Source organism: Pseudomonas sp. D47 (assembly GCF_045447305.1).
GTDB lineage: Bacteria > Pseudomonadota > Gammaproteobacteria > Pseudomonadales > Pseudomonadaceae > Aquipseudomonas.
The window spans coordinates 1-55,540 of sequence record NZ_JBJGXU010000020.1 but is presented as its reverse complement, the minus strand read 5'-3'; the positions used below and the strand labels follow the sequence as shown (position 1 = coordinate 55,540).

General features: G+C 59.9%; 58 protein-coding genes, 1 tRNA gene and 3 pseudogenes (1 of these 62 cut by a window edge). 22 read left to right on the top strand and 40 right to left on the bottom strand.

All coding sequences use genetic code 11. The annotated features are described in order from the left end of the window. The 11 genes and pseudogenes from ACI77I_RS15565 to ACI77I_RS15515 all read right to left on the bottom strand — a co-directional run. Positions 1-379, bottom strand: partial view of a pyridoxal-phosphate dependent enzyme gene (locus ACI77I_RS15565; protein ID WP_406997903.1) — the start only. Its footprint begins 998 nt before the window's first position; only the first 379 of its 1,377 coding nucleotides appear in the window; its start codon is at positions 377-379; its stop codon lies beyond the left edge, outside the window. Between the two features lie 142 nt (positions 380-521). Beyond that, complete coding sequence (gene dapA / locus ACI77I_RS15560) at positions 522-1,385, bottom strand: 4-hydroxy-tetrahydrodipicolinate synthase (RefSeq protein WP_406997902.1); 864 nt, start codon at positions 1,383-1,385, stop codon at positions 522-524. A gap of 358 nt (positions 1,386-1,743) precedes the next feature. After that, a pseudogene (locus tag ACI77I_RS15555) lies at positions 1,744-1,859 on the bottom strand (VOC family protein); the annotation flags it as partial. 25 nt (positions 1,860-1,884) lie between these two features. Further along, positions 1,885-2,271, bottom strand: coding sequence for an ester cyclase (locus ACI77I_RS15550; protein ID WP_094950159.1), 387 nt, complete (start codon positions 2,269-2,271; stop codon positions 1,885-1,887). Between the two features lie 16 nt (positions 2,272-2,287). Next, complete coding sequence (locus tag ACI77I_RS15545) at positions 2,288-3,007, bottom strand: SDR family NAD(P)-dependent oxidoreductase (RefSeq protein WP_406997901.1); 720 nt, start codon at positions 3,005-3,007, stop codon at positions 2,288-2,290. A gap of 36 nt (positions 3,008-3,043) precedes the next feature. After that, positions 3,044-3,493 carry an SUKH-4 family immunity protein gene (locus tag ACI77I_RS15540; RefSeq protein WP_406997900.1) on the bottom strand — a complete coding sequence of 150 codons (450 nt, stop codon included), beginning with the start codon at positions 3,491-3,493 and terminating at the stop codon, positions 3,044-3,046. 106 nt (positions 3,494-3,599) lie between these two features. Then, positions 3,600-4,220, bottom strand: a complete 621-nt coding sequence (locus tag ACI77I_RS15535) for a LysE family translocator (protein WP_406997899.1) — start codon at positions 4,218-4,220, stop codon at positions 3,600-3,602. Between the two features lie 132 nt (positions 4,221-4,352). Continuing rightward, complete coding sequence (locus tag ACI77I_RS15530) at positions 4,353-4,778, bottom strand: hypothetical protein (RefSeq protein ID WP_406997898.1); 426 nt, start codon at positions 4,776-4,778, stop codon at positions 4,353-4,355. 156 nt (positions 4,779-4,934) lie between these two features. Next, the gene (locus ACI77I_RS15525) at positions 4,935-5,327 is read right to left on the bottom strand and encodes a septation protein IspZ (RefSeq protein ID WP_406997897.1); all 393 of its coding nucleotides are present in this window, start codon (positions 5,325-5,327) and stop codon (positions 4,935-4,937) included. Positions 5,328-5,467: 140 nt separating this feature from the next. Beyond that, entirely contained in the window at positions 5,468-5,869 is a 402-nt protein-coding gene (locus tag ACI77I_RS15520) for a hypothetical protein (protein WP_242150050.1), read from the bottom strand. Between the two features lie 105 nt (positions 5,870-5,974). Next, positions 5,975-6,304: a hypothetical protein gene (locus tag ACI77I_RS15515; protein WP_263273129.1), complete on the bottom strand. Its 330-nt coding sequence runs from the start codon at positions 6,302-6,304 to the stop codon at positions 5,975-5,977. 150 nt (positions 6,305-6,454) lie between these two features. Between ACI77I_RS15515 and ACI77I_RS15510 the strand changes: the two genes are divergently transcribed. Both ACI77I_RS15510 and ACI77I_RS15505 read left to right on the top strand, forming a co-directional pair. Further along, positions 6,455-6,655 carry a hypothetical protein gene (locus tag ACI77I_RS15510; protein WP_242150047.1) on the top strand — a complete coding sequence of 67 codons (201 nt, stop codon included), beginning with the start codon at positions 6,455-6,457 and terminating at the stop codon, positions 6,653-6,655. Between the two features lie 86 nt (positions 6,656-6,741). Then, on the top strand, positions 6,742-6,894 hold the full coding sequence (locus ACI77I_RS15505) for a hypothetical protein (RefSeq protein ID WP_176462914.1): 153 nt from the start codon (positions 6,742-6,744) through the stop codon (positions 6,892-6,894). 667 nt (positions 6,895-7,561) lie between these two features. Here the strand turns inward: ACI77I_RS15505 and ACI77I_RS15500 are convergent. Together ACI77I_RS15500 and ACI77I_RS15495 are read right to left on the bottom strand one after the other, a co-directional pair. After that, a complete protein-coding gene (locus ACI77I_RS15500; RefSeq protein WP_406997896.1) occupies positions 7,562-7,723 on the bottom strand; it encodes a hypothetical protein in 162 nt (53 codons plus the stop codon). Positions 7,724-7,890: 167 nt separating this feature from the next. Further along, positions 7,891-8,490 carry a hypothetical protein gene (locus tag ACI77I_RS15495; RefSeq protein WP_242150044.1) on the bottom strand — a complete coding sequence of 200 codons (600 nt, stop codon included), beginning with the start codon at positions 8,488-8,490 and terminating at the stop codon, positions 7,891-7,893. 300 nt (positions 8,491-8,790) lie between these two features. On the opposite strand from ACI77I_RS15495, the gene ACI77I_RS15490 reads away from it, so the two are divergent. After that, a complete protein-coding gene (locus ACI77I_RS15490; RefSeq protein WP_094950113.1) occupies positions 8,791-9,270 on the top strand; it encodes a DUF2867 domain-containing protein in 480 nt (159 codons plus the stop codon). A 9-nt stretch (positions 9,271-9,279) separates the two neighbouring features. On the opposite strand, the gene ACI77I_RS15485 is transcribed toward ACI77I_RS15490, so the two are convergent. Beyond that, the gene (locus tag ACI77I_RS15485) at positions 9,280-9,396 is read right to left on the bottom strand and encodes a DUF4287 domain-containing protein (protein WP_242150042.1); all 117 of its coding nucleotides are present in this window, start codon (positions 9,394-9,396) and stop codon (positions 9,280-9,282) included. A gap of 163 nt (positions 9,397-9,559) precedes the next feature. Between ACI77I_RS15485 and ACI77I_RS15480 the strand changes: the two genes are divergently transcribed. Next, positions 9,560-9,886: a helix-turn-helix domain-containing protein gene (locus tag ACI77I_RS15480; protein ID WP_094950111.1), complete on the top strand. Its 327-nt coding sequence runs from the start codon at positions 9,560-9,562 to the stop codon at positions 9,884-9,886. A gap of 277 nt (positions 9,887-10,163) precedes the next feature. On the opposite strand, the gene ACI77I_RS15475 is transcribed toward ACI77I_RS15480, so the two are convergent. The 3 genes from ACI77I_RS15475 to ACI77I_RS15465 all read right to left on the bottom strand — a co-directional run bounded on the left by ACI77I_RS15475 (position 10,164) and on the right by ACI77I_RS15465 (position 13,850). After that, on the bottom strand, positions 10,164-12,323 hold the full coding sequence (locus ACI77I_RS15475) for a TonB-dependent siderophore receptor (protein ID WP_242150039.1): 2,160 nt from the start codon (positions 12,321-12,323) through the stop codon (positions 10,164-10,166). Between the two features lie 210 nt (positions 12,324-12,533). After that, on the bottom strand, positions 12,534-13,262 hold the full coding sequence (locus tag ACI77I_RS15470; RefSeq protein ID WP_256589241.1) for a CPBP family intramembrane glutamic endopeptidase: 729 nt from the start codon (positions 13,260-13,262) through the stop codon (positions 12,534-12,536). A 72-nt stretch (positions 13,263-13,334) separates the two neighbouring features. Then, complete coding sequence (locus ACI77I_RS15465; RefSeq protein ID WP_406997895.1) at positions 13,335-13,850, bottom strand: Lrp/AsnC family transcriptional regulator; 516 nt, start codon at positions 13,848-13,850, stop codon at positions 13,335-13,337. 121 nt (positions 13,851-13,971) lie between these two features. Here ACI77I_RS15465 and ACI77I_RS15460 point away from each other — a divergent pair, with 121 nt between their 5' ends. Then, a complete protein-coding gene (locus tag ACI77I_RS15460) occupies positions 13,972-15,006 on the top strand; it encodes a histone deacetylase family protein (RefSeq protein ID WP_242150036.1) in 1,035 nt (344 codons plus the stop codon). Positions 15,007-15,072: 66 nt separating this feature from the next. Continuing rightward, a complete protein-coding gene (locus ACI77I_RS15455) occupies positions 15,073-16,509 on the top strand; it encodes an amino acid permease (protein WP_406997894.1) in 1,437 nt (478 codons plus the stop codon). Positions 16,510-16,541: 32 nt separating this feature from the next. Here ACI77I_RS15455 and ACI77I_RS15450 read toward each other — a convergent pair whose 3' ends face one another. The 20 genes from ACI77I_RS15450 to ACI77I_RS15355 all read right to left on the bottom strand — a co-directional run bounded on the left by ACI77I_RS15450 (position 16,542) and on the right by ACI77I_RS15355 (position 40,149). Beyond that, the gene (locus ACI77I_RS15450; protein WP_406997893.1) at positions 16,542-16,745 is read right to left on the bottom strand and encodes a hypothetical protein; all 204 of its coding nucleotides are present in this window, start codon (positions 16,743-16,745) and stop codon (positions 16,542-16,544) included. A 96-nt stretch (positions 16,746-16,841) separates the two neighbouring features. After that, positions 16,842-17,603 carry a PIG-L deacetylase family protein gene (locus tag ACI77I_RS15445; protein ID WP_094950105.1) on the bottom strand — a complete coding sequence of 254 codons (762 nt, stop codon included), beginning with the start codon at positions 17,601-17,603 and terminating at the stop codon, positions 16,842-16,844. Positions 17,604-17,779: 176 nt separating this feature from the next. Beyond that, positions 17,780-18,439 (bottom strand): glycosyltransferase family 2 protein, encoded by a 660-nt coding sequence (locus ACI77I_RS15440; protein ID WP_263273118.1) that lies wholly within the window; start codon positions 18,437-18,439, stop codon positions 17,780-17,782. After that, a complete protein-coding gene (locus tag ACI77I_RS15435; protein WP_406997892.1) occupies positions 18,436-19,035 on the bottom strand; it encodes an SAM-dependent methyltransferase in 600 nt (199 codons plus the stop codon). The genes ACI77I_RS15440 and ACI77I_RS15435 overlap by 4 nt, the downstream gene beginning before the upstream one ends. Continuing rightward, complete coding sequence (locus ACI77I_RS15430) at positions 19,032-19,790, bottom strand: PIG-L deacetylase family protein (protein WP_406997890.1); 759 nt, start codon at positions 19,788-19,790, stop codon at positions 19,032-19,034. Before ACI77I_RS15430 ends, ACI77I_RS15435 begins: the two co-directional genes overlap by 4 nt. Beyond that, positions 19,787-20,785 (bottom strand): acyl-CoA dehydrogenase family protein, encoded by a 999-nt coding sequence (locus tag ACI77I_RS15425; protein ID WP_242150024.1) that lies wholly within the window; start codon positions 20,783-20,785, stop codon positions 19,787-19,789. Before ACI77I_RS15425 ends, ACI77I_RS15430 begins: the two co-directional genes overlap by 4 nt. Before the next feature lies 1 nt (position 20,786). Then, positions 20,787-22,943, bottom strand: a complete 2,157-nt coding sequence (gene glgX, locus ACI77I_RS15420; RefSeq protein WP_242150022.1) for a glycogen debranching protein GlgX — start codon at positions 22,941-22,943, stop codon at positions 20,787-20,789. Between the two features lie 131 nt (positions 22,944-23,074). Further along, positions 23,075-23,353, bottom strand: a complete 279-nt coding sequence (locus ACI77I_RS15415) for a DUF2934 domain-containing protein (RefSeq protein WP_406997888.1) — start codon at positions 23,351-23,353, stop codon at positions 23,075-23,077. A gap of 24 nt (positions 23,354-23,377) precedes the next feature. Further along, complete coding sequence (locus ACI77I_RS15410; RefSeq protein WP_406997887.1) at positions 23,378-26,134, bottom strand: malto-oligosyltrehalose synthase; 2,757 nt, start codon at positions 26,132-26,134, stop codon at positions 23,378-23,380. Beyond that, a complete protein-coding gene (gene malQ, locus ACI77I_RS15405) occupies positions 26,131-28,215 on the bottom strand; it encodes a 4-alpha-glucanotransferase (protein ID WP_094950097.1) in 2,085 nt (694 codons plus the stop codon). Before malQ ends, ACI77I_RS15410 begins: the two co-directional genes overlap by 4 nt. Then, positions 28,212-29,957: a malto-oligosyltrehalose trehalohydrolase gene (treZ, locus tag ACI77I_RS15400; RefSeq protein ID WP_406997886.1), complete on the bottom strand. Its 1,746-nt coding sequence runs from the start codon at positions 29,955-29,957 to the stop codon at positions 28,212-28,214. The genes malQ and treZ overlap by 4 nt, the downstream gene beginning before the upstream one ends. 31 nt (positions 29,958-29,988) lie before the next feature. Then, the gene (glgA, locus tag ACI77I_RS15395; protein WP_094950095.1) at positions 29,989-31,542 is read right to left on the bottom strand and encodes a glycogen synthase GlgA; all 1,554 of its coding nucleotides are present in this window, start codon (positions 31,540-31,542) and stop codon (positions 29,989-29,991) included. 515 nt (positions 31,543-32,057) lie between these two features. After that, positions 32,058-33,011 (bottom strand): D-2-hydroxyacid dehydrogenase family protein, encoded by a 954-nt coding sequence (locus ACI77I_RS15390; protein ID WP_406997885.1) that lies wholly within the window; start codon positions 33,009-33,011, stop codon positions 32,058-32,060. A gap of 26 nt (positions 33,012-33,037) precedes the next feature. Continuing rightward, positions 33,038-34,051 (bottom strand): alpha/beta fold hydrolase, encoded by a 1,014-nt coding sequence (locus ACI77I_RS15385; RefSeq protein ID WP_094950093.1) that lies wholly within the window; start codon positions 34,049-34,051, stop codon positions 33,038-33,040. Between the two features lie 103 nt (positions 34,052-34,154). Beyond that, positions 34,155-35,168: an alpha/beta fold hydrolase gene (locus ACI77I_RS15380; protein ID WP_263273106.1), complete on the bottom strand. Its 1,014-nt coding sequence runs from the start codon at positions 35,166-35,168 to the stop codon at positions 34,155-34,157. 218 nt (positions 35,169-35,386) lie between these two features. Further along, positions 35,387-35,827 carry a YqaA family protein gene (locus ACI77I_RS15375; RefSeq protein ID WP_094950091.1) on the bottom strand — a complete coding sequence of 147 codons (441 nt, stop codon included), beginning with the start codon at positions 35,825-35,827 and terminating at the stop codon, positions 35,387-35,389. A 3-nt stretch (positions 35,828-35,830) separates the two neighbouring features. Further along, positions 35,831-36,277 carry a DUF411 domain-containing protein gene (locus ACI77I_RS15370; RefSeq protein WP_094950090.1) on the bottom strand — a complete coding sequence of 149 codons (447 nt, stop codon included), beginning with the start codon at positions 36,275-36,277 and terminating at the stop codon, positions 35,831-35,833. A gap of 98 nt (positions 36,278-36,375) precedes the next feature. Continuing rightward, the gene (locus tag ACI77I_RS15365) at positions 36,376-36,834 is read right to left on the bottom strand and encodes an SRPBCC family protein (RefSeq protein WP_094950089.1); all 459 of its coding nucleotides are present in this window, start codon (positions 36,832-36,834) and stop codon (positions 36,376-36,378) included. A gap of 90 nt (positions 36,835-36,924) precedes the next feature. Next, complete coding sequence (locus ACI77I_RS15360; RefSeq protein ID WP_263273104.1) at positions 36,925-38,919, bottom strand: methyl-accepting chemotaxis protein; 1,995 nt, start codon at positions 38,917-38,919, stop codon at positions 36,925-36,927. 234 nt (positions 38,920-39,153) lie between these two features. Beyond that, a complete protein-coding gene (locus tag ACI77I_RS15355; protein ID WP_406997884.1) occupies positions 39,154-40,149 on the bottom strand; it encodes an aldo/keto reductase in 996 nt (331 codons plus the stop codon). A gap of 118 nt (positions 40,150-40,267) precedes the next feature. Here ACI77I_RS15355 and ACI77I_RS15350 point away from each other — a divergent pair, with 118 nt between their 5' ends. Continuing rightward, on the top strand, positions 40,268-41,179 hold the full coding sequence (locus ACI77I_RS15350; protein WP_406997883.1) for a LysR family transcriptional regulator: 912 nt from the start codon (positions 40,268-40,270) through the stop codon (positions 41,177-41,179). On the opposite strand, the gene ACI77I_RS15345 is transcribed toward ACI77I_RS15350, so the two are convergent. Next, on the bottom strand, positions 41,176-42,081 hold the full coding sequence (locus ACI77I_RS15345) for an AraC family transcriptional regulator (protein WP_406997882.1): 906 nt from the start codon (positions 42,079-42,081) through the stop codon (positions 41,176-41,178). The genes ACI77I_RS15350 and ACI77I_RS15345 overlap by 4 nt on opposite strands. 102 nt (positions 42,082-42,183) lie before the next feature. Between ACI77I_RS15345 and ACI77I_RS15340 the strand changes: the two genes are divergently transcribed. The 5 genes from ACI77I_RS15340 to ACI77I_RS15320 are packed head-to-tail and all read left to right on the top strand — an operon-like array spanning position 42,184 to position 46,601. Further along, on the top strand, positions 42,184-42,744 hold the full coding sequence (locus ACI77I_RS15340) for a carboxymuconolactone decarboxylase family protein (protein ID WP_094950085.1): 561 nt from the start codon (positions 42,184-42,186) through the stop codon (positions 42,742-42,744). A 51-nt stretch (positions 42,745-42,795) separates the two neighbouring features. After that, the gene (locus ACI77I_RS15335; RefSeq protein WP_242149989.1) at positions 42,796-43,857 is read left to right on the top strand and encodes an acyl-CoA dehydrogenase family protein; all 1,062 of its coding nucleotides are present in this window, start codon (positions 42,796-42,798) and stop codon (positions 43,855-43,857) included. Further along, on the top strand, positions 43,854-44,657 hold the full coding sequence (locus tag ACI77I_RS15330) for an ABC transporter ATP-binding protein (protein WP_263273100.1): 804 nt from the start codon (positions 43,854-43,856) through the stop codon (positions 44,655-44,657). The genes ACI77I_RS15335 and ACI77I_RS15330 overlap by 4 nt, the downstream gene beginning before the upstream one ends. Next, on the top strand, positions 44,644-45,843 hold the full coding sequence (locus ACI77I_RS15325; protein WP_094950082.1) for an ABC transporter substrate-binding protein: 1,200 nt from the start codon (positions 44,644-44,646) through the stop codon (positions 45,841-45,843). Before ACI77I_RS15330 ends, ACI77I_RS15325 begins: the two co-directional genes overlap by 14 nt. Continuing rightward, the gene (locus ACI77I_RS15320) at positions 45,840-46,601 is read left to right on the top strand and encodes an ABC transporter permease (protein ID WP_094950081.1); all 762 of its coding nucleotides are present in this window, start codon (positions 45,840-45,842) and stop codon (positions 46,599-46,601) included. The genes ACI77I_RS15325 and ACI77I_RS15320 overlap by 4 nt, the downstream gene beginning before the upstream one ends. A gap of 48 nt (positions 46,602-46,649) precedes the next feature. Here the strand turns inward: ACI77I_RS15320 and ACI77I_RS15315 are convergent, their stop codons facing one another. Next, a complete protein-coding gene (locus tag ACI77I_RS15315; RefSeq protein ID WP_176462913.1) occupies positions 46,650-46,787 on the bottom strand; it encodes a hypothetical protein in 138 nt (45 codons plus the stop codon). Between the two features lie 172 nt (positions 46,788-46,959). On the opposite strand from ACI77I_RS15315, the gene ACI77I_RS15310 reads away from it, so the two are divergent. After that, positions 46,960-47,154, top strand: coding sequence for a hypothetical protein (locus ACI77I_RS15310; protein ID WP_053255884.1), 195 nt, complete (start codon positions 46,960-46,962; stop codon positions 47,152-47,154). A gap of 7 nt (positions 47,155-47,161) precedes the next feature. Here the strand turns inward: ACI77I_RS15310 and ACI77I_RS15305 are convergent, their stop codons facing one another. Further along, complete coding sequence (locus tag ACI77I_RS15305; protein ID WP_094950080.1) at positions 47,162-47,539, bottom strand: fe2+ zn2+ uptake regulation protein; 378 nt, start codon at positions 47,537-47,539, stop codon at positions 47,162-47,164. A gap of 238 nt (positions 47,540-47,777) precedes the next feature. Between ACI77I_RS15305 and ACI77I_RS15300 the strand changes: the two genes are divergently transcribed. The 9 genes and pseudogenes from ACI77I_RS15300 to ACI77I_RS15260 all read left to right on the top strand — a co-directional run. Then, positions 47,778-50,057, top strand: a complete 2,280-nt coding sequence (locus ACI77I_RS15300; protein WP_406997881.1) for an acylase — start codon at positions 47,778-47,780, stop codon at positions 50,055-50,057. A gap of 212 nt (positions 50,058-50,269) precedes the next feature. After that, a tRNA-Cys gene (locus ACI77I_RS15295) sits at positions 50,270-50,343 on the top strand. Between the two features lie 98 nt (positions 50,344-50,441). After that, positions 50,442-51,017: pseudogene (locus tag ACI77I_RS15290) on the top strand (phage late control D family protein); the annotation flags it as partial. Between the two features lie 48 nt (positions 51,018-51,065). Beyond that, positions 51,066-51,629, top strand: coding sequence for a glycoside hydrolase family 19 protein (locus ACI77I_RS15285; protein ID WP_406997880.1), 564 nt, complete (start codon positions 51,066-51,068; stop codon positions 51,627-51,629). Further along, positions 51,611-52,153: a lysis protein gene (locus ACI77I_RS15280; protein ID WP_406997879.1), complete on the top strand. Its 543-nt coding sequence runs from the start codon at positions 51,611-51,613 to the stop codon at positions 52,151-52,153. Before ACI77I_RS15285 ends, ACI77I_RS15280 begins: the two co-directional genes overlap by 19 nt. Before the next feature lie 149 nt (positions 52,154-52,302). Further along, a complete protein-coding gene (locus ACI77I_RS15275; RefSeq protein WP_406997878.1) occupies positions 52,303-53,097 on the top strand; it encodes a DNA adenine methylase in 795 nt (264 codons plus the stop codon). A 121-nt stretch (positions 53,098-53,218) separates the two neighbouring features. After that, a pseudogene (locus ACI77I_RS15270) lies at positions 53,219-54,082 on the top strand (IS630 family transposase). A 111-nt stretch (positions 54,083-54,193) separates the two neighbouring features. After that, on the top strand, positions 54,194-54,631 hold the full coding sequence (locus tag ACI77I_RS15265) for a hypothetical protein (RefSeq protein WP_406997877.1): 438 nt from the start codon (positions 54,194-54,196) through the stop codon (positions 54,629-54,631). 4 nt (positions 54,632-54,635) lie between these two features. Then, the coding region (locus ACI77I_RS15260; protein ID WP_406997876.1) for a hypothetical protein at positions 54,636-55,540 on the top strand (905 nt) is incomplete at its 3' end.

The window sequence follows — 55,540 nt, the reverse complement described above, 5'->3', positions numbered from 1 at the left end:
CGGGGTGGCCCTTGCCGACATCGGAGCGGGTGATATGCACCTCGGCGCCCATGGCCTTCAAGTGCAGCACTTTCTCGGTGGACATTTTGTCGGGCACTACCAGCACCACCCGATAGCCTTTGGCTCGGCCGACCAGCGCCAGACCCAGGCCGGTGTTGCCGGCGGTGGCTTCGATGATGGTGCCGCCGGGGCGCAGGCGGCCATCGCGTTCGGCGGCGTCGATCATCGCCAGGCCGATGCGGTCTTTGATCGAGCCGCCGGGGTTTTGCGATTCAAGCTTGAGAAACAACGTGCACAGGCCGGTATCAAAACGGCTGACCTTGACGAGCGGCGTATTGCCGATCAGTTCGAGCACGGCGGGGCGGGAAAGGGTGGGCATGTCGTCACCTGATACGCAAGAGGATTGGGTGCGGGACAGCAAAAATGCAAAGCATGGCTTGGAACATAGGCCGGGATCGCGCCGGTCGCAACCGGGCGGTCCTGTGGATGTCTTTTTTTGGCGCATGAACGGGTTTTGATGATTAAGCGCCGCTGATTGAGACCTGCTGCAACCGCTCTATTACGGCCGTGCTGGCGGTTTGCATCGGGGCGCGCAACGCACTGCCGATCAACCCTTGCAGGGCCAGCGCGGCCTTCACCGGCGCCGGGTTAGGCTCCATAAACAGGGTGTTGATCAACGGCACTAACTTGAAAAAAGTCGCCCTGGCTTCGGTGAGCCGGTTATCCCGCACTTGCTGGCACAGCGCCACAAAGTCCTCGGTGCGCACATGTGCTGAGGCCGCAATCGCACCGCTGGCGCCCAGGCACAGCGCGTTGAAAATCTGCAGGTCCTCGCCGCACAACAGGTCCACGTCGCCACTGGCGAGCAGCGCCAAGGTGGTTGCCAGGTTGCCGCCACAATCCTTGATTGCGACGATTCGCTGATGTTTGACGATGTTCAGCAGCGTAGCCTGTTCGAAGGTCACGCCGGTTCGGTAGGGGATGTCATACAGGATGATCGGCACGCTGGACGCATCCGCCACCGTGCGGAAAAACGCCTCAAGGCCGGCCTGGGACGGGCGGATGTAACTTGGCGCCGGCACCAACAAACCGGCCACCGGGCGCTGCAGGATGTGGGCCAGGAACTGCAGCAGTTCGATTTGGTTGTTGCCCGCCAGGCCCATCACCACGCGGTGCGCGGGCACCAGTTGCAGCACCGCATCCAGCACGGCCAGCTGTTCCTGGCGGCTCAAAGATGCGGCTTCGCCGGTGGTGGTGCACACCATGATCCCGGCCACGTGCTTTTCCAACAGGTGGCTGACCAGCCGGCGCAGGCCGATAAAGTCGATGGCGCCGTCATGAAATGGCGTGACGATGGGAACCCAGATACCTTGAAACGATGACATGCACTTTCTCCTGATGGTTGACCGCTTGAGTCACCGTCAGAAGGGCAGAGGCAATTGTGCAAAGGGAGGGAGGTCCGTCGCGCTCAATGTCCTGTCAACTCATCTGACGGGACAGCGCGCCCCGGTCACATGAGCGACTGTTTCTTCGATTTGAGGGCGTGCGCCACGCAACCTTGCGCCTTGGCAATCAAGCCAATGGCGCAAAGGTTAACGAAAGACGATGCAGACATGTGTGGGCACACCCTGAATAAGGCCTCCATCTTCAATGGATGTGACGGAATGTGTCAACTGCGCGCTCGTACCACGCAAGCCAACTCAGTTAATCTTTGGTGTTTTCAGTGCCCGAACAGCCGCCTCACCCGCGGGCGGAGTGCACGGCCTTCACGGCGCTGTCGGGAAAGGCCTTGGCATGAAGAGGGCGGCTTCCAGGGCGGTGCCGTTGTACCAGAGGCAGAGCGTGTTTTTGTGAGTCATCTCAGGTCTCCTCGGTGTTTATCCATCAAAGCTGCTGCTCGATAGCCGCCTTATCGATCACCGACCAGACGCGGGCGATTTTCCCATCGACGATTTCATAGAATACGTTCTCATCGAAGCTCACCGTCCTGCCGTTGATCGGTAGCCCGAAGAATTCGCCTCGTGGGCTCACATTGAAGTTCAAGCGGCTGGCAATGGTCGGTGGGTCGGCGATCAGCAGTTGGACACGAAACACCAAATCCGGGATTTCGCGAAAGTCCCGTTCCAGCATGGCGCGGTAGCCCGCCAGGCCTACCGTGTTGGCGTTGTAAGTCACCTGCGAATGCACGAAATCGCCGAGGCGTTGCCAGTCCTGCTGGTTGAGGCAGTCGATATAGCCTCGGTAAAACTCGGCGAGTTCGTTACGGCGCATGCCGCGTTCTCCCAGGTTAAAAGCGCTCATCCAGAATGGCCGGCAAGGTGATGTCCTTGACGAAACTGGCGGACGACAGGCTCAAGATCATGCGTACCACCTGCACCACATCGTGCACCGGGATCAACTGGCCTTCACCGCGTTGCTCGGCGAGCGCGCGCGGCGTGCTCAACGGGTCTTCGGTATTCAAGTCGCCCAGGTTCAGGCACGTGACCGCCAGGCGCTGCTGCCGATAACCTTCGCGCAGTGCATCGGCTATACCACGCAAGGCAAATTTGGAGGCGCCGAAGGCGACTTCCGGCCGGCCACTTTGCGGCAGGCCGGAGGTCGAGCCGGTGAGGATGATCCTCGGGTTGGCGCTTTTGAGCAGCGCTGGCAACAGGCGTTTGATCAGCAGGAGGGTTGCAGTGATGTTGCAACTGACGATGGCTTCCAGTTGGTCGTCGCTGTCGCCCAGAAAACTGTACGCTGGGTCGAAGGCCAATTCTTCCCAAATTCCCAGGTTGTAAATCAGCGTGTCCAGGCCGTGCTCTGACACCGCCTCTTCAATAACTCGCGCAGCTTTGGCCGGTTCCGCCAGGTTGGCCTCGACCCACTGCACCTCTACACCGGCCTTGTGGTCCAGGTGCGCAGGCTGGGAGCGCGAGACGCCGATCAGCGTGTCCCCAGGTTCACCCAGCCCCTCGATCAATGCTTTGCCCAAGCCTTTGCTTGCGCCTACTACCAGGGTTCTCATCGACGTTTCCTTATGTCTGATTACGACTCGCCAGTGTCAACCGAGCTCGGCGCTGACTTCTTCGGCCCACAGACTACCTGGCGCTGCCGCGAGTGGGTCAATACGCCCGATCTCGTCCAGGCAGCGCGCCATCGTGTTGTCGCGTAGATGCTGCTGAAACACGCACAGGCACTGCGCAAACAGCGGCAGCGTAGCGTTGATAAAAACGCGCTGATTGTTGAAGTCGTGATTGAAATAGACCACCTCACGCGTTTGGCAGTCGAGTGCCAACACATCCCCAGACCCGGTATGCCCCAGCGGAAAATAGTGATCGGCAACCCCGAAAATCATCCGCCTGCGGGTCGCTTCTGTGTCGCTGTAAACGGCAAAACTCAGGAAGGGCGCGGCACCGTCCGGCAGCCCTTGTTTAACCAGAAACTCGGCGTCTTCTTCAGGCATAACGGGAAGCTGGCCGGCTTCCCAGAAAATGAACTCATCAAGCTGCAAGTCCAACCCTGGCGGCAGGGAAGGCAGCGCTGCGACAAACCGCGCTTTAAAGTCAAACTCGCTCATAGACCCTCGCAGCAGTGTTGGGATACTCGCCGGCGGCGACTCACGCCCGGCGGGCCATCAACAACACCGTCGCCGCCGCCGACAACAACCCCGCGCAGCAGCGATTGAAAATCCGCTTGCCACGTGGCTGCGCAAACCAGCGGCGCATATGCAGGCCCATATACGCGTAGGCGCTGATGGCAATCCATTCCAGCATCAGGAACATCGCACCCAGCAGTGCAAATTGCGGCGTGATCGGCTGGCCCGGCACTACAAACTGCGGCAGGAACGCGGTGAAGATCAAAATGGCCTTCGGGTTGCCCGCCGCCACCAGAAACTCCTGACGCGCCAACGCCCATAATCCCACCTTGCCCGCAGCGGCCTCAGCCTCTGCCTGCGGATTAGCCCGCCACAGCTGAAACGCCAAATAAAACAGATACGCCGCGCCCAGAATCTTGATTGCGTAGAACAACAACTCCGAGGTTTGCAACACCACCGCCAGGCCAGCGGAAGCGAGGGCGATCATGCCGGCGAAGGCCAGTAAACGGCCGATACCGGCCAGGCACGAGGTGCGATAGCCGTAGCGGGTGGCGTTGCTGACTGACAGCAAGTTGTTGGGGCCGGGCGCCATGTTCAGGGCGAAGCAGGCGGGGAGGAAGAGGGCGAGCGTGGCGAGGTCCATGTGAACTCCGGTATCGACGGGGGCATAGGTGGTCACGAGGATAAGAGATGGGCAGGCGCTAAAACAACTGATGCGTTCAAGTTCGCAGGGCCAGTATCGATTAAAAGCCGCTGGCCCCACGTGATTGATAGCTCAACGCTTCAGGGTTTCACATTCGTTACGCAGGTTGCTGTCGCGAATGTTGCCGCAGCTTTGGCCATTGATTTTGGCATTGCAATAAGCGCGTTGATCGCTGTCGCTGATGTTGCCGCAACTTTGGCCGCTCATTTCTGCAAGGCACGTGGCTCGAAGGTCGCTGTCGTGGATGTTGCCGCAACTTTGGCCACTGGTTTTGGCATTGCAATAAGCGCGTTGATCGCTGTCGCTGATGTTGCCGCAACTTTGGCCGCTCATTTCTGCAAGGCACGTGGCCCGAAGGTCGCTGTCGTGGATGTTGCCGCAACTTTGGCCACTGGTTTTGGCGTTGCAGTAAGCGCGCTGATCGTCGTCACTGATGTTGCCGCACCCGGCATATGCGTAGGCACTGAACATTAATAACATCCCAATGATGACTCTCATTTTTCTCTCCATGGCGTGCCAGGAAATAGCCTGACGCTAAACGATCCCATTTATCTTGCTGTGGTGCGATGCAATCAAATTGACATCATTTTTGCGGGAAGTTCCATGGGAGGGATCGGGCATTCGCAGCATCCAAGCCCACAGAGGCGACGGCGATCATGCCGACGCGTTCTCTACGGGCGCAGTGCTCACTTCTACGGTGATAGGCGTCGCCTGGGTCCAACTGATAGTGAACACACCCACGGCAAACAGCAGAGGGCCACCGTAGAGTTTGTAGACTAACCAAACATTCCCCGCAGCAAAAAAGGCAATCAGAGCGTCAACGGTTGCCATCGTGGTGATCAACAGTGTGAGTAGAAGAACGTAGGTTCGCCATTCAGCCGGCGAACGCTTCAAACGCCCGCCGAACACTGCTCGCAGTAAATTGATACGCCATCCTGCCTCCAGGATTACGAGCAGCAGCGCGTACACTCCGAGCGCGACTGAAGGCCCGTACAGCAAGAAGTTTTTGCTGCCGATCATCCGATTGCCGAACGTCAGCCCGAGCACGATGACAGCATAAAAAGCTGTACATGAAATGCAAAACGTAAGCGCGCCATAGCAGGCTGAACGCCAGGGAAAATCGCCGTTTTATCATGACTGTCTACATCCTTGTTGTTAGCGTTGCGGTTGAGTATTGAGTCAGTGAGTTATTCTGGGTGAAGGGTGTTGTTTTTAATCAGGGCCGCGGAGTGGGCTTCGATTGAACTGCACTTAATGAAGTTTTTGCTTAGGAAGTCGACAACCTGCGCTTTCTCTTTAAAAGCGGAAACTTCGGTGGCGTGGCGTTGGATTTCTTTGTTCAGGTTCTCTGCCAGCGCTTCATACGAGGCGCTGAGCTGGTGTGACAGGGCGTAATGCGTGTTGAATCTGGATTCATACTCTTTCTTCGCTTCTGGCTTGACCACCATTAGTGCGGCCGTATAAAACCCAGCGCAACGTATGTTCGCCATGGCAAGCGGCTCAAGGTTCAAGTCTTTTTGATCCGCTGACACGGTATGAGTCATGGCTGAAAGAGAAATTAAAAGTATCTTCAGGGGCTTGCATTGCATGTCTTCAGATCCGGTATAACGACTAAGAGGCCCTCGGTGGGGCCAAAACCGCTTTCGTGAATGGGCAGACTGCTTCTGGCCTGGAATTGCCACTCACCGTCAGCATCAACTAGAGGAAATTTTTCGATAGGCCAGTCTACGTGCCCTGTGGCGGTGAGACTGTGACAATGTTTTGTTCTCGGCGCAATGAACCAGTAGAGCGGCCAGCTCAGGGTCCGTAGGAAAACCATCCTCCAGCCATTTAAGCGCCAGCCCCGCCCAATAGTCGGAATCTGACGTCAGCGCTGTGATCACCAGCGGTTGCAGTGCGATCCCGGTAGGCAGCGTGTATTTTTCGCTGAGGGCGCTTACCGCCTCTGGCAAATCAAGTGCTGCTGTTGCGAAAGGCTTTTCAAGCAGCGGTAATAACCAGACATAGCTGAAGGGGTCTTTCATCTTCTTCCCGCGATGGCTAATGACTGACTTTCACTTCATTGCAAGGTCGGTTTGGGTGGGTGCACAACCGATAAGCATCAAACCGACGGCCAGCGGAAAGCGTAAGCGCGACCTTAATACCCTTTGAGGGTGAGTGACCGCAACCCAACTATGAAGGTGGCGAGACGGGCGACTGACCTTGCCGACAAAAAGTATGGCTTCACGGTCGAGGCCGACGGCACGCTTAAAGTGCTCGATACCGCCAGCCAGCTCAGTCGTTCGGATACCCAGCGGCTTACGGATCTGCTGAACAACACCCTTGGCCTCAAAGCGGCTGCGGTGAATTATCGCGATGCCTCTATCGCCTGGTAGACGCCGATTCACCTTGGTCCGGCAGCTACATGGGCTACTAGAGCCTGACCAAGGAAAACTTTGCTAACACCATTGACCTGGCGCCCTTGTTCAAAGACACGCACACCATGGTTCCCGAAGAGTTCAGGAGCGCGACGTTTTACACGCTGTTGTCCGACAAAGGCCAGCGGGCCACGCGCGAGACGGAAGCCGCGATGCTTGAACGGCGGGCAGCGCAGGGGTTTGTTGCGCAGGCTTGATGGGCAGGTCAATCGGCCGATTGAGGTCTGTCGCGAAGGACGGCAACCAGCCAGAGGCAGGTTTTAACCGCCGAATGACGGCTAAGAAACCTGGTCACCTATCACGATGATAGATACGCCAAACGTTACGTCAGGTAGGCGGGTAACCTCAGCCAATGCCCGTAAAGGGGCCGGCAAGTCGACAAGGGTCAGTGGACTCATTGGACGGTATTGCAGCTCGTACCCCCTCAAGGCCCGGTGTGTAGCGCGATGAACGTCCGACCAGTCATAGGCAAAGAACCCACGCTTGGCAAATTCAACGAAAGCGTTTGCGCTGGGCATGGAGGTGGCCCGATCTACAGCGGACACCTGCGGCAATGAAAGCACCCATTCTTCTGAATTCTCGACGCTGGGAAGTGCGGAGTCAGGAATCGGCCCCGGACCACCCGTAGTGAAGAGCGCAACCTGCCCGAAGGCGTCAGAGGCGACCCATCCAAGATCTAAGTCATGAAGATCGAGCGGAGTCATCATTTGGACCTACTTTAGAAAAGGGGACTGGTTGATTTGCCCACACTACAGCTGCCGTGTGGAGGGATGGGGTCCTTGATCACCGCTTCATTCTATCCGGGCCATGGGTTGCCTGCTTTTAACCCAAGCGCTTGATAAAAATGCACGCGAGGGCGCTTTTTCACTGGGGTTCCAACGCGTCCCACAAGCCACGGTGCCCCATGGCTGCCATTAAGGTTGCGTAGTCTTCAAATTGACTGACATTCACATCAGCCTGGCGCTTCCACGTCGCGTCACATTCCTCGCACACCCACAGCAAGCGTTGCGTAGAGCGAACACGCATTGCTCGAACGTAACCTTGGCCGCATCGCTGGCACTCAATCAGCATGTCCATACTCTCTAACAGGATTTCGGTGCAGTCTAAACCGGTCCTTGAGCCTATTTTGTTTGTCGGATCTTTGAAAATGCGGCGTAGACCACCCTTGTGTTTCACGTGGTCTGACCCTTATTTCACTTATCTTGCAGCCGTTTTTTTTCAAGCGCTCTCAGTACCGCATTGATGTGCCAGGTTTCCGGCCCAATCGCAATAGCGCCGCTCGGGTCAGATTCCAGCTCAATGCCGGTTGCTATTCCTTCGATAGCAAGCAAGCGCTGGGCATGCTCAAGGTACCTTCGCGTACCTGTAAGCCAACGTCGACCTGTGCTCGACAGGAGCGCAAAGCTTTGCGGGTAAGAACACTGCAACTTCTGTCGCAGATTGATGACCGCCTCTTTACTTTCACGAGAGAAGACCGGGACCAATACGTAGCACTTACCAGCCGCTGCATGAACGTCGCGTTTGTCTTGCAGGTACTCGTCAACACTGAAACAGCTGGCTACCGTCTCATGCGATCCGGTTCTGACGTCGACCAGATGGGCATTCACGCCGACAAGGCAATACTCGAACTTGCCGTGCACCACATAGTCCTCGGTGTTACAGCGAATCACCCAGAAGTTGCCGTCCGAAGAAAGCTCACACGACTGAATGACGAATCGCTGCGCACGGCCATCTCTGATGGAACCTTTAAATAGCTCAAGGATGCTGGCGCTGGCTTGTTGTGCGGATACCATTTGTTGTGCTCAGGCTATAAGGAAATTGGCAAGAACAGGAACGACTCAGGTTGCCACGATTTTCTCTATCGTGGTCGACCATTCCGTCGTGCGCTCAGCGCCAGATTCAAAGGTGCGATGGCTTCCACGGTCCTCCACGAGGCTCATGGCTCGCGACAAAAGAACGGCGTTCGGCCTCAGCATAAACAGCGTCCCAGCCCGTCATGGATAAAACCTCATCGTGCGTAAGAATTATGAGTTGCGAGGTAGGAAATACCTGCGCAGGATGGTAGTTGATTGCTATGACCAAGGAGAGAACGTTTGGCAACGCCCCCTATTGCTCACACCCTGCGCGCACTGTCTGAACTGGATTATTACGACTGCCGGTCAACCCTGCTGCCGGTTGAGGTCACGGCGCTTGAAGCTTGGAACATCGTGACGGCCGAGCCAGGATGGCTGTTTCAGCAGGCATTCCGAATCCGCGACGCGATTTGCGCGCTGTTTGGCGTGAAACGCATCGGTGGGTTCTCCGGCACTCGGCGAGAGCGTGTGCAGGTGGGCGAGCGGCTGGACTTTTTTCTGGTGGAGCACAGTGCCCCCGACAGGCTGGTGCTGACTGAGCGCGACCGCCATCTGGATGTGATGATTTGCCTGTCGATCAGCGAGCGTGTGGTTACGGTCACTTCATCGGTGGTCACCCATAACGCCTTTGGCCGTGTCTACATGGTGCCGGTCGGCCCGGTGCACAAGCTGATCGTCAACCGTGACCTGAGGCGACTGAAACGCAAGCTTGAAGGGTAGGGCAGTGGCTCATTTGCCGTTTTCAGCGGCTAAGTAATACGCCAGCCACGCATTGGCGTGGCCGTGGCCCATGCCATGTTCGGTTTTAAGCCAGGTCGGGCCTTTTGTTTTTGTGTCGTCGGTCATGCTGCAAACTCGCTTTTTTGCTCAGGTGTTTTTGTTCAGGTCATAACGGAACATAAGCCGACTATCTATCGCTTTTCGCCCCACCCAGCCATCTCAAATGAATGTCCTTCTTACCTGGGTATAAGCGTATGGTGGGTTAAACCCCTCAGATTAGGCATTCAACATGGACGGCAATTTAGGCGTGCGCTTAAAGGAAGAGCGCAAACGGCTCTTACTCTCCCAACACGACTTCGGTGCCCTCGGTGGCGTAGCCGAGAATGCACAAGGCCACTATGAGCGCGGTGAACGGCTGCCAAAATCCGATTACCTGATGGCTATCCGCAAGCGCGGGGTTGATGTGCTTTACCTGCTTAGCGGTGAGCGTTCGCTCATGAGTTCGGATGACCTCAGCGAGCAAGAGACGGAGATCCTCAACCAGTACCGTACGCTGCAGAAGCAGGATCGCGGTGCGATTGCACAGATCACTTCCTCACTTTCCAAAGACGCATAGGGCTTTGGGGCGCGTCACTGATGAAACCTGCGCCCCAACGCATCCAACCTCGATCATCAGGCCTGCATCCAAAAGCAGTGCATCAGGCGGAGGCCGCCGATGGCGCGATAGAGTGCCGTCAGCACCACAGGCAGGCGGCGTGCCACGCGGGCCGCCTGGGGCGTGAAGCAGGTATTCGGTGTTTTTTAAGCTTCAGGGATGCCAAAACTTTATCGGCATCCCTGAGCGGGACGTTAAGAACGTCTATCCGAACGGATAGACGCAGCGCCAAGGCTGATTAGAAGTCGTACTTGGCGGTCAGCGCGTAGCTGCGTGGGTTGCCGTAGGTGTCGTTGGCGCCCCAGGTCGGGCTGGTGGCAATTGCCGAGTAGTAGGTGCGGTCGAAGATGTTGTTGACGTTGAGCTGCAGGTCCAAATGCTTGCTCACCCGGTAGCCCGCCATCACGTCCGCCACGGCATAGCTGCCTTGCTCCAGGCGATAGCTGCTTTTGTCAGCCAGGACGACGTCGTTATACATGCGGCTCTGCCAGTTCACGTTGCCACCGACGCGCAGTTTTTCCAGTGGGCCCTGGAAGCGATAGGACGAGGTGATCTTGAACAGGTGCTCGGGGGTGTCCGTGTCGAAGCGCTGGTTGTTGTTGGCGGCGTTGCTGTCCTTGATGTAGTGGGCGCGGGTGTAGGTGTAGCCGGCACCGACTTGCCAGTTTTCGGTGAGTGCGCCTTGCAGTTCCATGTCGACACCTTGGCTGCGTACCAGGCCGGAGGCTTCGTAGCAGGTAATGGTCGGGCATCCAGCTTGGCTTTCAGGCAGTGTGGCGCGGTTTTTCTGGTCGATACGGAACAGCGCCAGGCTGGCGTTAAGCGCGCCGTTGAAGTATTCGCCCTTGATACCGACTTCGTAGTTTTCGCCGACGATGGGGGTCAGGGGTTTGTCCGAGAAGTCCTTGTTGGACTGCGGGCTGAAGATGTCGGTGTAGCTGGCGTAGACGGAGTGGTGCTCGTCCAGGTCATAGATCACACCGGCGTAACGCGTCAGGTTTTTGGTGATCTTGTAGTCGCCGTCGCCTTGGCGGTCATCGTAGTCGTACCAGTCCAGACGCGCGCCGAGGATCACTTTGAGCGGGTCGGCCAGGTTGAGGCGAGTGGTCACGTAGACGCCGTCCTGGGTGGTGATGCTGTGCCCTTTGCCGTCGCGCACAAAGTCGGGTTTCGCGCCATTAAGCGGATAATTGGTGTCGTAAGGGCTGTATTCCTTGGACGTGGCGTCGTAGATGCGTTTGCTGGTGCCGACCACCAGTTCATGGGTACGGCCGAAGGCATTGACCGGGCCGCTGGCAAACGTATCCAGCCCGTACTGTTTGTCATCCTGGTGCGATTGATAGGCGGTCCTCGCCAGTTCAGTTTTGTAGCGCGACTGGTAGCTGCCGGTGAATACGCCGTCGAGTTGTGATGACGAGCCGGCGACGTGGAGTTTCCAGCCGTTTTCGAAGCGGCGTTCGATGTCACCGAACACGGTGTCGATGGTCAGTTTCTTGTTTTCCCAGTCACTGCCGGGGTTGGTGGAGCGGGGCAGGTTCAGGTGATGGCCGTCGGTGCCGATGGGCAAGCCACCCCAGAAGAAATTAGTCTGGTCCTCCTGGCGCGAGAAGCCCAGGGTGGCGGTCGTGTCTTCGTTGAGGTCCGCTTCGGTGATGCCGTAGAACAGGCCGTGGTTGCTGTTTTCCTTATCGCGGAAGGTGTCCGCATCGCGATACGAACCCACCATACGGCCGCGCAAGGTGCCGCTGTCATTCAAGGCACTGGAGGCGTCGATTTCACCACGGTAGTCATCCCAGCTCCCGACCGCGCCCGTGAGCGACACTTGCGGCGTGGCCGTCGGCCGTTTACGCACGAAGTTGAGCGCCGCCGAAGGGTTGCCTGCGCCGGTGACCAGACCGGTAGCACCGCGAATCACCTCCACGCGGTCAAACATCGCGAGGTTAGGTTGCACGCTGTTGGCGTAGCCGGAATAGGCGCTTGGGATGCCATCGAACATCATGTTATCGATGTCGAAACCACGCGACTTATAGCTCTGTCGGCCGGGGCCGTCGGCTTGGCTGAGAAACAGGCCGGGGGTGTTCTTCACCACATCGTTGACACTGGTCATGGCTTGGTCGTCCATGCGCTGACGGGTAATCACCGTCACCGCTTGCGGCGTTTCGCGCAGGCTCAGCGGCAGTTTGGTCGCAGTCGCCATCGACCCCGTGGTGTAGGACTGGCTGCCCTCGGTGGTCGTACCGAGTGGTTGCTCAGTGTTGATCTGCGTCGCGCCCAACTCAACCACCGCTGGCGGCTGTTGCGCATCGGCGGCGAAGGCCGCTGGTGAGGTGGCGATACACACCGCCATCGCGATCAAATTGGGTGAAAAACGCTTGCTCACGTGTTGTTGCACAGACATGGACTGACTCTCCCCGAGCGCCGTCCCTGGCGAATAATAATGATGTTAAGAATTATTCGCATCAGTCTGGCAGATTGAAGCAGCGGGAAAAAGCCTTCGGCGAGAATTAGTTAACGAATTTTTCACATCTTGGGGGCGAGCGTTTTGCCATTCACGTTGGGAAGTGGGCGCGAACATCAGGTTTACGCCCATCCCGAAGGGTGCCTGGGGTCAGCCGTAAAGCCCTGCCCACGTCCAGGTCCAGTCAAGACTCGACCCCACCACTTCGGCCAGCATGTGCAGCAAAATCGGCACCAGCAAGCCGCCGCTGGCAATTCTCGCCCAGGCGAATAGGCAGCCCAGCACGAAGATCAATGTCATCGTGGTCGAGCTGGCGTATTGGGTATGCAGGCTGGCGAACAGTGCGGACGTCACAATCACCGCGATCCACTTCCACGCCACGCTGCGCTCGTAGGGAAACAGGCGCAGCAGGTAGTGGCGCATCATCAGCTCTTCGGCAATCGGTGGAAGGATAATCAGCGAAGCCAATTTGATCAGGGTTTGCCACTGGGTCAGGCCGCTGTACATCTGCGCCATGAACGCTTCACGCGGCAACCCCAGTGCGCTGACGGCCAGCCCGCACAGCGCATACGCGGCAACCAAGGCAATCGCGCCCAGGCGTAATGGCTTGCGGATGTGGTCGCCATAAAACGTAGCGGCCAGGTCATGTCGGTGTTGCACCACGAACAACCCGGATAGCAGCAACCCGACGACGCCCATGTTGGTGACGAACATCAAGTAGGTCTGCATCGCTGGCGGCACCAGCAGCAGGCCGGGAATTGGCGCCAGCAGCATAATCAACGCCGCCAGGACGAACATCCCGAGGCGTCTGAAGAAGCGGAAGTTCGAAGGCGAGGTTGGGCGGAGGGTGGATTCCGAGGGGGCAATAACGTGCGTCACAGTCGCTCCATGCGTATGGGGAAAAAAGGCATTTTGCCACTAAGTCACCTGGTTAACCTCACATGTCCTTGGTTATTGACGGTTCCCGGCTTGAGGGCTTTCCCGCCCGGGAATCGCCAACCGGCTCGTCGCCTTCACCTCACGCAACGCCAGGCTCGATTGGATCGATGCAATGCCTAACTGGCGTCGCAACACGTTCTCGACAAACTCACTGTAACTGTCCAGATCTTCGGCCAGCACCTGTAACAGATAGTCCGCATCGCCGGTGATTTTGTGGCAGGCCAGCACCTCGGGCAGCGTCTTGACCACCGCCTCGAAGGCATCCGGGGCATGGTCGGTGTGGATGGCGAAGCGCACATGCACGAACGCCATGATATCCAGCCCCAGCATCTTGCGATCGAGGTTGGCCTGGTAGTCCTTGATCACGCCTTCTTCTTCCAGGCGTTTACGTCGGCGCCAGCACGGCGTGAGGCTCAGGGACAGGCGCTCGCTGAGTTGCGCATTGGAAATACTCGCGTCTTCCTGCAGCAACGCGAGGATGGCGAGATCGGTGTCATCAAGAGCGACCTGCTTGGTTTTATTTTTCATAATGCGCCATCGCTGAGGTAAAAATTCCCGATAAACCTAACAGTGCGCGAACTAAAAGCAAAGAAAGCCCAGCAACGCCGGAACAAAATAGACCCTGTCTTTTACTGGCGGATGTTAAAAAATGCTGACTGTTTTTAGTGATGCCCACCGTTTGCACCATGGCACCGAATTGAAGGACGGTGTGCTCAAACCCTCATTCGAACAACCGAGCCGCGCCGACACCGTGCGCGATCGCGTCCAGCACGTCGGGCTCGGCGATATCATCGTGCCGCGCACCTTTGACCGCGCGTGTTACGTCAACGCCCACAGCGAACGCTACGTGTCATTCCTCGAAACCGCCTGGGCGCAATGGTCTGCGATTGGTCGCAGCCATGACGCGCTGCCGCTGGTGTGGCCGGTGCGTGACCTGGCCAACCAACAGGTGCCGGACTTCATCGACGGCAAGTTGGGTTTCTTTGCCATGGACGCCGGTTCGCCGATCACGCCCACCACCTGGAATGCGGTCAAGACCAGCGCCGACATCGCGCTCACCGGCCTGGCCCTGATCGACGAAGGCCACAACAGCGCGTTCGCCTTGTGCCGGCCGCCGGGCCACCACGCCGCCCGTGAATACATGGGCGGTTATTGCTACCTCAACAACGCGGCGATTGCCGCGCAGCAGGCCATCACCCAGGGCGCCCAGCGCGTGGCGGTGCTGGACGTGGATTTCCACCATGGCAACGGCACGCAGAATATTTTCTATCAACGCCCGGACGTGATGTTCATCTCCCTGCATGGCGAACCGGCGGTGTCTTATCCGTATTTTTCCGGGTTCAGCAGCGAGCGCGGCGAGGGTGCCGGGGAGGGCTTCAATCTGAATTACCCGCTGGCGAAAAACACCACCTGGGCCGCTTACAAAACCGCGTTGATCGACGCGTGCCGGCACCTGCGCGATTTCGCCCCCGAAGTGCTGGTGATTTCCCTGGGGGTCGACACCTTCAAGGACGACCCTATCAGCCATTTCCTTCTGGAGACCCAGGACTTCCTCGGCATGGGCGAGATCATCGCCAGCGTCGGCGCACCCACGCTGTTTGTGATGGAAGGCGGCTACATGGTCGATGAGATCGGCATCAATGCCGTCAACGTGCTGCACGGTTTCGAAAGCAAGACCGCCTGAACCCAAAAATAAAAACCGCTCACTTCTTTTCTGCCAAAACTCAAAAACATAACAAGAGGTTTTGTAATGAAAACAACCACGCCTGGGCTGACAGAAAAGCCTGCGTTGCAACGCACCCTGAGCAACCGCCACATCCAGTTGATGGCCATGGGCGGTGCGATCGGCACGGGCCTGTTCATGGGCTCGGGCAAGATCATCGCGCTCTCGGGCACCTCGATCATCCTGATCTACATGATCATCGGCCTCTTTGTGTACTTCGTGATGCGCGCCATGGGCGAGCTGCTGTTATCCAACCTCAACTTCAAGAGCTTTGCCGACTTTGCCGGTGCCTACCTGGGGCCGCGCGCGGCGTTTTTTCTCGGCTGGTCGTACTGGCTGAGCTGGAGCGTGGCGGTGGTGGGGGATGCCGTGGTGGTGGGTGGGTTTTTCCAGTACTGGTTCCCCGGCGTACCGGCGTGGATGCCGGCCGTGGGCATGTTGCTCACGCTGTTCGCGTTGAACGTGCTCACGGTCCGTTTGTTTGGCGAGGTGGAATTCTGGTTTGCGATCATCAAGATCATCGCCGTGGTGACGCTGATCGGCGTGAGCCTGGTGTTGATTGCCAGTGCGTTTGTCTCGCCCACCGGCGTCACCGCCTCGTTAAGCCACTTGCTGGATAAACAGGCGGCGTTCCCCAACGGCGTGTTCGGGTTCTTCGCCGGTTTCCAGATGGCGATCTTCTCCTTCGCCGGCACCGAGCTGATCGGCACGGCGGCCGCTGAAACCCGCGCGCCAGAGAAGACCCTGCCCAAGGCAATCAACTCAATCCCGCTGCGCATTATCCTGTTCTACGTGCTGGCGCTGGCGTGCATCATCGCCGTGACGTCCTGGCAGCAGGTCTCGTCGAGCAAAAGCCCGTTTGTGGAGCTGTTCCTGGTCGCCGGTTTTCCAGCGGCGGCGGGCATCGTCAATTTTGTGGTGCTGACGTCCGCCGCCTCGTCGGCCAACAGTGGCGTGTTTTCCGCCAGCCGCATGCTCTTCGGTTTGGCCGACCTGGGCGATGCGCCAGGCATTTTTCGGCGGCTGTCGAACAACAGCGTGCCGTTTATCAGCCTGGCCTTTACCACGCTGTTGATGTTGCTGGGCCTGGTGTTGCTGTTTGTGGTGCCGGAGGTGATGACGGCCTTCACCATCGTGTCCACCGTTTCGGCGATCCTGGTGATTTTTACCTGGTCGACTATCCTCGCGTCCTACATCGCCTACCGTAAAAAACGCCCGGATTTGCACGCACAATCACTCTATAAAATGCCCGGCAGCGTGCCGATGGCGTGGTTTTCCCTGGCGTTTCTCGGCTTCGTGCTGTGCCTGCTCGCGTTACAGCCGGACACGCGACTGGCACTGTGTGTGATGCCCGCATGGTTTATCTGGCTAGGGATTGCCTACCAGTTGTCGCACGTTCGTAAACGCTTCATTGCACAGGTAGCCATGAACGCCAGTGTGCGCGACACGCAAGCCACGCACTGACCCGCTATGGCGTAAAGAGGGGAGCTAAAACCTTACAGGTGATCCGCATCGACGATGGCCTTGGCAAACGCCGGCGGCGCTTCCTGCGGCAGGTTGCGACCAATGCCGCTGCCTTCCAGGGTAATGGTCGGTACGCCGACGGCGGCATAAGCCGCATCGAGCAGGCCGGCCTTGATGTGCTTGAGCGCGCCGAAGGGAGTTTGGCTGTGACTGGCCAGCGTTCGCGGCTCGGGCATTTCAGCATGCGCCATGCCCAGCGCACCGAACTGCAACGGCGGTGTTTCAGCAAGTGCCCCGGGTTAAACGCTGCGTACACACTGCGATACCTAAGCCTAGGCAAACACGATCTCATACGGCTCGCGCATGCGTTCCAGCAGGTCCTGGGCGAGCATGGGTGCCAACCCGATGGCCGGGTCGCCGACCAATTGGCTGGCGTACGCATGCACGGCGTGCAGTTTGCGCGCCACGCTCCAGGTGTCCAGGCGCACTTTGCGTGCACGCTGCCACGGGATCATCGCACCGTCGCGCGCGGGCGAGTGCCAGGCCCAAATGGGCAGCTCATAGAGCCGCGCGCCTACCAGGCTACAAGCCTTGGCAGTGGCACGGCCGACGGCGTCATGGTCGTCTTTGCCGTCGTTGCGCCAGGTGGTGAACACCACATCACCGGCTTGCAGGTAGCGCGCGATAAATTGGCTCATCGGCTGCTCACGGGCGGCCAAGGCATCGTCGCAAAAGCCGCCACGAATCCACTTCAAGCTATGCAGTGGCATACCCAGACGACGCAAAGCCTCGGCGCTCTCCTGGGGGCGAATCACACTCAGGCGGCTCGCCGGCCAGGCGTGGGAGCCCGGATGGCTGGCGCTGCCGTCGGTGATTGAGATCAGCAGGAGCGGATGCTCCAGGGTGCTGAGCAGTTGCAGCAAGCCCCCGCAGGCCAGCACCTCGTCCCCCGGGTGCGGCGCGATAACGACGACGCGTGCGCCTCGGGGCACCAGAGAGGAGGGGCTGATAATGGGGATTTGCGCCAACTGCGGGGCGCTGTTCCAGATTTGCGCGGGGCCGCGACGGCCCTCGCTTAAGGCGGCGAGTTTCATGGGTGTCACATCCTTGTCGATTCGTGCTGGGCCGTTTCCCGAGAATGGGACGACGCTTTTTGTTGTACCGCAGGCTCCGCTGCGGTGAGGTGCTGCCATCCAACTGGGATGGCCAGCAAGGCTTGCTCAGCATAGTCAAGGATTCGGCACTTTTACATCTTGCAATCTCGTTTTTTTTAAGTGGTCTGCATCAGGCTCTTCAAGTAATCGCCGAAGCCGCCTTGGGCACGGCATTCCAGGCGTGCGCTGGTGATCACTTGCGGCGAATGGCTCCAGGCGATCGATGCGCCACAGCGTTCCAAGTTACGCACCAGTTGCACATCTTCTTGGCAGGCCAACGGCTCGAACCCTCCGGCCCGCACATAGGCACCGGCACTCACGCCCAAGTTGGCGCCGTGGATATGCCGATGGCCGTCGCGGGCCTGGTAGGCCTGGGTGTAGCGAATTTGCGCCGCTGGGTCAAAGCCTTCGCTCCAGGCGTCCACGGTCACGGTGCCGCACACTGCGTCGACACCCAATGCCAATTGCGCCACCAGCCAGTCGGGGGCCACGCGGCTGTCGGCGTCGGTGCAGGAGATCCAGCGCGCCCCTTGATTCAACAAATGCCGCGCACCGACGCCGCGTACATGCCCGACATTGCGTGCTTGCACGTGCAGGCTCTGCACCGGGTATGCCTGGGCAATCGCCGCACTGCCATCGCTGCAGCTGTCGAGCACCGCCAGAATTTCTACCGCCTCGCCCAGCAACCCAGGATGGCTGGCGGCAATCAATGCGGCTTTCAGGCATTCAGCCAGCAGCGCTTCTTCGTTATGCACCGGGATCAGAATGCCGATCATCGCAAGCCCTCTACGGACGCGACCGAGGCGCCGTCACGGCTCCACAGGTCGAGTAGAAAATCACGCTCGTGATGCTGCACCATAACCGGCATGCCCAGCCGTTGTTGCAACAGGGCATGCACTTGTTCGGCGGTTTGCGGGCAGCCCTCGATGGTTGGGCGCCAATGGCAGGCCAGCAGTTGCCCGTTTTCGGTCAACGAGGCGAGGGCGCGGTCAACCAAGCGATGCAAGTCCTCGGCGTCGAGGTAATAGCATAGCTCGCTCAACACGATCAGTTCGAACGAGCCCGCCGGCCATTGCTCAGGCAGGCGGCTTTGCTGCACCTGGGCGTGGGGAAAGCCCAGTAACCGGGTTTTTGCCAGCGCCACGGCGGTGGCGGCCGTGTCACAGCACACCAGCCGATCACAGCGCGGCGCCAGTTCAGCACTCAGTTCGCCATTGGCGCAGCCGGGTTCGAAGATCGACGCGTAGCGTGGCCGGGGCAGTACCGCCAGGGTCAAGGCGCGTTTGCGCTGCTCGTACCAGCGTTGTCGAAACGCCCAGGGATCGTCATTGCCGTCGAACAGCTGATCGAAATAAGGCGTGGCAACACTCATACAAACACCACTTCAAAAGGTTGCAGCAAACGCTCCACCACATAAGGTGCGAGCACGGGCGGAAGGCCGATCTGCGGGTCGCCCTCCAGCTGGCTGGCGAAGGCGTGGATGGCGTGGCGTTTGCGCGCCACCGCCTCGGGTGTCAGCGGGATCTTGCGTGCGCGGTGCCACGGCACTTGGCTGTCTTCGGGCGTCGCCCAGTGCCAGGTCCATACCGGCAACTCATACAACGTCGCGCCCACCGCCTTGGCGGCTTTGGCACTGGCGCGGCCGACGGCTTCGTGGTCGCAATGACCGTCTTCGCGCCAGGTGGTGAACACCACGTCGGTGGGCTTGAGATAACGCTGGATGAACGCGCTCAATTGCTCCTCGCGCGCAGCCACTTGGCTGTCGGCGAAGCCCGCGCGCAGCCATCTCAAACTGTGCAGCGGCAAGCCGAGGCGATGCAGGGCCTGGGCCGATTCCTGCGGGCGCACCACGCTCAAGCGTTCCACCGGCCAACGCCTGGAGCCTGGGTGACTGGCGCTGCCGTCGGTCACGGAGATCAGCTGAATCGGCCGGCCAAGCATGGCCAAGCCTTGCAACAGGCCGCCACAACCGAGCACTTCATCGTCTGGATGAGGGGCAATGATCACCGCGCGATGGCCTTCGGGCACCAACTGCGCGACGCTTATTTCGGGCAGCTCGGCCATGTGCGACGACGTCTGCCACTGATGCAGCGGGGTACCTTGGCCGACGATCGGATTAGCTTTCATAGATGCCACCTCCGTGCGGAGTCTGCAGCGGCCAACTCGCCCAACGCCGCCAAGTCGCGTTCTGCATGACTTTGGCGCATATACACCGGCAAGTCGGCCATCAGTTGGGCAAAGTGCGGGTCCTTGCAATACGGCCCTGCACCGACCGCGCGACCGACATGGCGCATGACCTGCTCAACCGTATCTTCGACGCAGGCACGTGCCAGCTGGGCAAGCTGTCGCGCACAGGCCTGGGGTTCGCGGTCGATCTGTTCAGCACTGTCGCGTAACACACAAGCGGCGCTGTTGAGCACGCTGTCTACCGCGCCCAAATGGGCGAGCGCATGCGGTTCCGGGTGTTTCGCGCATTGCTCGCGCAGCACCTCGGCCAGACGTTGTGCGCCGCCATACCAGCACGCGGCGATGCCGATTCCGCCTTGCCAGAAGCCTGGGCGTGACAAGTAATCCCCCGGGCCGCCGACCGCGATGCCGCGGGCGTCGTCGAACACCACCTCGACACTGCCCGTGGCAGCCATACCCACGGCATTCCAGCCTTCGTCAGTCACGCTGATGCCGGGTTGCTGCATGTCCACGGCGACCAGTTGCTGGCGATCCTCTTCGTCCCAGGCGGTCAGCAGCCCATGGGTGACTACCGCCGCGCCCGAACACCAGGCTTTACGCCCGTCGACGACCAACCGGTGGCCGTCGCGCTGCACGCGCACCTTGGCCGTGGGCGGCTCGGCGGCCCAGGTGCCCCAAACGCTGCCCAAAGGCGGCAAGGGGCTGTTGAGCTCAGCGATGATCGCCAAGGCATCGGTATGGCCTTCGAACAACTTGCACAGGCGCAAATCATGCCCGGCCACTTGCGCCAAACGGCTGAAGCGCTCCAGCGTCTGGCCGCTGCCGGGCAACGGCAGCTGGTCCAGGCCTTCCTCCTGAAGCGCCTTCAAGGCACTCCCCAAAGCCTGCGTGTGCGCATAGCTCCGAAAGCCTTGAAGGAATCCATGCAACGCCATTTCACACCTCGTCGTGTTGCAGTTCAAACAACAGCAGCGAGCGGCCGGTGACGGCGTATTCGTGCTCGAAATCAAACCGTTCCTGGCCCCGTACTGCCGGGTCGTTGGTGTCGAGCATGCAGGTCCAGAATTCACCCTCGGGCACCGGCGGCAGGCGGAAATTGACCATGTCGTGGTGGGCGTTGACCACCAGCAGCAACGTTGCATCGCCACCCGGGCGACGAATTCCGGTTTCCTGGGCGCGGCCATCCATCAGCATGCCCAGGCAGCGGCCATGGCTGTCTTGCCACTGTTCGGTGGTCATCTCGTTGCCATCCGGCGCCAGCCAGGTGACATCTTTCACGCCGATGTCTTCGTTGTAGTCACCGACCAAGAAGCGACCACGGCGCAGAATCGGATAGGCCAGGCGCAGCTTGATCAAGCGTTTTACAAACTTGAGCAGCGCCTTGCCGTCGTCGTCCAGCTCCCAGTTGACCCAGCCGATTTCACTGTCCTGGCAATAGGCGTTGTTGTTGCCGTGCTGGGTTCGCGCGAACTCGTCACCGGCCACCAGCATCGGCGTACCCTGGGCCAGCAGCAGGGTGGCGAAAAAGTTACGCATCTGGCGCAGGCGCAGCGCGTTGATTTGCGGGTCATCGGTGGGGCCTTCGACGCCGTGGTTCCAGGACAGGTTGTTATTGCTGCCGTCCTGGTTGTTTTCGTCGTTGGCTTCGTTGTGCTTGTCGTTGTACGACACTAGGTCGTGCAGGGTGAAACCATCGTGGGCGGTGATGAAGTTCACCGAGCTGTACGGGCGCCGACCGCGCTGATTAAACATCTCGCCCGAGGCGGTCATGCGCGCGGCGAAGTCTGCCAGCTGGCCGTCGTCGCCTTTCCAGAAGGCGCGCACGGTGTCGCGGAAGCGGTCGTTCCACTCCACCCAGCCCGGTGGGAACTTACCCACTTGGTAGCCACCGGGGCCGCAGTCCCACGGCTCGGCGATCATTTTTACCTGGCGCAGCACCGGGTCCTGACGGCAGGCCACGAGGAAGCTGTGACGCTCATCGAAACCATCGCGGTAGCGGCCCAGAATGGTCGCCAGGTCAAAGCGGAAACCGTCCACGTGCATCTCGGTGGCCCAGTACCGCAGCGAGTCGGTGACCATTTGCAATACGCACGGGTGACTTAGGTCGAGGGTGTTACCGGTGCCGGAATCGTTGATGTAAAAGCGCTTGTCATCGGGCATCAGGCGATAGTACGAGGCGTTGTCGATGCCGCGCATGGACAAGGTTGGGCCACGCTCGTTGCCTTCGGCGGTGTGGTTGTAGACCACGTCGAGGATCACCTCAAGCTTGGCCTCGTGCAGGTGCGCGACCATCTCCTTGAACTCGGCGATCTTGCCGCTGGCCAAGTAGCGCGGGTCCGGCGCAAAGAAGGCAATGCTGTTGTAGCCCCAGTAGTTGGTCATGCCTTTTTGCAGCAAGTGCTGGTCGTTGACGAAGGCATGCACCGGCAGCAGTTCGACCGATGACACGCCCAACTGGCGGATGTGCTTGAGCACGTCGTCTTCCATCAGCCCTGCGCAGGTGCCACGCACCGACTCGCTGACCGAAGGGTGGCGCATGCTGATACCGCGCAGATGGGTTTCATAAATGATCGTGCGGTCCCACGGTACCCGCACCGGCTGGTCGTTGCCCCAGGTGTGCGCCGGGTCGATGACCTTGCACTTGGGCACGAAGGGTGCGCTGTCGCGTTCGTCGAAACTGAGGTCGTCATCGGGGTGGCCGATGGTGTAGCCGAACAACGCCTCGGACCATTTGAGTTCGCCCACCAGTTGCTTGGCGTAGGGGTCGATCAGCAATTTGTTGTGGTTGAAGCGGTGACCATTGGCCGGGTCATACGCACCGTACACGCGGTAGCCGTAAATCAGCCCGGGGTGGGCGTCGGGCAGGTAGCCGTGGAAGGTTTCGTCGGTGTATTCCGGCAGTTCGATGCGTTCCAGCTCCACTTCGCCGCTATCGTCAAACAGGCACAGTTCGACTTTGGTGGCGTTGGCTGAGAACAGCGCAAAGTTGACACCCAGGCCGTCCCAGGTGGCGCCTAGGGGGAAGGGCAAACCTTCACGAATCCGCGACGGCTCGTGTTCCGGCGTCGGTTGGGTTTTATCGGGTTTGCTCATTGAGTTGCTCCTGCAAGGATGTTTTTCGGGCCGAGCGAGATCGTGCTGGCGATTGTTCAGCTGACGCATGTGTGATTGAAAACGAACCTCCTGCCGGCAGCGCCGGGAGGAGGCCCCTAAGGTTGAAAGGCTTAAGGCTTAGGTTTTTTTGGCGCTGGCGGCTTTTTCGCCACAGGCGCTGCCGGTGTGCTGGGGGCCGGTGCCGGTGGTTTGGCTGGCTTGGCTTTGGGCGCAGGCTTAGGCGCGGTTTTCGGCTTGGCGCCAGCCTTGGGCTTGCTCGGGGTCAGGGCTTCGGCTTCGGCCAGCTTGCGGGCCATCTCCCAGTGGCGTGCATCTTCACCGTGGGGTTTGCCTTCTGATTCCCAGATCTGATGCGCCAACTCGCGTATGCGTTTGTCTTCAGTACTCATCACAATGCTCCTCACAGAAAAGTTTCAGCTTTCTTGATCATCAGGATTAATAAAGACATTGACCGGGAAATCCCCCAGGGCAGCGCTGATTAACAGCTCCTTGTTTGGTGTGACTGCGCCTGTCTGAAAAAGTCCCTTCCAGTTTTGTGTTGTGTCGGCGAACGGCAATTTCACCCGTGTATCGCCCCAAACCTGCGCATGGATGCGGGGCTGCTCACCCTTTTCCAGCAGGCGCTGGGGCCAACGTGGCACCACCACCAGTAGGCGTTTGCCTTGATGTTCGCGACAGAATGCGACGACGTGTTCAGCGTGTGTGCCGGTGACCTCCAGCGGTGTGTAGCGCCCGCTGCGAAAGAGCTCGGGATCAGCCTTGCGCAAGGCTAACACCTGCGCAATCAGCGCCTGTTTGACACGCCCGTCGCGCCAGTGGGACAACAGTTCGTCGATGCTCGATGGATTGTTCAACGCGTGTTGCCGTGCGTTGAAATCCACTGGGCGGCGGTTGTCCGGGTCCACCAGGCTGAAGTCCCAGAACTCATCGCCCTGGTACAGGTCCGGCACACCCGGCACGGTGAGACGAAGCAAGGATTGCGCCAGGCCGTTTACCGCACCGGCCGGGGCGATGGCCTGGGCGGCAGTGGCGATGGCAGCGCGCAGCGCCTGGCCCGGTTCGCTGAGCAACAGCCGCGACAGGAAGGCCTCGACGCCTTGTTCATAGGCGTCGTTGGGTGCGCTCCAGCTGCTTTGCAACTTGGCTTCGCGCAGGGCTTTTTGCTGCCATTGCCTGAGGCGTTGTTGATAGCCCTGCATATCCGGGTTCGCGTCCAACGGCCAACTGCCGAGCAGCACTTGGTAAAGGATCAGCTCATCACCGGCCGACGGCGTGTTGGCGTCCTGGCGCAACGGGGCGGCGAGGGTGCGCCAGTGCTCGACCTGTTCGGCGTACCACGGCGCACACTCGCTGAGTACCGCCAAGCGTGCGCGGGTGTCTTCGCCGCGCTTGTGGTCGTGGGTGGCAGTGGCCAGCAGGTTGTCGGGAAAGGTCTGCAAACGCTGTTGGTTGATGGCGTGAAACTCGGCCACCGGCGCGCTGAACTGCTCGGTGCTGAAGCCCACGTCGTTACGCGACAGCAGCACCGCCGAGCGATAGAACGCGGTGTCTTCCACAGCTTTGGCGGCGGCCGGGGAGGTCAGTTGCTGGAAGCGCACGCAGGCATGCTTGAGCATCTTGCGTTCACGGCCGACCGGGCGATCGCGCCACGGTTGGCCGCCGAGCCATTTTTCCAGGTGGTCGAGCACTGGCCAGTCGCCCTCGCTCAAGGTGCTGCGGGCACCGGCCAGGGCCTGCAGGAAAAACACATCATCGCGTTCGCTGCGCCCGCGCGCGCTGATGTAAGTGCGGTACACCGGGAAGTGCACGATCAATTCCTGCAAGGCGCGGCGGATCGCGCCCAGGGTCAGGTCACGGGTCATTACGTCGTCACGGGCCACTTGCAGCAGGGCCTGGGCCACGCTTTCAAAGTCACCGGCCAACGAGCCGTTGAGGATCTGCTGGCGTGCCAGCCAGGCTTCTTCGATAAAGGCGGCGGGGCGTTCGCTGTGGCGCGTCCACAGTTCGGCGAGCGGCGCAAAGCCTTCGGGATCATGTTGCAGCAGCGACAGCTGGTTCATGAATTCGTAGCCGGTGGTGCCGTCCACCTTCCAGTCTTCGCGCAGGGTTTCGCCTTCGCCGAGGATTTTCTCCACGAAGATCGGCAAATGCCGCTCAGGCGCCAGTGAATCCACCCGACGCCGCAGCTTGCGGCAGTAGCCGCGCGGGTCGGCCAGGCCGTCGATATGGTCGATGCGCAGGCCGTCTACCAACCCTACGCTGATCAGCTCGAAAATCTTGCCGTGGGTGGCTTCGAACACGGCGGTGCGCTCTACGCGCAGGCCGCCCAGCTCGTTGACATCGAAGAAACGCCGCCAGTTGATATCGTCCGCAGCGGTGCGCCAGCTTGCGAGGCGGTAGACCTGTTGTTCCAGCAGGTTATGCAGGCGATTGAAACCTTCGGGTTGGCGCCCGTCGAACGCGGTGAGCCGCTGTTCGATGGCGTGCAGCACGTCGCCTTCGGTGGCGCGCTCAACCAGCGCCTGCTTGAGCCAGGCGGCTTCGTGGTAGGCGTCATCTTGATAAGCAAGGGCACTGAAGCGTTCGGCCAAAGGCTTGAGCAGCGCGTTGGTGCCGAGGATTAACGCGTAATCGCGTGGGCAAATCGGGAACCGGTGTTCGTAATGTTCGAGGTGAAACGTGCCGTGGCCCGCATCAAAATGCAGCGTCAGCGTGCCGGTTTGCAAGGCTTCGCCGTAATCACTGCCCAGGAACGGCATCAGCAGTTGGCCCTTGAGCAGCGGGTCGGGCGAGTGCCACTGGATATCGAAGAACTCGCTGTAGGGGCTCAAACGGCCCCATTCCAGCAGGTCCAGCCACCACGGGTTATCGGCACCGCCCACGGCCATATGGTTGGAGACAATATCGAGGATCAGGCCCATCTGATGCTCACGCAACGCGGCGACCAGGCGACGCAAAGCCGATTCGCCACCCAGTTCGGGGTTGACGGTGGTCGGGTCGACCACGTCGTAGCCGTGCATAGAGCCGGCGCGCGCACTGAGCAGGGGCGAGGCATACAGATGGCTGATGCCCAACTGGGCGAAGTACGGTACCAACGGCACCGCGTCATCCAGGGTGAAACCTTTATGAAATTGCAGGCGCTGGGTCGCACGCAGGGGCAGTGCTTTCATCGGTCACGCTCATAGGCTTGGTTGCGCGCGACGGCCAACAGCTCGAGGCGGCGGGCGGCGCCGGCGTTGTCGAGCAGGCTGGCGGCTTCACCCGGCAGGCGACGGCGCCAATTGGGGTGGGTGTCGGTGGTGCCGGGCAGGTTGGCTTGCTCTTCGATACCCAGCGCATCTTCCAGCGGCAGCAACACCAGCGGCGCACGGGTGTGGCCCAGGTAGCGCACGCTGGCGTCGATCATATGGTCGGTGTCATTGCGGATTTCATCGACGAAGTTCTGCGGGTCCTGGCTCAAGGCCTGGCGCAGCGCCTGGCGTTCACGCAGGCGGTGTTCGCTCCATTGCTCCACGGTGGGTGCGTCGATCAGGCCGAGTTGGATGTTCCACTCGATGTCGCGGCTGTGCCACCAGCCGTTGAGGGTGGGCAGGTCGTGGGTGCTGGTGGTCGCCAGGGCATTGTCCGGCCAGTCGAGGATCGGCTTGAACTGACCATCGTGGCCTTGTTCGAACAGCAACACGCGCATGCCCAGAATCGAACGGCCGATGAGTTTCTCGCGCAGCCCATCGGGCACGGTGCCCAGGTCTTCACCCAGCACAATTGCCTTATGGCGTTGGGACTCCAATGCCAGCAGCCGCAACAAGTCATCCACCGGGTAATACAGGTACGCGCCTTCACGCGGCGAAGCCTCCATGGGGATGACCCACAGGCGTTGCAGGCCCATCACATGGTCAATACGCAGGCCGCCGGCATGGGCGAAGTTGGCGCGCAGCATCTCGATAAAGGCGCGAAAACCATGGCGTTTGAGGCCTTCCGGGGAAAATGCGGAAATGCCCCAGCCTTGGCCGGCGCGGTTGAGGATATCCGGCGGGGCGCCCACGGTGAGGTTGGCCAGCAGCTCATCCTGACGGCTCCAGGCCTGGCTGCCGCCGCCGTCGGCGCCTACGGCCAGGTCGGCGATCAAGCCCACGCCCATGCCGCTGCCACGCGCGGCTTGTTGCGCACGTTCCAGGCAGCGCGCGATCAGCCATTGGCTGAAGGCGTAAAAACCGATTTCATCCGTGTGTTCTGCGGCGAATTGCACCAGCGCTGGGCTCTGCGGCGTGCGCCAGGCCTCGGGCCAGTGGCGCCAGTCGAGTTCTTCACCGGCAGCAGCGCGAACGGCCTGCACGGCTTCAAAGCGGCAGTGGTTTTCCAGGGCTTCGCCGCCGGTCTGGCGGAAGCTCAAGAAGTCGGCATGTTGTGGATGCTCGCCGTGGCGGAAGTCTTCGTACAAGGCGCGTAAGAGGCGTTGCTTGGCCTTGGCGGCGGCGGGCCAGTCGATCAAGGTGTTTTGCTCAAGTGCGTGCAGCTCCTCGGCCAAGCCGAGGGCTTCAATGGCATTGCGCACTTCGCGCTCGCCAAGGATGCAGGCGGGCGAGGCGTACAAGCTGTTGAGGAACAGGCGGCTGGAGGGTGAATACGGGCTGTAGCGCTCGGTGTCGGCGCTGAACATCGCGTGCATCGGGCTGATCGCCAGGGCATCGGCGCCGCGTTCGGCGGCGCAGCGGGCCAGGTGTTCCAGCGCCTGGGTGTCGCCAAACCCGCCGTCACCCAGACGGCGCAACGCATACAGCTGGGCGCTCAAACCCCAGGCGCGGGAAAGTTGGCTGTCGACGGCTTCGGCCACGCTGTAGCAGTGGATGGGCGCCACGGCGAGGGTGAACGTCTGGTCATCGATGTGCACTTGGTGATAGCCCAGGGCAATGATGCCGGGCAGCACGGCGTCGCCGTCGAGGCGTAGCTCCAGGGTTTCGCCGCCTTCCAGGCTGACCCGGCACGGCGTGTCCGCAGCAAAGTAGCGCGCCAGGTCGAGGCCTTCGCCGGTATCGACGGTCATCAGCGGTGGCAGGTGTTTGTCCTGTTGCACCCGCTCCAGTTCCAGCAGGCTGGCATCGATCTCGGCGTCGGTATCGGCCGGGTGGCCCAGGCCTTTGAGGACGGCGCGCAGGGCGTCGGGTTTTACATGTTGCGGGCGGCCGTTTGCGTCGATCCAATCGACGGCCAGGCCCGCGCGGCTGGCGAGTATTTCCAGGTTCGCTTCGCTCAAGGGTGCTCTCCAACAGGGAATAGGGCGACGCGTGCACTGAACGGCGCGAGGTGCGCCTCATCCGTGGCAGGCGTTTCGAATATCAGATGCGGCGGGGCCGGATGATCCAGCGGTTCAGCGCTCAGGTTCACGTCGATCTGCAACACACTGCCGTTGCCCAGGCGCCAGCGCGCGGTGACGGCGCCGTCAGCCAGCACCTGCGCGCCCAGGGCTCTGCTGGCGGGTAAATGCGGCACGATATGCAGGTGACGCAGGCTCAGTAGGTGGCGGTAAAACTGGCTGTGTTCGTTCTCGGTAAAGCTGGGCGCCGATTGCAGGAAGGTCGGCAGGGCATTCGGGTCGGGGATGTGTTCGCGCCGTTCAGGGTCTTTGAACGCAGCAAAATCGGCGAACTCGTTGCGCCGGCCTTCGCGCACGGCTTCGGCCAGCTCGCCGTGGTGGTCGGTGAAAAACAGGAACGGCTCGTCGGCGTTGACTTCATCGCCCATGAACATCAGCGGGATCATCGGTGACAGCAGCAATAACGCGGTGGCGGCCTTGAGTGCCTGGGGCGAGCAAAGCTGATGCAGGCGTTCGCCCAAGGCGCGGTTGCCGATCTGGTCGTGGTTCTGCAAAAACGCCACAAAGGCGCTCGGTGGCAGGTCCGCGCTGGGTTCGCCGCGTACGTGGCCATGGCGGGTGGTGTGGCCCTGATAGATAAACCCTTCGCCCAGGCAGCGCGCGAGTTTGTCGGTAGGGTTTTCGGCGAAGTCGCTGTAATAGGCGTCGGTTTCGCCGGTCAGCAGCACGTGGAGGACGTTATGGAAGTCATCGTTCCACTGCCCATCGAAGTCGTGCTTCAGCAAGCTAGCCTGGTTCAGTTCGTTTTCCAGCACCAGCCAGACATGCCGGCCGACGTCCACCTGTTGGCGCACGCGTTGTGCCAGCTCTATGAGAAAGCAGGGATTGTCGATGGCGTGCACCGCATCCAGGCGCAGGCCGTCGAAGCGGTATTCGAGTAACCACATCAGTGCATTGTCGAGGAAGAAGTCGCGCACCTCGCGCCGTTCAAAATCAATCCCGGCGCCCCACGGCGTGTGTACGTCCTCTTGAAAGAAGCCCTTGGCGTATTGGCCCAGGTAATTGCCGTCGGGGCCGAAGTGGTTGTAGACCACGTCGAGGATCACCGCGAGGCCGTGCTCGTGGGCGCTGTCGATCAGGGCTTTGAGTTGTTCGGGGGAGCCGTAGCAAGAGTGGGGCGCGTAGGGCAGGACCCCGTCGTAACCCCAATTGCGCTCGCCGGGAAATTGCGCCAAAGGCATCAATTCAATCGCGGTAACGCCCAGTTCGGCCAAGCGTGGCAGCTGTTTTTCAACCGCTGCGTAGCCGCCCAGGGCACCTACATGCAGTTCGTAGATCACCGCTTCGTGCCACGGGCGACCCTGCCAGTGGCCGTGCCGCCACTGATAGGCGAGCGGGTCGACGACCACGCTCCAGCCATGCACGTCCAAGGCCTGGGCCCTGGACGCTGGGTCGGGTACATCGGTTTCGCCGTCGATGTTGTAGCGGTAGCGAGTGCCCGCCGGGCACTGTATTTCTACCTTAAACCAGCCGGCTGCCTGAGGCAGCATGGCAATCGACTTACCGTCTTGCAATTCAACGCTGACATAAAACGCGTCTGGCGCCCACAAGGCAAAACGCGTTTGTTGCGCGTCCAGCATGATTGCGCCGTGGGGCCAGGTTTCCAGAGTCCGTGACGGCATCTATGAAGCCCTCCCTTGGTTTTTTATGTGGCTATTTAGTTGATTTCCCCAGTGCCTTAGCCACTAACTGTTCGTACAGCTCGGCGTAGGGTTCCACCGCCTGGCACCAGTTGAATGGCTGGGTCATGGAGCGGCTGCGCATGGCGTTGAGCAGGCCTTTGTTGGCAAACACGCGGAACGCGCGGCTCAGCGCCTCTTCGTAGCTCTCTACGGTGGATTCATTGAACAGGAAGCCGGTGACGCCATTTTCAATGGTGTCCGCCAGGCCGCCGGTATTACGCGCCACCGGCAACGAGCCGAAGCGCTGCGCGTACATCTGGCTCAGGCCGCACGGCTCATAGCGCGAAGGCATCAACAGGAAGTCGCTGCCGGCGAACATGCGCCGGGCGTCGGTTTCATTAAAGCCGATGCGCACGCCGACTTGGCCGGGGAAGCGCAGGGCCAGTTCACGCATGGCGTGTTCTTCTTCCGGCTCGCCGCGACCGATAATCGCGATCTGGCCGCCGTTTTCGACGATAAAGCTGCTGACTGCTTCGGTCAGGTCCAGGCCCTTTTGATACACCAGGCGCGAGACCACGGCGAACAGTGGCCCAGTGGATTCGTGCAGGCCGAACAGCTCGCGTACATGGGCAGCGTTGACGGCCTTGCCGTCCCAGTCACCGATGTTGAAGTTGTGGGTCAGGTGAGCGTCGGTGGAGGTTTCCCAGCTTTCGTCGATGCCGTTGGGAATACCACTGAGCAGGCCTTGCTGGGTCTTGCTGGCGAGGAAACCATCAAGGCCGCAGCCGAATTCCGGGGTGGTGATTTCCTGGGCGTACGTGGCGCTCACCGTGGTGATATGGCTGGAATACGCCATGCCGGCCTTGAGGAACGACATCTTGCCGTAGAACTCCATGCCTTCTTGTTGCAAGGCATGCGGCGGAATGCCCAGCTCCGGCGTGGACGCCAAGCTGACCACGCCTTGATAGGCGAGGTTATGAATGGTGAACAAGGTTGGGGTGCGTGAACCACGCCAATGCATATAGGCCGGGGCCAGGCCGGCAGGCCAGTCGTGGGCGTGCACCAGGTCCGGGCACCAGTGGATCTGCGCGAGGTTGGCGGCCATGTCGGCGGCGGCCAGGCCCAGGCGGGCGAAGCGAATATGGTTGTCCGGCCAGTCGCGGCCGTTGTTGGCGCCGTAGGGCGTGCCTTCGCGCTCATAGAGCTCGGGGCAGATCAGTACATAGATGACCAGGCCATCCTTGAGGTCCATGCGCCCGATCTTGCACGGCGGCAGCGCCGCGTGGCCGCCCAGTTCGCCGATGATGTGGATGGGGTTGTCGCTTTCCATCACCTGCGGGTAACCCGGGATCAGCACGCGCACATCATGCAAGTGGGCCATGGCACGGGGCAGGGCAGCGGACACGTCGCCCAAACCACCGGTTTTCACCAAGTCGGCGAACTCGGAAGTGACGAACAAGACTTTCTTTCGATTGGGGTTACTCACGATCGGCCGCACAGTGTTGGGCAGGTCGGCCAAAGATGTTGGCCCCCCAGCCGGCTGACTAAAACGCTCTCCCTGAGTATCTACTGCAGCACTGATCATAGCTCTCTCCCACATATTTGGTTGGCTAATGGCTCGCTGCCATTAGCTCCGATGACCGCATCCTGCGGCCAGGCGCACAAGCACTGTACAAACTGGCAAGGCGTATGCCAGTTGCACGATTAGCCTAAAAAGAGTGGATGAACGGGCATTTGGTGTGAACCGCGTGCACTCGCCTCCCTTAAAAACTGGACCTATGGCAGAGTTGGAAAGTTTCGATTTTTTGCGGGGTTTTTGTTTTGGAACGGACCCATCGGTCATGAGTCTAGGACAGATCCCAGAGCCTGTATGGTTTATGTGGGAATTTTGTAGGACAAAAATCTTGTAACTGGAGATGGACTGGTTATTAGGCGAGGCGAGTAATGCTGTGGCGAGTGGGCTTGCCCTGCGTTGGGGCGCGAAGCGGCCCTAAAATCGGCATCCTCGGTACAGCGAGTACACCGAGAGCACCTTAATGGGAGCGCTTCGCACTCCAACGCAGGGCAAGCCTGCTCGCCACAAAATGGTGCGAAGCAGGATCAGTCGAGCACGCGAACGGGCGTGCCGCTGGCCCAAGCCTGAATATTTTCAATCATCTGCTGGTAGAACTGCCGGTAATTCTGCTCGCTCACATACCCCACATGCGGCGTGGCCAACACAGTGGGCAGGCGCCGGAACGGATGATCAACCGGCAGTGGCTCTTCGCTATAAACGTCCAGCGCCGCCCCGGCTAAGCGCCCGGCGACCAACGCAGCGACCAGCGCCTGCTCATCCACAATCGGCCCGCGCGCGGTATTCACCAAGCGCGCAGTTGGCTTCATCCAGCCCAGCGCTTCGGCATCCACCAGCCCACGGCTGCGATCGCTGAGCACCAGGTGCACGGTGAGGATATCGGCCTGTTCAAACAATTGGCGCTTGCTGACCCAGCTCACGCCCGCTTCAGCCGCACGCTGCGGCGTGAGGTTTTCGCTCCAGGCAATCACGCGCATGCCGAAAACCTGGGCGAACTGCGCGACTTTCTGGCCAATGCTGCCCAACCCGAGAATCCCCAAGGTCTTGCCGTACAGGTCGCCACCCAGGCCAACCTGCCATCCGCCGTCCCTCAGGGCATTGGCTTCCTGCAGCAGGTTACGGGTGCACGCCATGATCAGCGCCCAAGTCAATTCCGGCGCCGCGTGTTTATAGCTGTCAGTGCCGCAGACCTGAATGCCCAGGGCCTTGGCGGCCGGAATGTCGATGGCCGCATTGCGCATGCCCCCGGTCACCAGCAGCTTGAGCTTGGGCAAGCCTTGCAGCAGGGCTTTGTCGAAGGTTGTGCGCTCGCGCATCACGCAAATGACCTCGAAAGCCTTTAACCGCTCGATCATCACCGCGGTATCCGCCGGGTAATCGTGCAGGAAGTGCACTTGGCCCGCCGCGTCCAAGGCCGACCAATCCACCACGCCACTGGCCACATTCTGCCAATCATCAATGACTGCGATCTGTACCGACATTCACGAGTACCTCGAATAAAGTTGGATTACAGGGCGTTCAAGCCCTTTAGCAGGGCTTTATTGAACTGAGCCGGTTCCTCCATCTGCGGTGCATGCCCAAGCCCTGGGAATTCCACCAGGGTTGCATGGGGGATCAGCTTGGCCACTTGCTTACCCAGCACGTCGTAATGACCGAGCTTGGCCTTGACCGCAGGCGGCGCAATATCGCTGCCGATGGCGGTGGTGTCGGACGTGCCGATCAGCAGCAAGGTGGGCATCTGCACATCCTTGAACTCGTAGTACACCGGCTGGGTGAAGATCATGTCGTAAATCAGCGCCGAGTTCCAGGCGACCTGGGTGTGCCCCGGGCCTTTATTCAGGCCGGCGAGCATGTCGACCCAGCGGTCGTACTCGGGCTTCCAGCGCCCGACGTAATAGGTGTTAAGTTCGTACTGGCGGATGCCTTCGGCGCTGAGTTTCAGCTCGCGCTCATACCATTGGTCGACGCTGCGATAGGGCACGCCCAAGGCTTTCCAGTCTTCCAGGCCGATCGGGTTGACCAGCGCCAGTTGCTCGGTTTGCGCCGGGTACAGCAGCGCGTAGCGGGTGGCGAGCATGCCGCCGGTGGAGTGGCCGACCAGGGTGGCTTTTTGAATGCCGAGTTTATCCAGCAGTTGGTGGGTGTTGATCGCCAGTTGCTGGAAGCTGTATTGGTAGTGGTCGGGCTTGCTGGAGGTGCAGAAGCCGATCTGGTCTGGCGCGATCACGCGGTAACCGGCGTCGCTCAAGGCTTTTATCGACGCGTCCCAGGTGGCGCCACAGAAGTTCTTGCCGTGCATCAGCACCACGCTGCGTCCGTTGGCCTTGCCCTTGGCGGGCACATCCATATAACCCATCTGCAGGGTTTTGCCTTGGGACTGGAAGTTGAAGTGTTCGACCGGGTAGGGGTACTGGAAGCCTTGCAGCTCAGGGCCGTAGGCCGGGCCTTCGGTGGCCGCAAAGACCGCAAGGGCGCTGCCGAGCAGCAGGCTGGCGGCGCACAGTGAACGGATCAGCGTCATGGGTCAGGCTCCGGAGGCAACAGTGTCCGGATGCTGTGGCGGGGGGATTAAGCGAGGATTAACGGGGCGCGGCGAAATGCGTCGACGCCCCGTACTAGACGGGTTAGAGGGCTTTCAACCCTTGCAGCAATGCCGCGTGAAACTGCTCAGGGTCTTCGACTTGCGGCGAATGGCCCCGGTCGGCGAATTCCACCAGCGTTGCGCGGGGAATCAACTTGGCGACGTGCTTGCCGAGTACTTTGTAGTTGCCGATTTTTGCACTGACTTCTGGTGACGCCAGGTCCCGGTTGAGGGCTGTGGTGTCGGAGGTGCCAATGAGCAGCAGGGTTGGCACCTTCAAGTCCTTGAACTCGTAGTACACCGGCTGGGTAAAAATCATGTCCCAGATCAACGCTGAGTTCCACACGACTTCTTTCTGGCCGGGGCCGTTGTAGAGCCCCACCAGCATGTCTACCCAACGATCGTACGCAGGTTCCCAGCGCCCCAGGTAGTAGTTGGTCTGTTGATAGTTACGCACGCCTTGGTAGGTCAATTTGCTGTCGGCCAGCGCCCATTGGTCGACGGTGCGGTAGGGCACGCCGATGGCTTTCCAGTCTTCCAAGCCAATGGGGTTGACCATCACCAGCTGTTCGGTTTGCGCCGGATACATCAGGGCGTAGCGAGTGGCGAGCATGCCACCGGTGGAATGGCCCAGGAGCGTGGCCTTTTTAATCCCGAGTTTATCCAGCAGTTGATAGGTGTTAAGTGCCAGTTGCTGGAAGCTGTATTGATAGTTCTCAGGTTTGCTGGAGGTACAGAAACCGATTTGGTCCGGCACCACCACGCGGTAACCGGCGTCGCTCAGAGCCTTGATCGAGCCTTCCCAGGTAGCGCCGCAAAAATTCTTGCCGTGCATCAGCACAATGCTGCGGCCGTTTGGTGTGCCCTCAGGCTTCACGTCCATGTAACCCATTTGCAACGATTGGCCTTGGGACGAAAACTTGAACCGTTCGACCGGGTAAGGGTATTTGAACCCCTGCAGCTCGGGGCCATAGGTGGTGTCTTTGCCGGTGGCGCAGCCGGTAAGGGCTGCTACGAGTAACAAACTGCTGAGATAGAGCGTGCGCGTCAGTCGCATGGGGTGACTCCGAAATCAAAAGCCGGATGCTGTCGGGGAACAATTAATCGAGGATTAACTGATTTGGGCACTCGGTAGACACAGGCAAAACGCCCTAAAAAAACAGAATATTCCTACCGGAAAACTGCCACGTTATCGGGCGTATGAGTCGCAAATTAGAGGCCGGCAACGATTGCGTCTAGCTGTCAGATTTGACAGTGGCGACCAACGGTCAGCCGTTATGAAGAGGCGAGCTGGCTCAGCGTCAGCACCGCCAGCACTGCGTATCGGGCGCCTTTTGCAACACTGACCAGCAGCAGAAAACGCCAGAACGGCTCGCGCATCACCCCGGCCACCAAGGTCAGCGGGTCGCCGATAATGGGCACCCAACTAAGCAACAGTGACCAGTGCCCCCAGCGTTGATAGTGCCGGCTAGCCTTTTCCAGGTGCCGGGGGCTGACGGGGAACCAGCGCCGCGCCTTGAAGCGCTCAACAGAACGCCCCAGCCACCAATTAACCACCGAGCCCAGCACGTTGCCGACGGTGGCGATCGTGAGCAGCACCCACAGGCTGTAATGCCCGCTGATCAACAGGCCCACCAGCACTGCCTCCGATTGCATCGGCAACAGCGTTGCAGCACCGAAGGCGGCGAAGAATAGGCCCAGGTAACCCGCGAGCATCAATCAACGAGCCGGGTAGTCGGCCACCACCACGTCTTTACCCTCACGGGTCAGGCCGATGACCTGATAAGCGTCGCTCATACCGTCCATTTCCATGCCCGGTGAACCCATGGGCATGCCCGGGGCGGCAATGCCGAGCAAGTCGTCACGCTTGCGCAGGGCCATTACCTGCTCGGCGGGCACATGGCCTTCGACGAACTTGCCGTCGATCACGGCGGTATGGCACGAGCCCAGGCGCGGCGCCACGCCCAGGCGTTGTTTAACCGCGCTCATGTCGGCTTCCACATGGTCGTTGACCTTGAAGCCGTTGCTTTCCAGGTGGCTGATCCACTTTTTGCAGCAGCCGCAGTTGGCGTCGCGGTGCACGTCGATTGGGATCAGGTCGGCCGCCTGGGCCAGGGTGGAGGTGAGCAGGGCGCACAGCAGCGCCAGTCGCACGGGGGTTTTCATAGCGTGTCTCGTGAGCAGGAATGGCGGCGATCATGACGGCGTCATCGCAGGCAAGCCAGCGCCCACACGTGGGTGGGGGCGACGTTAATGTTTCAAGATTATACGACGGCTGCGTTTTCCAACCGCTGCTTGAGCTGGTCCAGCGCGATAGCAGAAAGCTCGGCCATGCGCTCATGCAAGGTGGCGAGCTGCAACTCGGTTTCGTAGGTCAGCACGCGTTTGAACAGCGTTCCGCCGCGATGGGCTTGCAAGAAGTACTCAATAGAACCGTCCACCGCGAGGGAGGTAAACACGGTTTTGAATTCACTCGGGCGGCGGGCGATCTGCACGCGGTAGCTCATGGGCACGCGCACGCCCAGCAGGTCGATGACTTCGGTAAAACGGGTGCCGACCGGCAGTGAACCGGTGGTGCCGGTGTCGGCACTCAGGGAGGTAGGGTGCCACTCGTGCCAGCGGTCGGGCTGGGTCACGTAGTCGTAGACGACTTCGATAGGGGCTTGGATGAAGCGTTCCTGGCTGATCCGCTCCATGCGGACAGAATGATCAGCAGCGTGCATGACACACCTCCTGTGTGGCGAGATCTCGCACTGGGAGCTGTCAGAATAGTCCCACTCCCGTGGTTTGCACGGGAGTGTTTCACTCATTTATCAGCGAACCTTGAAACGGCTCATCAACGCAATCACCCGGCCATTGGCATCCAGCAGGCTTTGCGTATTGGTTTCAGTGGCATGGCCACTTTCCACCAGCTCTTCAACCATATGTCGGATCTGCACCATGCTGCGGTTGATCTCCTCGGTTACCGCGCTTTGCTGCTCGGCGGCGGTAGCGATCTGGGTGCTGAGGTTGTTGATATGGCTGACCGAGCCGGCCATCTCATCCAAACCGGTGTTGACGCGTGCCGTGGCATCCGCCGCCGATTGGCAACTGGCCTGGGTGTTTTCCATCGCCGTTACCGACGAACTCACACCGGTGGTCAGGCGCGCCAACATCTCGTTGATCTGCGAGGTGCTGGCCTGGGTGCGTGCGGCCAGCGCTCGGACTTCGTCGGCCACCACCGCAAACCCACGGCCTTGCTCGCCAGCGCGCGCCGCTTCAATCGCGGCGTTGAGTGCCAAGAGGTTGGTCTGGCCGGCAATCGCGCCGATCACGCCGAGGGTTTCAGTGATACGCGCGGCGTCCTGGCGCATGTTTTCCACGGTATGGGTAGCGCTGGCGACTTCGCCGATCAGGGCGGTGACGCTGGTGGAGGCTTCACCCACCACCACACGGGAGCGGTCGGCGTGTTCGTTGGCGCGTTGGGTGAACGACGCGGTTTCAGCGGCGTTTTGCGCGACGGTGTCGGCGGTGGAGCTCATTTCGGTGATGGCCGTGACCGTCTGATCGGTCTCCGAGGCGTGCCGTACCAGAATCTGGTTAGTGTGCTCCGAAGTCTGCTGCAATTGCTCAAGCCCCGAGGCCATGGCGCCCGTGGCCTGAGTGACTTCGCCGATCATGTTTTGCAGGTAGATGATAAAGCGGTTCACCGAGTGGCCGATGGCGCCCATTTCATCTTCGGCACGGATGGTGATGCGCTTCGTCAGGTCGGCATCGCCGGCAGACAGCGCGTCGATATTGGTGCGCAGCGACTTCATGCGTTGCACCAGTTGGCGAATCGCAAAGAACGCCAGCAGTACCAGCAGCAACACCATCGGGATTTGCAGCAGCGCCAAGCTACCGAGTACATCATCACGCTGGGCGGTGATCAGCGAGGTAGGCAGGGCGGTGGCGAGGAACCACGGCGTGCCCTCGATCGGGCGCATGTAAAAGGTGCTGGACACGCCCTGGTTGTCGAACTCACTGCGCTGCAGCGCCTGGTCGCGATGGGCGAGGGCCTTGCTGACCTGGGCGGCAAACGCCGAGGTGCCGGTCAGTTCGCTGATGTTCTTGAGCACCACCGGGCTGCTGATGCGCGTGCTGTTGCTGATGATCTTGCCGTCGCCTTCGACGATCAGCATCTGGCCGCCGATGTCTTTTTCCTTGTTGGCCACCAGCTCATTGAAAAAGCCCAGGGTCACATCGATGGTGGCGACGCCGTAAGCCGCGCCGTCACGCTGAATCGCCATGGCGCAGTTGGTGCGCGGTTCCTGGCTGGCGTCGTCTTTGTAGGCAGCCGCCCAGGCGCACTGGCCGCGCGGCGAGGCGAGGCCGCCTTTGTACCAGCTCTGGTCGTAGTAATTGGGCGCGGCGTCGCTGTTCCAGAAGGTATTCACGGCCAGCTTGCCCGAGGCATCGCGGTGCCAGAACGTGCTGTGTTTGTTGCGCCCCGGCGTGCGCTGGTTGGGCAGCGGCCAGATGCCACCGCCGAAGACTTTCAGCTCGCCATACTGATCCACCAGGCCGGGCAGCACCTTGTCGATGGCGTCACTGTCGAGCAGCGGGATGGTTTGGGTGATGCTGCGTTGCTGGGCTTGAACCTTGTTGAGTTCGCCCTGAATCTGCACAGCCACCTCGGCGATGCGGTTGAGCACCACCTGTTCTTCGGTGTGTTTTAGCGTGGGGGCGACCAACTGGCCGATACCCACGACGGTTAACACTGATAGCACCAGGACGAACAGCACCAGAAACAGGGTGTAGCGGGTTTGAATGGAGCGTAGTGGGGTCATGGGGTCGTCCTTACGAAGCATTTATTATCGACGCGGCTTTGTTAGAGCTTCGTCGGGCTATCGGCTTGGTAAGGAAGAGCTTGAGGTACTATTGTACAAAGTTGAACGGTTGACGGCGTCCTTTCCCACATGGGCGGCTAAGCCACCCTGTCGGAGGGGATTTAAACGCCGGCTTTGCCCGGCGTCACCTCAGTGAAAGCCGAGCCTTGGCTGCGGCGCCAATGATCATTGGCGCTATTGGTTCACCAGGCCCATCCCGGCCTCGGGGTAGCGTGAACCGGCCGTAGCGCCCGCCTCGAAGATCGATGCCAGTGCTGACAGCTCAGCAGCACTCAGCGTGACATCCACTGCCGCCACGTTCTCTTCGAGGTACTTGCGCTGCTTGGTCCCGGGGATTGGGATCAGGTAATCGCCCTGCGCGAGCACCCACGCCAACGCCAGTTGCCCGGCTGTGATGCCTTTTTCAGCGGCCAGCGTCTTGACCCGGTCCACCAGCCGCAAGTTTTTTGCAAAGTTCTCCCCCTGAAACCGTGGGCTGGAGCGGCGGTAGTCGTCGGCGGCGAAGTCATCCGGGTTTTTCAGGGCGCCCGTGAGAAAACCGCGCCCCAACGGGCTGTAAGGCACAAAGGCGATGCCCAGGCGTTGGCAGGCTGCCAGGCAACCGTTGTCTTCCTGGTCGCGGCTCCACAGCGAGTATTCGCTTTGCAGAGCGCTGATCGGATGCACCTTGTGCGCGCGCTCCAGGCTGGCGGCCGAGGCTTCGCTCAGGCCCAGGTAACGCACCTTGCCTTGCTTGACCAGTTCGGCCATAGCGCCGACGGTCTCTTCGATGGCCACTTGAGGGTCGATGCGGTGCTGGTAGTACAGGTCCAGCGTTTCCACGCCCAGGCGTTTCAAGGTGCCCTCAATCGCCTCGCGGATGTATTCAGGGCGGCCATTCACGCGGCGCACTGTCGGGTTCGCCGGGTCACGCACAAAGCCGAATTTGCTCGCCAGGAACACCTGGTCGCGTTTGCCAGCGATGGCTTTGCCGATCAGCGTTTCATTGGTGTGCGGGCCGTACATGTCGGCGGTGTCCAGCAGGGTGACGCCCAACTCCAGCGCGCGGTGCAGGGTGGCGACGGCTTCCTGGGTATCGCTGCCGGTGGTGTAGAAGTCGGTCATGCCCATGCAGCCGAGGCCGATGGCGGAGACTTGAGGGCCGTTCTTGCCGAGTTGACGGGTGTGCATAGGTTCAGCTCCTGGGTTGCGAAGGCCTCTATTGTTATCCTCGACAAAACCGAGATAAACCGGCTAAAAGCGCTATCACTGTTCGTAAATTCTAAATAATGGCGGGAGGCGTCGTCCCTTGGACCGATTCAACGCGATGCGCGTGTTCACCCGGATTGTTGAGTTGGGCGGGTTTGCCAAGGCGGCCGACAGCCTGCAACTGCCCCGGGCGTCGGTGACCATCCTGATCAAACAGCTGGAGGCTCATCTGGGCGTGCAACTGTTGCAGCGCACCACACGCCAAGTCAGTCCGACCCTGGATGGCGCCGCGTACTACCAGCGTTGTGTGCAATTGCTGACAGACCTGGAAGAAACCGAGGCGGTGTTCTCCGTCAGCCGCCAGAACCCGCGCGGCACCTTAAGCATCGACATGCCCTCGGGCATCGGTCGGCTGATCGTGATTCCAGCGTTACCGACGTTTACGGCGCGCTACCCGCGCATCGCGTTGGAAATCGGCCTTAATGACCGCACAGTTGACCTGATTCGCGAGGGCGTGGACTGCGTGATGCGCGGTGGCCTGGCCCTGGACGAATCGCTGGTGGCCCGGCCTTTGGCGATGATGGACCAGTTGACGCTGGCCAGCCCCGACTACCTCAAGCGTTTCGGTGTGCCCGCTACAATGGACGACCTGGCCGGCCATCAAATGGTCGAGTACGTGTCCAGCGCCAGCGGCAAACGCTTCGGCCTGGCGTTTCAGGTGGGCACCGAACTGCGGGAGATCAACCTGCCCAAGGTGGTTGCGGTGAACAGTTCCGATGGTTATTTCGCAGCGTGCGAGGCTGGCTACGGGTTGATCCAGGCGCCGTATTATCACGCAACACGTCAGCTGGCGCAGGGCACGCTGGTGGAAGTGCTGGCTGAGGTTGTGCCGCCGAGGATGGCCTTGACTGCGCTGTACCCGCCGCATCGCCAGTTATCACCGCGGGTGCGGGTATTTGTCGATTGGCTGGTGGAACTGTGCGCGCAGCCGGGTATTGGCTTGCAACGCTAGCCTTGAGCCTTGCGATAGGCGCCGGGCTGCTGCCCGGTTACCTTGTGAAACGCACGCGTAAACGCCGCCACCGATTGGTAACCCACCGCCAGCGATACATCGGCCACGGTCTGGTCTTGCTTGAACAGCTGGCATGCATGCCGCATGCGCATCATCAACAGCACTTGCCCCGACGATTGCCCACACAACTCGTTAAACCGTTTGAAAAACGCCGAGCGCGACAGCCCGGTGCAAGCCGCCATGCTTTCCAGGGTCCAAGGCTCTGCCGGGCGCGCAATCAATTGCTCCAGCAGGTTGGCGAACGTCGGTTGCCGGGCCAGTGCAGCCAGGCCGCCAAGCTCGGCGTTATCGAGCACTTGCTGGCGCAGCACATACAGAAACAACAAGTGGCAAAGACGTTCGAGCAAGGCGGACGAGGGCGCCGGGCTACGCTCGCACTCTTGCAGGATCAGTTCGAACAGGTTGCGCGCGGCAGTCAGCGAAGGGTCGCCAGCGCGCAGGATGATCCAGGCGGGCAGGGTGTCGACAATCATGGCCGACAGGCCGGAATGAAAGTGGAAGAACCCACATACCAGGCCCGCGCCGTCATTGGCGGCGCTGTCCAGCGCGAGCATCGGCCGGCGCGGGCATTCCCGTGCGGCCGCCGCCGTTGCGGCGCCAGACAGCTGGTAAACCAGGTCACGCAACAGAAACACCGCGTCGCCATTGTTCAAGTGTTTCGGGTCAGGTTCACCGTCAATATGCAACCAGCACTGGCCTTGTACGATCAGGTGGAAACTCGCGCTGGCCAGGCCATGGGTGCTCGCATGCCAGCTGCCACAATAGCGGCCCACATGGAACAGGCTGGTGTTGAGTTCGAGGCTGTCTAATAACCAATCGACAAGGGCACTGGACGAATTCATCTAACGGAAAGACTCTAGAGCAAGTAATCGCTACTTTAGACTATTGAGGCGATTTTTTATAACCAACAGACTGGGTACACGAACCCATCAGGAGACCACTCCATGTCCCGTGTACCGTTGCTCACCCCTGAAACCGCGCCGCAAGCCGCGAAACCGTTCCTGGAAAACGCTCTGAAAACCTCGGGTTTTATCCCTAACCTGCTCGCCGTACTCGCCAACGCACCGGCTGCGCTGGAAACCTACGTCACCGTGTCGGGCCTTAACGCTAAGGCCGAACTGAGCCTGGCCGACCGTGAAGTGGTGCAACTGATTGCCGCCACCACGCACGGTTGCGACTTCTGCGTGGCCGGCCACACCGCTGTGGCGCGCAACAAGGCCAAGCTGCCGGAGGCAGTGATCGAAGCCTTGCGCCAGTTGGGTGAGTTGCCAGATGCGCGCTATGAGACACTCGCCGCCTTCACCCGTGAAGTGATCGCCACGCGTGGTGATGTCAGCGACGCAGGTTTCGAGGCATTTCGCGGCGCCGGTTACACCGACGGCCAGGCCCTGGAAGTTATTTTGGGCGTAAGCCTGGCAACCCTGTGCAACTTCGCTAACGTGTTTGCCCGTACCCCGCTGAACCCGGAGCTGGCGCAATACCGTTGGGAAAAACCGGCGAGCTGAGGCGCACACGCGCAGGTGTTGGTCCCCACGCAGTAAAAAGGAGAAACATGAATGCTTGACCCAATCTTGAGCCGTTGGCTCGACGTTCAAGCGCAGGCCCTGGATGTGGGCAGTTGCGATCCACAGGAAGTGCTGCCAAGGCTGGCAGAAGCCAACGTATTACGTATCGGCGTGCCCAAGGCCCTTGGTGGCCTGGGCGGCGATGTGACCGGCGCGGTGGACGCCATCGCCAATGTCGCCAGCCATTCCCTGGCGGCGGCGTTTGTGTGCTGGGGCCAGCGGTCTTTTATCGAGTATTTGTTGCAGAGCCCGAATGAGCGGCTGCGTGAGCAACTGTTGCCGGACTTGCTCAGCGGCAAACTGGCCGGGGCCACGGGGCTGTCGAATGCGATGAAGTTTTTGTCCGGCATCGAGACGCTGCAAATCAGCGCCGAACCGACTGATGACGGCTGGACCCTCAACGGTCGCCTGCATTGGGTAACCAACCTGCGCAAGAACGGCTTTGTTGCCGCCGCTGCTATCGAACATGCCGGTGGTGGCGCGCCGTTTATCCTGGCGATCCCCGATTCGGTTGCGGGTTTGCAACGCTCGCGCGACCTGGAGCTGTTGGGGCTGCAATCAAGCAATACAGCAGCCCTGGGTCTGGAAGGGGTTGAGCTGAGTCGTGACTGGTTGTTGCATGAGGATGCGCGCAAGTTTCTACCGGCAGTACGCCCGGCGTTTCTTGGGTTGCAGTGCGGTATGTCCATCGGCCTGGCCCGTCGCTCCCTGGCGGAAGTAGCCAACCACTTGGGCTCGAGCCGCACCGTATTGCGCGATGAGTTGGAAGCGCTACGCGTGACGCTGGACCACTTGGTCAACGAATTGAAAAAAGGCCTGCTGGCCGGGCGATTTGCAGCAGAACCGGTGCCGTTGTTCAAGCTGCGCATTGCCCTCGCGGAAACCGCCGCCAGTGCTGTACAGCTTGAACTGCAGGCCAGCGGCGGCAAGGCGTACCTGACTGCCCACGGCAGTGGTTTCGCCCGGCGCTGGCGCGAGTCGGCCTTTGTGCCCATCGTCACGCCCAGCCTGGTGCAACTGCGTACCGAGCTGCATCGCCAGGCTAATCTATGAACCAGGCGGTATTGAGTGCCCAGGCGGTTTGCCTGGGGTATGCCAGTGGGCCGGTGTTGCAAGGGTTTGACTTGCACTTGCAGCCGGGTGAGGTGGTGTCGATCCTGGGTCCTAGCGGCGTCGGCAAGTCCAGCTTGCTGCGGGTGCTGGCCGGCTTGCAGGCGCCCCAGGGCGGTAGCGTGCGGGTGCTGGGCGAGCCGCTGGATGGCCCGCATCCGCGCGTGGCCGTGGCTTTTCAAGACCCTAGCCTGTTGCCGTGGCTGAACCTGGAAAAGAACGTCGCCTTTGGTTTGGATTTCGCTCGCCAGCCGCACTTGAGCACTGAGGAGCGTCGCCGCCGCGTGGACCACGCCATCGCGGCGGTTGGGTTGGAACATGCTCGTGCGCAGTTCCCGGCGCAGCTGTCCGGCGGCATGGCCCAGCGCACGGCGTTGGCGCGCTGCCTGGCGCGCCAACCGCAGGTGTTGCTGCTGGATGAGCCGTTCGGCGCGCTGGATGAAGTCACCCGCGCCGATATGCAGCACTTGCTGCTCAAGGTCAACCGCGAGCAAGGCTCGGCGGCCGTATTGATCACCCACGATATTGATGAAGCGCTGCTGCTGTCCGACCGCATCCTGCTACTGGGCAACCGCCCGGCGCGGACCTTGGGCGAATGGCATATCAACCTGGCGCAACCGCGCGAAGAGCAAGTTGAGGCCATCGGCGCGCTGCGTATCGAGATTCTGAAAACCTTACGGCAGGCGAGCCGCCCTCAACCCAACCCTCTTGAACAACTGGAGCCCAACTATGTGTCTGGATGACCTGACTCACTCGCGCCGTGACTTTCTCAAACTCTCGGCGGTGCTCAGCGCTGCCGGTGCCTTGCCGCTGTTGAGCAGCTTGCAAGCGCGCGCGGCCAGCGAGCCGGACGCGCCGGTACGCATCGGCTACTTGCCGATCACCGACGCCACGCCGCTGCTGGTTGCGCACAACAACGGCCTGTTCGAAGCCGAAGGCATCAAGGCTGAGCGCCCGGTGCTGTTGCGCAGCTGGGCCCAGGTGATCGAGGCGTTTATCTCCGGGCAGGTCAACGTGATTCACCTGTTGTCGCCGATGACGGTGTGGGCGCGCTATGGCAGCAAAGTGCCGGCTAAAGTGGTGGCCTGGAACCACGTCGGCGGTTCGGGCTTGACCGTATCGCCAGGCATTACCGATGTGAAGCAACTGGGCGGCAAGTCGGTGGCAATTCCGTTTTGGTACTCGATCCACAACGTGGTGGTGCAGCAACTGTTTCGCGATAACGGCCTCACGCCCGTGGCGCGCGCAGCCGGTTCTGGGATTGCCGCCAACGAGGTCAACCTGATTGTGTTGCCGCCCTCCGACATGCCGCCGGCCCTGGCCAGCAAACGTATCGACGGCTATATCGTCGCCGAGCCATTCAACGCCCTGGCGGAAAACCTCAAAGTCGGCCGCGTACAGCGCTTCACCGGTGACGTATGGCGTAACCATGCGTGCTGCGTGGTGTTCATGCACGAGCACGACCTGACCAACCGCCCGCAATGGTCGCAGAAAGTGGTGAATGCCATCGTCAAGGCGCAGGTGTGGACCCGTGATAACCGCGAAGAAGCGGTGAAGCTTTTGTCCAAGGACGGCCCGAACCGCTACACGCCGCATGCCGAACCGGTGTTGAGCAAAGTTCTCGCGCCGGCTGCCAGCGACCGTGCCGCTTACCTGGCTGACGGCGCCATCCAGCACGCCCATTGGGACGAGCACCGCATCGACTTCCAGCCGTACCCATTCCCCAGCTACACCGAGGAACTGGTGCGCCGCTTGAAGGACACCTTGATCGAGGGCGACAAGAAATTTCTCGCCGACCTTGACCCGGCGTTCGTCGCCAAAGACTTGGTGGACGACCGTTTTGTGCGTAATGCCATCGAGTCGGTGGGCGGCATGAAAACCTTCGGCTTGCCGGATGGCTACGAGCGGCAAGAGGAGATTGGCGCTTGAGTAAAGGCACACTCCCGGGCTGGTTGCTGGGCCTGAGTGGTTTGGCAGGCTTGCTGTTCTTGTGGTGGTTCGGCGTCAAAGTGTTTGGCGTCGCCGATGGCTTGTCGGCGCGCTTTTCGCTGGCGGCGACCGTCAGCAGCCTGTGGGAATTGTTCGGGCGCGGCGAGCTGTACCTGCATATCGCCGTGAGCCTCAAGCGCATCTTCGTCGGCCTGTTTCTCGCCCTGTTGGTGGGCGTGCCACTGGGCCTGCTGGTGGGCAGTTCGCGCAACCTGGAAGCAGCCACCACGCCAGCCTTTCAGTTTTTGCGGATGATCTCGCCGTTGTCCTGGATGCCCATCGTGGTGATGTTGATGGGCGTGGGCGACCAGCCGATCTACTTCCTGCTGGCCTTTGCCGCGGTGTGGCCGATCATGCTTAACACCGCCGCCGGCGTGCGCCAGTTGGACCCGCGCTGGTTGCAGTTGAGCAAGAGCCTGAGTGCCACGCGCTGGGAAACCTTGCGGCGCGTGATCATTCCCGGCGTAGTCGGGCACGTGCTGACCGGCGTGCGCCTGGCCATTGGTATCGTGTGGATTGTGCTGGTGCCGTGCGAGATGCTTGGGGTCAGTGCGGGCTTGGGCTATTACATCCTTGATACCCGTGACCGGCTGGCCTATTCGGAGTTGATGGCGATGGTGCTGCTGATCGGGCTGCTGGGGTTTGCCCTGGATGCGTTTGCGCGTTGGCTGCACCAACGCTGGGTGCACGCGAGTTGAAGGTCAAACGTCTCGCTTTGCGCCCTGCAAAGCGAGACACATGGGCGATCAGCGGTGCTCGTAGCCTCGGCCGTCGTCATAGCGGTGGTCGTGCCAGCCACCACCACCGCCGCGTGGGAAAAAGAAGCAGCCGCTCATGCTCAGCATGATCAGCAATGGAATCAGCAGTGTGATTCGACGAAGCATTTCAACATCCTCTAGAGTACTGACAGGGTCAATCTGGCGCTGAACGAGCCAAAGCTTTTCATCGCCTGTAACATACGACCCTGTCGACCCCCATCCATCCCCGTCACTGGGTATGTGCTTGGCATGCTCGACGATACAAAGTGAATACATTTATCCGGTTCAGGAACCCGTCATGACCCAAAAGCAACGTTTGAAATATTCGATTCTGATTTCCCTTGTAGTACTGGGGACGATGTTTGGCCTGTCCTACCTGCAGAACACCGGGGTTATCAGCGAGAAAACGTTCCAGTACATCGCCATTGCCGTGGCGGTGACCGTGGTGGTGATCAACGGCATCATGCGCCGCAAGGTCAAGCCTAACTTCTGAGGGGGAGTCAGGCGCGACCTTCGAGTACCTTGGCAGCCTCGTCATGGAGGCGGTAGCTTTTGTCCGCATTGAGGGTGATTACGCCCTCGCTGCACAGGCGCTTGAGCACCTCACGCACGCTGAGAAACGACAACGGAATGCCCAGCTCCAGCAAATGGCTGTGCACGCCGCGCACTCCCAGGGTACGCTGGTTGTCGGCGGCGGTGAGCAGGGCATCGATGACCTTCAGCCGAATCAGGCTGGTGCGCAAACCGAAGTATTTGAGCAAATGGCGAATACGCTGGTTGCCGTGCTCCGGCGCTTTGCCAAATGCTTGCGCGCCGCTGCCGAAAGTGGCGTCGGCGGCAGGTGTTTGTCCGTCCGTGGGCAGTTGCGAGTTGTACATGCAAAAAACTCCTTATCAGAGCCTGATCAGGAAAATGATGGCGCTCTTATCTAATAAGACGAACGAGCGAGCAAAATCATGAAGTGCGCGATGTAGAAATTTTGTCGGTATCAGCTTTGTCACAGCGCAGATGACATAAATAGATACCCTGCGCGACTAAATCACAGCCGGTATTTTGCGTCCTTACGGTGGGGTAGTTACCCCTGGTGAGGGTGTTCAATTTGACTGTGGAGCTTGCGTGATTATTTCCAATGGGTTGTCCAGGGTGTGCATGGCCGGGGTGTTGCTCGGGTTGAGCCTTGCCGCATCGGCGCGCGAGCACGTCACACAAACGTCGGCAGAGATTCGCCGCACCACCTTCGGCGTGCCGCACATTCGCGCCAACGACGAACGCGGCCTGGGCTACGGCATCGGCTATGCATATGCCCAAGACAACCTGTGCCTGCTGGCCAATGAAGTGGTCACGGTCAACGGCGAACGCGCCAAGTTTTTCGGCCCTGAGCAGGCGACGCTGGAAGAGCGCAACAACCTCGCCAGCGATGTATTTTTTACCTGGCTGAACACCCCCGAAGCGGTTGCTGCCTTCTGGAACGCGCAGACGCCGCAGATCCAGCAGCGGATTGAAGGCTATGTGGCGGGCTACAACCGATACTTGAAAGAGCAGGGCGCACCGGCGCAATGTCACTCGGCGTGGGTGCGGCCGCTGGTGGTGCAAGACTTGGTCAAACTCACCCGCAGGCTGCTGGTGGAAGGCGGTGTCGGCCAATTCGCCGAAGCCTTGGTCGGCGCCGTACCGCCTCAGGCGACCGCCAGCGTGCAACCCAACTTGAAAGCCTTTGAACTGGCCGCTGCCAACCAGCAACGCTTTAGCCTGGACCGCGGCAGCAACGCTGTCGCCGTGGGCCGTGACCGCTCGTTCAATGGCCGTGGCATGTTGCTCGCCAACCCGCATTTCCCCTGGGTGGGCGGCATGCGTTTTTATGAGATGCACCTGACCATTCCCGGCCAGTTGGACGTGATGGGCGCCGCGCTGCCGGGCCTGCCGGTGATCAACATCGGCTTCAACCAGCACGTGGCCTGGACCCACACCGTCGACACCTCCAAGCATTTCACCTTGTACCGCCTCACCCTTGATCCCAAGGATTCCACACGCTACTTGCTCGACGGCAAATCCATTGCCCTGGAGAAAACCTCGGTAACCGTGCAGGTCAAGCAAGCCGACGGTAGCCTTAAGGCCCAGCCGCATACCGTCTACAGCTCGCAATTCGGCCCGGTGGTGCAATGGCCCGGCAAACTGGATTGGGACAACCACTATGCCTTCAGCCTGCGCGACGCCAACCTGGGCAACGACCGCGTGCTGCAGCAGTGGTACGCCATGAACCGCGCCACCAGCCTCAAGGAACTGCAAACCTCAGTGCATACCCTGCAAGGCATCCCATGGGTCAATACCGTGGCCACCGATGACCAGGGCCAGAGCCTGTACATGAACCTGTCGGTGGTACCCAACGTCAGCGCCGCCAAACTCGCGCAATGCAGCGACCCACGGGCCGGCCTGCAGATGATCATGCTCGACGGCGCCCACAGCGCCTGCGCCTGGGACATTGACCCACGTGCGGCGCAGCCCGGCATCTTCGCCGCTGACCAACTGCCGCAACTGCAACGCACCGACTACGTACAACACTCCAATGACTCCGCGTGGCTGGCCAACCCCAAGGCGCCGCTCACCGGTTTCTCCCCAGTAATCAGCCAAGACCACATCGGCCTCGGCCCGCGCGCGCGATTCGCCGTGCAACGCCTGCAATCCCTGGAGAAACAACCGATCGGCGTGGTCGACCTACAAAACATGGTGATGGACAACGAGGTCTACCTCGCCAGCCAAGTCATGCCCGACCTGCTTGAGTTTTGCGCCAAACACCTCGGCACCGACGCGGCGACCTTGCAGCCATTGTGCAGCAGCCTGAAAAGCTGGGACCAACGCGCCAACCTCGACAGCGGCCTGGGGCTGGTGCACTTCATCAACCTGTTCGAACACCTGCAGCAACTCCCCGACGCCTGGCGCGTCACCTTCGACCCGGCGCACCCGCTGACCACGCCACGCGGCCTGGCCATCGACCGCGAACCCGTCGCCAAAGCCCTGCGCGAAGCCATGCTGGCCTCCACCGCAGACGTCAGCAAGCTTGGCCTGACCCGCTGGGGCGACATCCAAGTCTGCGGCCAAATCCCCATCCACGGCGGCCCTCAAGAACTTGGCATCTACAACGCCATGCAAACCGTGCCCCGCGAAGACGGCAAGCGCGAAGTGGTCAGCGGCAGCAGCTACCTGCAAATCGTCACCTTTGACGACAAAGGCCCCCAAGCCCTGGGCGTCCTGGCGTTCTCCGAATCCAGCAACCCCCAATCGAAATATTCAAAGGACCAGACCCAAGCCTTCTCCGAGAAAAAACTGCGCCCGCTGCCCTTCACCGAAGCCCAGATCCAGGCCGACCCGCAGTATCAGCAACAGCTCATCAAGGAGTAGGGCAGGGGCGCAACCCCTTGATGCCAATACGAAATATTTTTGAAATCAAGGGGTTGCAGCCAAAAGCAAATGAGTACATAATGGCGCCCATCGAACGCAACGAAGCATTAAAAACTTCAATGCATTCAATAAGTTAGAGTAGAGGCAGGGTTCTATAGCCCACTCAAGTTTTTATGCGGTGAATGTCAGTGGTAAGGGCATTGATCGTTTGAGGCCGAGTAGCAAAATGGTTATGCAGCGGATTGCAAATCCGCCTACGCCGGTTCGATTCCGACCTCGGCCTCCACTCTTAGAAACCCCGTAGATTAACGTCTACGGGGTTTTTTATTGCCTGTGATTTAGGATCCGTTCCGCAACTTTTGGCATGCGTTCCGCAACCCCCTGCGATACGACTGCACGGCCAAGGTGGCCGACGGCAAGCTGTTGGTGATGCCACGTCAAGGCAGCCAGACTGCCAGCGGCAAGACGTTCGGCGCGATCACCCTGACGAAGAGCGATCTCAGTCGATGGCAATTCAGCCTTGGGGATCGCAACTCGCACAAGGCTGTGGCGGCCAAGCATCAGAACAAGAAGGACGGCAAGCTGTCGGTGGTCACCGTTGATAATGACGACGCCCCGGATGGATTGCCGGCGGTGCATACCGATCGGCATATCTACCCGAACAAGACCGCCGCCGAGGCTGCAGCCAAGGCACGGTTGGCGGCGTTCAATCGCTCGACCGCCGACGTGCGTTTTGAGATGCCTGGCCGAACAGACATTTTTGCCGAACGCCTGATCAACGCCCAGGGTTTCAAGGTCGGCCTTGACGGAGAGTACTTGGCGGACTCGGTCGAGCAGGTGTTCACCCAGTCTGGCTGGTCGACCACGGTGGAGTGCAATGCCGGTAAGAAAGGTAAATCCAAAGGCAAGAAAAAGAAGGAAAAGAAGCCGCTCAAAGTAGTGAGCGTCGAGAAGCAGTAGTGCATCCCATCGCCGCCTGAGTGCGGTTTTTTTATGTCTGGAGTTTTTATGTCTGTTACCGAGCAACAGCTGCTACGCATCATGCCGAACGCCCGCCGCCAAGCGGGCGTTTTTGTATCTGCCCTGAACGCGGCAATGGAGCATCGGCAGATCAGCACACCGAAGCGTCAGGCGGCATTCCTCGCCCAGGTCGGCCACGAGTCGGGGCAACTGCAGTACGTCCGTGAGCTGGGCGGCGATAAGTACCTCAGCAAATACGACACCGGCACCCTGGCTGCCAAACTCGGCAATACCCTGGAGCCAGACGGCGATGGACAGCGCTATCGTGGTCGCGGCCTGATCCAGATCACCGGTCACGACAACTACCTGCGCTGCAGCCTGGCACTGTTCGGCGATGAGCGATTGCTGCGCACGCCGGAATTGCTCGAACTGCCCGAGTGGGCAGCAGAGTCTGCCGCATGGTTCTGGTCGGTAAACGGATTGAATGCTCTAGCGGATCAGGAGCAATTCAACACCATCACCCGGCGGATCAACGGCGGGTTGAATGGCCTGGAGGATCGCTTGCAGATCTGGGTCAGGGCGAGGGAGGTGTTATGCGTCTCCTCGACCTGATCCCTGCTCAATACCGCATCGCGGCCACTGGTGTGTTGTTCATGATCTTGGCAGCCGGGTCTGCGGCCATGGCATGGATCGCTCAAGGATGGCGTTACGGCCAGCAGCTGGAGCGCCAGGCCAGCCTGCAGGCTGACACCCTCAACGAGTTATCCCAAGCCGCTGCCGCCCTACAGCGCACTGAGCAGGAGAAGCGTTTCGCCCTGGAGCAGCGCCTGCAGAACAAAGACGAAACCCACCACAAGGAATTGACCGATGAGCAAACGAAGCAGGCTCTTCTGCGTGATCGCCTGGCTACTGCTGATTTGCGGCTGTCAGTCGTACTCGCCGCCACCGACGCCAACAGCAGCTGTTCAGTGTCAACCACCGCCACCACCGGCCGCGTGGTTCATGGCCCCTCAAGAGCCCAACTTGACCCAGCGCATGCTCAACGAATTATCGGAATCACCGATACCGGCGACCAAGGATTGATCGCCCTGCGGGCCTGTCAGGCCTACGCAAAAGAAGTTTCTACACAGAAGTAAAAGGAGCGGCCGGGCAGGATGCGTCAACATCCAACCCGGCCACCTTCCCCGCAGATCGTCCCTGCAAGTCCAGCCAAGGCTCCTGCTTCGTGCACAAAGCGGAGCGAGCCTAGCACTGTTTATTCATACAGCAAAGGTCTTGCTTTTATATGTCCACACCCATCATCCCTTGGATGGGCGGCAAACGCCGCCTGGCCGACCGCCTTATCCCGCTCTTCCCACCCCACGAATGCTACGTCGAGGTCTTTGCCGGCGGCGCCGCGCTCTACTTCATGCGTCCCCAGGCCGCGCCAGTTGAAGTCCTCAACGACATTAACGGTGACCTGGTGACGCTGTACCGCGTCGTGCAGAACCACCTGGAGGAATTCGTGCGCCAGTTCAAATGGGCACTCAGTTCCCGGCAAGTGTTCGAATGGCAGAAGATGACCCGTCCTGAAACCCTCACCGACATCCAGCGCGCCGCGCGCTTCTTTTACCTGCAGCACCATGCCTTTGCCGGCAAGGTCACCGGGCAGACGTTCGGTACCGCGACGACGGGCCCCGCCATCAACCTGTTGCGGATTGAGGAAAACCTATCTGCAGCATGGCAGCGGTTGTCCGGCACCTACGTGGAAAACTTGGGCTGGCTTGAGTGTGCCGAGCGCTACGACCGTGCCCATACGTTTCACTATATGGATCCGCCTTATTGGCAGACTGCGGGCTATGGCGTTGACTTTCCCTTTGAAAACTACGAGCGCATGGCCGATTTTATGCGGCGCTGCAAGGGGAAGGTCATGGTCAGCATCAACGATCACCCGGATATTCGCCGTGTATTTGAGGGCTTCCATTTTGAAACAGTCGACATCCGCTATAGCACGGCCAATCAGCGACAGGGTAAAGCCGAGATCAGCGGAGAGTTGGTGATTATGAACTGGGAGCCGGCGGCGTTAGGAGGGCTTTTTTGATGTCAGCTGTCTTTGAACTGATCGGCTTGCTATGTGTTTACGGTAGAGCGTTACTGTGGCCACTCAAACGAAGGATGAACCTCATGGAAACACTTTCTCGACTTTTGCATCGGGTCGCATCATGGCGAACAGGCTCCTGAGGGAATCGGAAGCACAGCATCCGGCATCAGCTAAGCGCTTTGAATGCGGGGTTTATGGAGCGCTTACCAAGGAAGCAACGAATTGGAGCGTTCGATTGATGGCCAAGTACGCGCGTGTTAGCACCTGGCAAGTTCGACAAATCTGGGCTGCGTCCGATCTTAAACCGCACCGACTGAAGACATTCAAGATCAGCAATGATTCGAACTTCGCCGAAAAGGTCATTGATGTGGTCGGGCTCTATCTGAGCCCTCCGGACAACGCCATGGTGCTCTCGGTTGACGAGAAAACCCAGATCCAGGCGCTGGATCGTACTCAGCCAATGCTGCAACCTCGGCCCGGGCAGATTGAGCGGCGAACCCATGATTACAAGCGCCATGGCACGGCAAGTCTGTACGCCGCGTTCGACATCATGACTGGTGAAGTAATGGGCCGGATCACCCAGCGGCACCGGGCCAAGGAGTTCCTGGATTTTCTCCGACAGATTGATAGCAACACGCCTGCTGAGCTGGATCTCCATGTGATTTTGGACAACAGTTCGACCCGCAAAACCGCTGCGATCAAGGCCTGACTGGAAAAACATCCGCGCTTCAAGCTGCACTTCACACCGACCAGCGCGTCTTGGCTGAATGCAGTGGAAGGCTGGTTTTCGCAGTTGGAGAGACGGGCGCTGTATCGAGATGTCTTCACCAGCGTTACTGACCTGAAAGCCGCGATCCGCCAATTCATCACGGCTCACAACGAGCACTCGGCCAAGCCGTTCAAATGGAACAAGACGGCAGAGGCCATCATCAGCTCGGTACATATGGCAAAGCTGAGCGTGATGAAAAATAAGCTAATGAATTAAGCGCTCGGGACACTAGAGCCATTCAAAATAAAAAATTGCGACTAATGCTGATATATTGAAATTTGCGTGCACGGCTGAATAGTGAAGTATTTTTAGAATAGACTGAGTTAGATGGATCAATCGAGATTTACCAAAGATCTACCGCATGGCCTGGATGAGCTGGTTATCGAGATGCTGACAAAGATGGGGTTGCCATCCGAAACCGTCCGCAACTTGGATGCCCATAGCACTATTGCCATACAGATCCACGATATGCCCGACGTAATGCTATCCTTGATAAATAATCGTTTGTGGCTCTGGAGTCTATTGCCAGGACTTACTGAGTCCCGATTATTGGACGAGGCAGCGGCAGTACTTTCTTTTATCACCACTCCAGTAGAGGGGGTCGAAGGAGGCCAGCTTACCCTTGGTATGGGCGAGCAAGGTTACGAACTGAAGGCCAGGGTCGATTTGGATCAACTACAAAAGGAAGATTGGCTACAGATTGTATTTGTTGGTTTCGCAAATCAACTGGCCGCTATTTTTCATTCGCTTCGTTTAGGAGAGTAAATCCATGCCAAACATTTCGGGAGTCAATTCGGGCCAGGGGATTACAGCCCTGTCCCCAGCCTCGGTATCCCACCAGGCCAGTGCTGGTCAGATTACTGGAGCAACGACCAGTTTTTTAAACGGGCCATCCTCCCAATCCAGAATTGGAGTGATGTACGCCCCCTTTGCGTCGAAGGACATAGTGACTATGGCCTTGGGGCGCAATATTCCCAAGGCAGCTCAGGGAAAAGAGCTCTTACCACTGATAGTCAAAAATGATCATGATAAGACAACTTTAGAGCAGTATCGGCAAGCCATGATCCAGCGTTTTACTGAGGGGAGCCAGTTCCCTAACCTAGTTGAATCAGAAATGCAGAAGACTGGCTTCACCCAAGAAGTGTTTCGTGAAAAAATAGGGCCGGCGGTCTTCGACAAGGCGATGTCTGCCGCTCTTAAGCTTAGTAATCAGGCTGGCATATTGAAGCGTATAGACATCAGAAGTAATGACGGGGGGGAGGCACTGGCTGGGCTGCATCCGCAACAGCACAAATTGTATATCCTTGGTCATGGTGGTCCTGGCATGAACATTCTGGCAGCTGATTCGGCGTGTAATAATGGGATGGTGAGTGCAGCGGAGGTTGCACAGCACCTGAAAGAGGGGGGGCTAAACAAGGATTTCAATGATTTTCGGGTAACTGCCTGTTATAGCGCAGATACTAGATCGCCTACCTCCTTCCACCCCAAGGATCTTGAGCGGGCTGCCCAATCTGATGTTCAGCGGACTGGGTTCTTGGGACTGCTTGGCAAAAAGAAAGTGATGGCTGAACCCTTTGCTCAGTCCTTGAGCAATGAGCTGAAACGAACTGGCTTTGAACGTCCAAGTGTGACTGGCTATCACGCGGCGGGGGTCACTTTTTCAGGAGAACATCG

Excerpts from the sequence above, each read along its gene's own strand:
- dapA (WP_406997902.1), bottom strand. The coding sequence starts at position 1,385 with ATGTCATCGTTTCAAGGTATCTGGGTTCCCATCGTCACGCCATTTCAT.
- ACI77I_RS15550 (WP_094950159.1), bottom strand. The coding sequence starts at position 2,271 with ATGCGCCGTAACGAACTCGCCGAGTTTTACCGAGGCTATATCGACTGC.
- ACI77I_RS15545 (WP_406997901.1), bottom strand. The coding sequence starts at position 3,007 with ATGAGAACCCTGGTAGTAGGCGCAAGCAAAGGCTTGGGCAAAGCATTG.
- ACI77I_RS15535 (WP_406997899.1), bottom strand. The coding sequence starts at position 4,220 with ATGGACCTCGCCACGCTCGCCCTCTTCCTCCCCGCCTGCTTCGCCCTG.
- ACI77I_RS15530 (WP_406997898.1), bottom strand. The coding sequence starts at position 4,778 with ATGAGAGTCATCATTGGGATGTTATTAATGTTCAGTGCCTACGCATAT.
- ACI77I_RS15520 (WP_242150050.1), bottom strand. The coding sequence starts at position 5,869 with ATGCAATGCAAGCCCCTGAAGATACTTTTAATTTCTCTTTCAGCCATG.
- ACI77I_RS15515 (WP_263273129.1), bottom strand. The coding sequence starts at position 6,304 with ATGAAAGACCCCTTCAGCTATGTCTGGTTATTACCGCTGCTTGAAAAG.
- ACI77I_RS15510 (WP_242150047.1), top strand. The coding sequence starts at position 6,455 with ATGAAGGTGGCGAGACGGGCGACTGACCTTGCCGACAAAAAGTATGGC.
- ACI77I_RS15500 (WP_406997896.1), bottom strand. The coding sequence starts at position 7,723 with ATGCGTGTTCGCTCTACGCAACGCTTGCTGTGGGTGTGCGAGGAATGT.
- ACI77I_RS15495 (WP_242150044.1), bottom strand. The coding sequence starts at position 8,490 with ATGGTATCCGCACAACAAGCCAGCGCCAGCATCCTTGAGCTATTTAAA.
- ACI77I_RS15485 (WP_242150042.1), bottom strand. The coding sequence starts at position 9,396 with ATGACCGACGACACAAAAACAAAAGGCCCGACCTGGCTTAAAACCGAA.
- ACI77I_RS15480 (WP_094950111.1), top strand. The coding sequence starts at position 9,560 with ATGGACGGCAATTTAGGCGTGCGCTTAAAGGAAGAGCGCAAACGGCTC.
- ACI77I_RS15475 (WP_242150039.1), bottom strand. The coding sequence starts at position 12,323 with ATGTCTGTGCAACAACACGTGAGCAAGCGTTTTTCACCCAATTTGATC.
- ACI77I_RS15465 (WP_406997895.1), bottom strand. The coding sequence starts at position 13,850 with ATGAAAAATAAAACCAAGCAGGTCGCTCTTGATGACACCGATCTCGCC.
- ACI77I_RS15460 (WP_242150036.1), top strand. The coding sequence starts at position 13,972 with ATGCTGACTGTTTTTAGTGATGCCCACCGTTTGCACCATGGCACCGAA.
- ACI77I_RS15455 (WP_406997894.1), top strand. The coding sequence starts at position 15,073 with ATGAAAACAACCACGCCTGGGCTGACAGAAAAGCCTGCGTTGCAACGC.
- ACI77I_RS15450 (WP_406997893.1), bottom strand. The coding sequence starts at position 16,745 with ATGCCCGAGCCGCGAACGCTGGCCAGTCACAGCCAAACTCCCTTCGGC.
- ACI77I_RS15445 (WP_094950105.1), bottom strand. The coding sequence starts at position 17,603 with ATGAAACTCGCCGCCTTAAGCGAGGGCCGTCGCGGCCCCGCGCAAATC.
- ACI77I_RS15440 (WP_263273118.1), bottom strand. The coding sequence starts at position 18,439 with ATGATCGGCATTCTGATCCCGGTGCATAACGAAGAAGCGCTGCTGGCT.
- ACI77I_RS15435 (WP_406997892.1), bottom strand. The coding sequence starts at position 19,035 with ATGAGTGTTGCCACGCCTTATTTCGATCAGCTGTTCGACGGCAATGAC.
- ACI77I_RS15430 (WP_406997890.1), bottom strand. The coding sequence starts at position 19,790 with ATGAAAGCTAATCCGATCGTCGGCCAAGGTACCCCGCTGCATCAGTGG.
- ACI77I_RS15425 (WP_242150024.1), bottom strand. The coding sequence starts at position 20,785 with ATGGCGTTGCATGGATTCCTTCAAGGCTTTCGGAGCTATGCGCACACG.
- glgX (WP_242150022.1), bottom strand. The coding sequence starts at position 22,943 with ATGAGCAAACCCGATAAAACCCAACCGACGCCGGAACACGAGCCGTCG.
- ACI77I_RS15415 (WP_406997888.1), bottom strand. The coding sequence starts at position 23,353 with ATGAGTACTGAAGACAAACGCATACGCGAGTTGGCGCATCAGATCTGG.
- ACI77I_RS15410 (WP_406997887.1), bottom strand. The coding sequence starts at position 26,134 with ATGAAAGCACTGCCCCTGCGTGCGACCCAGCGCCTGCAATTTCATAAA.
- treZ (WP_406997886.1), bottom strand. The coding sequence starts at position 29,957 with ATGCCGTCACGGACTCTGGAAACCTGGCCCCACGGCGCAATCATGCTG.
- glgA (WP_094950095.1), bottom strand. The coding sequence starts at position 31,542 with ATGATCAGTGCTGCAGTAGATACTCAGGGAGAGCGTTTTAGTCAGCCG.
- ACI77I_RS15390 (WP_406997885.1), bottom strand. The coding sequence starts at position 33,011 with ATGTCGGTACAGATCGCAGTCATTGATGATTGGCAGAATGTGGCCAGT.
- ACI77I_RS15385 (WP_094950093.1), bottom strand. The coding sequence starts at position 34,051 with ATGACGCTGATCCGTTCACTGTGCGCCGCCAGCCTGCTGCTCGGCAGC.
- ACI77I_RS15380 (WP_263273106.1), bottom strand. The coding sequence starts at position 35,168 with ATGCGACTGACGCGCACGCTCTATCTCAGCAGTTTGTTACTCGTAGCA.
- ACI77I_RS15375 (WP_094950091.1), bottom strand. The coding sequence starts at position 35,827 with ATGCTCGCGGGTTACCTGGGCCTATTCTTCGCCGCCTTCGGTGCTGCA.
- ACI77I_RS15370 (WP_094950090.1), bottom strand. The coding sequence starts at position 36,277 with ATGAAAACCCCCGTGCGACTGGCGCTGCTGTGCGCCCTGCTCACCTCC.
- ACI77I_RS15365 (WP_094950089.1), bottom strand. The coding sequence starts at position 36,834 with ATGCACGCTGCTGATCATTCTGTCCGCATGGAGCGGATCAGCCAGGAA.
- ACI77I_RS15360 (WP_263273104.1), bottom strand. The coding sequence starts at position 38,919 with ATGACCCCACTACGCTCCATTCAAACCCGCTACACCCTGTTTCTGGTG.
- ACI77I_RS15355 (WP_406997884.1), bottom strand. The coding sequence starts at position 40,149 with ATGCACACCCGTCAACTCGGCAAGAACGGCCCTCAAGTCTCCGCCATC.
- ACI77I_RS15345 (WP_406997882.1), bottom strand. The coding sequence starts at position 42,081 with ATGAATTCGTCCAGTGCCCTTGTCGATTGGTTATTAGACAGCCTCGAA.
- ACI77I_RS15340 (WP_094950085.1), top strand. The coding sequence starts at position 42,184 with ATGTCCCGTGTACCGTTGCTCACCCCTGAAACCGCGCCGCAAGCCGCG.
- ACI77I_RS15335 (WP_242149989.1), top strand. The coding sequence starts at position 42,796 with ATGCTTGACCCAATCTTGAGCCGTTGGCTCGACGTTCAAGCGCAGGCC.
- ACI77I_RS15330 (WP_263273100.1), top strand. The coding sequence starts at position 43,854 with ATGAACCAGGCGGTATTGAGTGCCCAGGCGGTTTGCCTGGGGTATGCC.
- ACI77I_RS15325 (WP_094950082.1), top strand. The coding sequence starts at position 44,644 with ATGTGTCTGGATGACCTGACTCACTCGCGCCGTGACTTTCTCAAACTC.
- ACI77I_RS15315 (WP_176462913.1), bottom strand. The coding sequence starts at position 46,787 with ATGCTTCGTCGAATCACACTGCTGATTCCATTGCTGATCATGCTGAGC.
- ACI77I_RS15310 (WP_053255884.1), top strand. The coding sequence starts at position 46,960 with ATGACCCAAAAGCAACGTTTGAAATATTCGATTCTGATTTCCCTTGTA.
- ACI77I_RS15305 (WP_094950080.1), bottom strand. The coding sequence starts at position 47,539 with ATGTACAACTCGCAACTGCCCACGGACGGACAAACACCTGCCGCCGAC.
- ACI77I_RS15285 (WP_406997880.1), top strand. The coding sequence starts at position 51,066 with ATGTCTGTTACCGAGCAACAGCTGCTACGCATCATGCCGAACGCCCGC.
- ACI77I_RS15280 (WP_406997879.1), top strand. The coding sequence starts at position 51,611 with ATGCGTCTCCTCGACCTGATCCCTGCTCAATACCGCATCGCGGCCACT.
- ACI77I_RS15275 (WP_406997878.1), top strand. The coding sequence starts at position 52,303 with ATGTCCACACCCATCATCCCTTGGATGGGCGGCAAACGCCGCCTGGCC.
- ACI77I_RS15265 (WP_406997877.1), top strand. The coding sequence starts at position 54,194 with ATGGATCAATCGAGATTTACCAAAGATCTACCGCATGGCCTGGATGAG.